49 protein-coding genes (1 of these 49 running past the window's edge) are annotated in these 55,733 nt (G+C 70.7%); 16 read left to right on the forward strand and 33 right to left on the reverse strand.

Features of this window, described 5'->3' with window-relative positions:
- From NVS89_RS21425 to NVS89_RS21440, 4 genes are all read right to left on the reverse strand, one after another.
- Window positions 1-111, reverse strand: a 111-nt coding sequence (locus NVS89_RS21425) for an NAD(P)-binding domain-containing protein (RefSeq protein WP_258734642.1), incomplete at its 3' end; no start/stop codon positions are given.
- Between the two features lie 36 nt (window positions 112-147).
- Window positions 148-1,137 carry a 2-hydroxyacid dehydrogenase gene (locus tag NVS89_RS21430; protein WP_258734810.1) on the reverse strand — a complete coding sequence of 330 codons (990 nt, stop codon included), beginning with the start codon at window positions 1,135-1,137 and terminating at the stop codon, window positions 148-150.
- A 15-nt stretch (window positions 1,138-1,152) separates the two neighbouring features.
- On the reverse strand, window positions 1,153-1,563 hold the full coding sequence (locus tag NVS89_RS21435) for a GlcG/HbpS family heme-binding protein (RefSeq protein ID WP_258734811.1): 411 nt from the start codon (window positions 1,561-1,563) through the stop codon (window positions 1,153-1,155).
- A gap of 136 nt (window positions 1,564-1,699) precedes the next feature.
- A complete protein-coding gene (locus NVS89_RS21440) occupies window positions 1,700-2,725 on the reverse strand; it encodes a 2-keto-3-deoxygluconate permease (RefSeq protein ID WP_258734812.1) in 1,026 nt (341 codons plus the stop codon).
- A 415-nt stretch (window positions 2,726-3,140) separates the two neighbouring features.
- On the opposite strand from NVS89_RS21440, the gene NVS89_RS21445 reads away from it, so the two are divergent.
- Complete coding sequence (locus NVS89_RS21445; RefSeq protein WP_258734813.1) at window positions 3,141-3,947, forward strand: IclR family transcriptional regulator; 807 nt, start codon at window positions 3,141-3,143, stop codon at window positions 3,945-3,947.
- Between the two features lie 13 nt (window positions 3,948-3,960).
- On the opposite strand, the gene NVS89_RS21450 is transcribed toward NVS89_RS21445, so the two are convergent.
- The 8 genes from NVS89_RS21450 to NVS89_RS21485 form a co-directional block, all read right to left on the reverse strand.
- On the reverse strand, window positions 3,961-4,758 hold the full coding sequence (locus tag NVS89_RS21450) for an anti-sigma factor family protein (RefSeq protein WP_258734814.1): 798 nt from the start codon (window positions 4,756-4,758) through the stop codon (window positions 3,961-3,963).
- The gene (locus NVS89_RS21455; protein WP_258734815.1) at window positions 4,755-5,297 is read right to left on the reverse strand and encodes an RNA polymerase sigma factor; all 543 of its coding nucleotides are present in this window, start codon (window positions 5,295-5,297) and stop codon (window positions 4,755-4,757) included. The genes NVS89_RS21450 and NVS89_RS21455 overlap by 4 nt, the downstream gene beginning before the upstream one ends.
- A gap of 80 nt (window positions 5,298-5,377) precedes the next feature.
- Window positions 5,378-6,835 carry a YncE family protein gene (locus tag NVS89_RS21460; RefSeq protein ID WP_258734816.1) on the reverse strand — a complete coding sequence of 486 codons (1,458 nt, stop codon included), beginning with the start codon at window positions 6,833-6,835 and terminating at the stop codon, window positions 5,378-5,380.
- Between the two features lie 57 nt (window positions 6,836-6,892).
- Window positions 6,893-7,264: a DUF305 domain-containing protein gene (locus NVS89_RS21465; RefSeq protein WP_374114623.1), complete on the reverse strand. Its 372-nt coding sequence runs from the start codon at window positions 7,262-7,264 to the stop codon at window positions 6,893-6,895.
- A gap of 297 nt (window positions 7,265-7,561) precedes the next feature.
- A complete protein-coding gene (locus NVS89_RS21470) occupies window positions 7,562-8,374 on the reverse strand; it encodes an anti-sigma factor family protein (protein ID WP_258734817.1) in 813 nt (270 codons plus the stop codon).
- Window positions 8,371-8,883, reverse strand: a complete 513-nt coding sequence (locus tag NVS89_RS21475; protein ID WP_258734818.1) for an RNA polymerase sigma factor — start codon at window positions 8,881-8,883, stop codon at window positions 8,371-8,373. The genes NVS89_RS21470 and NVS89_RS21475 overlap by 4 nt, the downstream gene beginning before the upstream one ends.
- An 87-nt stretch (window positions 8,884-8,970) precedes the next feature.
- Window positions 8,971-9,348, reverse strand: coding sequence for a COG4315 family predicted lipoprotein (locus tag NVS89_RS21480; protein ID WP_258734819.1), 378 nt, complete (start codon window positions 9,346-9,348; stop codon window positions 8,971-8,973).
- A gap of 177 nt (window positions 9,349-9,525) precedes the next feature.
- Window positions 9,526-11,052: an acid phosphatase gene (locus tag NVS89_RS21485; RefSeq protein WP_258734820.1), complete on the reverse strand. Its 1,527-nt coding sequence runs from the start codon at window positions 11,050-11,052 to the stop codon at window positions 9,526-9,528.
- Between the two features lie 202 nt (window positions 11,053-11,254).
- On the opposite strand from NVS89_RS21485, the gene NVS89_RS21490 reads away from it, so the two are divergent.
- Complete coding sequence (locus tag NVS89_RS21490; protein WP_374114620.1) at window positions 11,255-12,550, forward strand: cytochrome-c peroxidase; 1,296 nt, start codon at window positions 11,255-11,257, stop codon at window positions 12,548-12,550.
- A 19-nt stretch (window positions 12,551-12,569) separates the two neighbouring features.
- Here NVS89_RS21490 and NVS89_RS21495 read toward each other — a convergent pair whose 3' ends face one another.
- Genes NVS89_RS21495 through NVS89_RS21510 form a run of 4 tightly spaced genes read right to left on the reverse strand, consistent with a single transcriptional unit; the run spans window position 12,570 to window position 17,127 of the window.
- Window positions 12,570-14,159 (reverse strand): gamma-glutamyltransferase family protein, encoded by a 1,590-nt coding sequence (locus NVS89_RS21495; protein ID WP_258734821.1) that lies wholly within the window; start codon window positions 14,157-14,159, stop codon window positions 12,570-12,572.
- A 16-nt stretch (window positions 14,160-14,175) separates the two neighbouring features.
- Complete coding sequence (locus NVS89_RS21500; RefSeq protein WP_258734822.1) at window positions 14,176-15,501, reverse strand: TRAP transporter large permease; 1,326 nt, start codon at window positions 15,499-15,501, stop codon at window positions 14,176-14,178.
- Window positions 15,488-16,036 (reverse strand): TRAP transporter small permease subunit, encoded by a 549-nt coding sequence (locus NVS89_RS21505; RefSeq protein WP_258734823.1) that lies wholly within the window; start codon window positions 16,034-16,036, stop codon window positions 15,488-15,490. The genes NVS89_RS21500 and NVS89_RS21505 overlap by 14 nt, the downstream gene beginning before the upstream one ends.
- A complete protein-coding gene (locus NVS89_RS21510) occupies window positions 16,033-17,127 on the reverse strand; it encodes a TRAP transporter substrate-binding protein (RefSeq protein WP_258734824.1) in 1,095 nt (364 codons plus the stop codon). Before NVS89_RS21510 ends, NVS89_RS21505 begins: the two co-directional genes overlap by 4 nt.
- Window positions 17,128-17,418: 291 nt before the next feature.
- On the opposite strand from NVS89_RS21510, the gene NVS89_RS21515 reads away from it, so the two are divergent.
- Window positions 17,419-19,758 (forward strand): acetamidase/formamidase family protein, encoded by a 2,340-nt coding sequence (locus NVS89_RS21515; protein WP_258734825.1) that lies wholly within the window; start codon window positions 17,419-17,421, stop codon window positions 19,756-19,758.
- Window positions 19,759-19,816: 58 nt separating this feature from the next.
- Here NVS89_RS21515 and NVS89_RS21520 read toward each other — a convergent pair whose 3' ends face one another.
- The 3 genes from NVS89_RS21520 to NVS89_RS21530 are packed head-to-tail and all read right to left on the reverse strand — an operon-like array spanning window position 19,817 to window position 23,644.
- Complete coding sequence (locus NVS89_RS21520) at window positions 19,817-22,087, reverse strand: xanthine dehydrogenase family protein molybdopterin-binding subunit (protein WP_258734827.1); 2,271 nt, start codon at window positions 22,085-22,087, stop codon at window positions 19,817-19,819.
- Window positions 22,077-23,135 (reverse strand): FAD binding domain-containing protein, encoded by a 1,059-nt coding sequence (locus NVS89_RS21525; protein ID WP_258734828.1) that lies wholly within the window; start codon window positions 23,133-23,135, stop codon window positions 22,077-22,079. Before NVS89_RS21525 ends, NVS89_RS21520 begins: the two co-directional genes overlap by 11 nt.
- On the reverse strand, window positions 23,132-23,644 hold the full coding sequence (locus tag NVS89_RS21530; protein ID WP_258734829.1) for a (2Fe-2S)-binding protein: 513 nt from the start codon (window positions 23,642-23,644) through the stop codon (window positions 23,132-23,134). The genes NVS89_RS21525 and NVS89_RS21530 overlap by 4 nt, the downstream gene beginning before the upstream one ends.
- Before the next feature lie 222 nt (window positions 23,645-23,866).
- Here NVS89_RS21530 and NVS89_RS21535 point away from each other — a divergent pair, with 222 nt between their 5' ends.
- Window positions 23,867-24,454 (forward strand): TetR/AcrR family transcriptional regulator, encoded by a 588-nt coding sequence (locus NVS89_RS21535; RefSeq protein ID WP_258734830.1) that lies wholly within the window; start codon window positions 23,867-23,869, stop codon window positions 24,452-24,454.
- 19 nt (window positions 24,455-24,473) lie between these two features.
- On the opposite strand, the gene NVS89_RS21540 is transcribed toward NVS89_RS21535, so the two are convergent.
- Window positions 24,474-25,373 (reverse strand): LysR family transcriptional regulator, encoded by a 900-nt coding sequence (locus tag NVS89_RS21540; protein WP_258734831.1) that lies wholly within the window; start codon window positions 25,371-25,373, stop codon window positions 24,474-24,476.
- A gap of 458 nt (window positions 25,374-25,831) precedes the next feature.
- Here NVS89_RS21540 and NVS89_RS21545 point away from each other — a divergent pair, with 458 nt between their 5' ends.
- The 5 genes from NVS89_RS21545 (at window position 25,832) to NVS89_RS21565 (ending at window position 30,763) form a co-directional block, all read left to right on the forward strand.
- Window positions 25,832-26,896 carry an LLM class flavin-dependent oxidoreductase gene (locus tag NVS89_RS21545; protein WP_258734832.1) on the forward strand — a complete coding sequence of 355 codons (1,065 nt, stop codon included), beginning with the start codon at window positions 25,832-25,834 and terminating at the stop codon, window positions 26,894-26,896.
- An 11-nt stretch (window positions 26,897-26,907) separates the two neighbouring features.
- Entirely contained in the window at window positions 26,908-27,417 is a 510-nt protein-coding gene (locus NVS89_RS21550) for a flavin reductase family protein (protein WP_258734833.1), read from the forward strand.
- Window positions 27,418-27,460: 43 nt separating this feature from the next.
- On the forward strand, window positions 27,461-28,936 hold the full coding sequence (locus NVS89_RS21555) for a sodium:solute symporter family transporter (RefSeq protein WP_258734834.1): 1,476 nt from the start codon (window positions 27,461-27,463) through the stop codon (window positions 28,934-28,936).
- 67 nt (window positions 28,937-29,003) lie between these two features.
- Window positions 29,004-29,294 (forward strand): hypothetical protein, encoded by a 291-nt coding sequence (locus tag NVS89_RS21560; protein WP_258734835.1) that lies wholly within the window; start codon window positions 29,004-29,006, stop codon window positions 29,292-29,294.
- A gap of 140 nt (window positions 29,295-29,434) precedes the next feature.
- Entirely contained in the window at window positions 29,435-30,763 is a 1,329-nt protein-coding gene (locus NVS89_RS21565) for an LLM class flavin-dependent oxidoreductase (protein WP_258734836.1), read from the forward strand.
- Between the two features lie 27 nt (window positions 30,764-30,790).
- On the opposite strand, the gene nhaA is transcribed toward NVS89_RS21565, so the two are convergent.
- The 3 genes from nhaA to NVS89_RS21580 form a co-directional block, all read right to left on the reverse strand.
- The gene (gene nhaA / locus NVS89_RS21570) at window positions 30,791-32,680 is read right to left on the reverse strand and encodes a Na+/H+ antiporter NhaA (RefSeq protein WP_258734837.1); all 1,890 of its coding nucleotides are present in this window, start codon (window positions 32,678-32,680) and stop codon (window positions 30,791-30,793) included.
- 40 nt (window positions 32,681-32,720) lie between these two features.
- Window positions 32,721-34,415 carry an FAD-dependent oxidoreductase gene (locus NVS89_RS21575; RefSeq protein ID WP_258734838.1) on the reverse strand — a complete coding sequence of 565 codons (1,695 nt, stop codon included), beginning with the start codon at window positions 34,413-34,415 and terminating at the stop codon, window positions 32,721-32,723.
- A gap of 154 nt (window positions 34,416-34,569) precedes the next feature.
- Window positions 34,570-35,676 carry an alkene reductase gene (locus tag NVS89_RS21580; protein ID WP_258734839.1) on the reverse strand — a complete coding sequence of 369 codons (1,107 nt, stop codon included), beginning with the start codon at window positions 35,674-35,676 and terminating at the stop codon, window positions 34,570-34,572.
- A 257-nt stretch (window positions 35,677-35,933) separates the two neighbouring features.
- Between NVS89_RS21580 and NVS89_RS21585 the strand changes: the two genes are divergently transcribed.
- From NVS89_RS21585 to NVS89_RS21595, 3 genes are read left to right on the forward strand one after another with little or no spacing between them, the layout of a single operon-like run.
- Entirely contained in the window at window positions 35,934-36,410 is a 477-nt protein-coding gene (locus NVS89_RS21585; protein ID WP_258734840.1) for a (2Fe-2S)-binding protein, read from the forward strand.
- A 1-nt stretch (window position 36,411) separates the two neighbouring features.
- Complete coding sequence (locus NVS89_RS21590) at window positions 36,412-38,562, forward strand: xanthine dehydrogenase family protein molybdopterin-binding subunit (RefSeq protein ID WP_258734841.1); 2,151 nt, start codon at window positions 36,412-36,414, stop codon at window positions 38,560-38,562.
- A 2-nt stretch (window positions 38,563-38,564) separates the two neighbouring features.
- Window positions 38,565-39,227 (forward strand): Isoquinoline 1-oxidoreductase subunit, encoded by a 663-nt coding sequence (locus NVS89_RS21595; protein WP_258734842.1) that lies wholly within the window; start codon window positions 38,565-38,567, stop codon window positions 39,225-39,227.
- Between the two features lie 12 nt (window positions 39,228-39,239).
- Here the strand turns inward: NVS89_RS21595 and NVS89_RS21600 are convergent, their stop codons facing one another.
- Both NVS89_RS21600 and NVS89_RS21605 read right to left on the reverse strand, forming a co-directional pair.
- Complete coding sequence (locus tag NVS89_RS21600; RefSeq protein ID WP_258734843.1) at window positions 39,240-40,547, reverse strand: MFS transporter; 1,308 nt, start codon at window positions 40,545-40,547, stop codon at window positions 39,240-39,242.
- Window positions 40,548-40,615: 68 nt separating this feature from the next.
- Complete coding sequence (locus NVS89_RS21605; protein WP_258734844.1) at window positions 40,616-43,498, reverse strand: ATP-binding protein; 2,883 nt, start codon at window positions 43,496-43,498, stop codon at window positions 40,616-40,618.
- Window positions 43,499-44,252: 754 nt separating this feature from the next.
- Between NVS89_RS21605 and NVS89_RS21610 the strand changes: the two genes are divergently transcribed.
- The gene (locus NVS89_RS21610) at window positions 44,253-45,698 is read left to right on the forward strand and encodes an MFS transporter (RefSeq protein WP_258734845.1); all 1,446 of its coding nucleotides are present in this window, start codon (window positions 44,253-44,255) and stop codon (window positions 45,696-45,698) included.
- Between the two features lie 26 nt (window positions 45,699-45,724).
- Here the strand turns inward: NVS89_RS21610 and NVS89_RS21615 are convergent, their stop codons facing one another.
- Window positions 45,725-47,284: a S10 family peptidase gene (locus NVS89_RS21615; protein WP_258734846.1), complete on the reverse strand. Its 1,560-nt coding sequence runs from the start codon at window positions 47,282-47,284 to the stop codon at window positions 45,725-45,727.
- A 164-nt stretch (window positions 47,285-47,448) separates the two neighbouring features.
- Here NVS89_RS21615 and NVS89_RS21620 point away from each other — a divergent pair, with 164 nt between their 5' ends.
- Complete coding sequence (locus tag NVS89_RS21620; protein WP_258734847.1) at window positions 47,449-48,198, forward strand: dienelactone hydrolase family protein; 750 nt, start codon at window positions 47,449-47,451, stop codon at window positions 48,196-48,198.
- A gap of 29 nt (window positions 48,199-48,227) precedes the next feature.
- Window positions 48,228-48,530 carry a DUF6295 family protein gene (locus tag NVS89_RS21625; RefSeq protein ID WP_258734848.1) on the forward strand — a complete coding sequence of 101 codons (303 nt, stop codon included), beginning with the start codon at window positions 48,228-48,230 and terminating at the stop codon, window positions 48,528-48,530.
- A gap of 33 nt (window positions 48,531-48,563) precedes the next feature.
- Here the strand turns inward: NVS89_RS21625 and NVS89_RS21630 are convergent, their stop codons facing one another.
- Together NVS89_RS21630 and NVS89_RS21635 are read right to left on the reverse strand one after the other, a co-directional pair.
- Window positions 48,564-48,977 carry a GFA family protein gene (locus NVS89_RS21630; protein WP_258734849.1) on the reverse strand — a complete coding sequence of 138 codons (414 nt, stop codon included), beginning with the start codon at window positions 48,975-48,977 and terminating at the stop codon, window positions 48,564-48,566.
- A gap of 108 nt (window positions 48,978-49,085) precedes the next feature.
- Window positions 49,086-50,618: an FAD-dependent oxidoreductase gene (locus tag NVS89_RS21635; protein ID WP_258734850.1), complete on the reverse strand. Its 1,533-nt coding sequence runs from the start codon at window positions 50,616-50,618 to the stop codon at window positions 49,086-49,088.
- A gap of 104 nt (window positions 50,619-50,722) precedes the next feature.
- Here NVS89_RS21635 and NVS89_RS21640 point away from each other — a divergent pair, with 104 nt between their 5' ends.
- Window positions 50,723-51,361, forward strand: a complete 639-nt coding sequence (locus tag NVS89_RS21640; protein WP_258734851.1) for a TetR/AcrR family transcriptional regulator — start codon at window positions 50,723-50,725, stop codon at window positions 51,359-51,361.
- Here the strand turns inward: NVS89_RS21640 and NVS89_RS21645 are convergent.
- The 5 genes from NVS89_RS21645 to NVS89_RS21665 all read right to left on the reverse strand — a co-directional run.
- Window positions 51,352-52,452 carry a CobW family GTP-binding protein gene (locus tag NVS89_RS21645; protein ID WP_258734852.1) on the reverse strand — a complete coding sequence of 367 codons (1,101 nt, stop codon included), beginning with the start codon at window positions 52,450-52,452 and terminating at the stop codon, window positions 51,352-51,354. The genes NVS89_RS21640 and NVS89_RS21645 overlap by 10 nt on opposite strands.
- On the reverse strand, window positions 52,445-52,762 hold the full coding sequence (locus NVS89_RS21650; protein ID WP_258734853.1) for a hypothetical protein: 318 nt from the start codon (window positions 52,760-52,762) through the stop codon (window positions 52,445-52,447). Before NVS89_RS21650 ends, NVS89_RS21645 begins: the two co-directional genes overlap by 8 nt.
- A gap of 7 nt (window positions 52,763-52,769) precedes the next feature.
- Window positions 52,770-53,648, reverse strand: a complete 879-nt coding sequence (locus tag NVS89_RS21655; RefSeq protein ID WP_258734854.1) for a polysaccharide deacetylase family protein — start codon at window positions 53,646-53,648, stop codon at window positions 52,770-52,772.
- Window positions 53,649-53,670: 22 nt separating this feature from the next.
- Window positions 53,671-54,651 carry an asparaginase gene (locus NVS89_RS21660; RefSeq protein WP_258734855.1) on the reverse strand — a complete coding sequence of 327 codons (981 nt, stop codon included), beginning with the start codon at window positions 54,649-54,651 and terminating at the stop codon, window positions 53,671-53,673.
- A gap of 92 nt (window positions 54,652-54,743) precedes the next feature.
- Window positions 54,744-55,733, reverse strand: partial view of a tripartite tricarboxylate transporter permease gene (locus NVS89_RS21665; protein WP_258734856.1) — the 3' portion only. 510 nt of this gene lie beyond the right edge of the window; the window shows 990 of its 1,500 coding nt (coding positions 511-1,500); the start codon falls outside the window, past its right edge; the stop codon is at window positions 54,744-54,746.

The raw sequence follows: 55,733 nt of genomic DNA on the forward strand, positions 1-55,733 counted from the left end.
CGCCGGGACCGGCTTGATGTCGTACAGATAAAGCGTGTGGCCCGCGTCGATCAGGTGACCCGCCATCGGCGCGCCCATGATCCCGAGACCTACAAATCCAACCTTCGCCATCGTTTCGTCCTCGCTTTCCTGCTTGTTTCGCTGCGGTCAGGCCGTGACCTTGAGCACGTCGGGATTGACGCAGGTCCCGGGCGCGCGCCCGTGCAGCACGTCGATGATGTTGGTCGCGGCGATGCGGCCCATGGCGAGCCGCGTTTGCGGCGTCGCGGAGGCGATGTGCGGCACGACGACCACGTTGGGGAGCTCGGCGAGGCCGGGCGCGAGGGCGGGCTCGTCCTCGAACACGTCGAGCCCCGCGCCCCAGATCTCGCCGGCCTTGAGCGCCTCGACCAGCGCCGCCTCGTCAACCACCGGGCCACGGCTCGCATTGATGAGCACGGCGGTCTTCTTCATCGCCCTCAGCTCGTCCGCGCCGATGTAGTGGTGGGTCTCGGGCAGCAGCGGGACGTGCAGGGTGAGGAAGTCGGATTCGCGCAGCAGCGTCTGCTTGTCGACATGGCGGGCGCCGGTCTCCGCTTCGAAGTCGGCGTCGCGGTGCATGTCGGCATAGATGATGTTCATGTCGAAGCCGCGCGCCTTGCGGGCGACGTTGCGGCCGATGCGCCCGAGCCCGGCGATGCCCAGCGTCTGGCGGTCGACGTCGAGCCCCACGAAGGTCATCGGCGCCCATCCCTGCCACCGGCCCTGGCGGACGAAGGCGTCGGACTCGGCGATCCGCCGGGCGGTGGCGAGCAGCAGCGTCATGGTGTGGGTGGCGGTGGCGTCGTCCAGCACGCCGGGCGTGTTGGTGAGGACGACGCCGCGCCTGGTGGCGGCGGCGAGGTCGAAATTGTTGAAGCCGACCGCGTAGTTGGCGACGACGCGAAGCTGCGGGCCGGCGGCGTCCAGCACCTCGCCGTCGATGGTGTCGGTCAGGAGCGTGATCGCGGCGTCCCGGCCCCTGAGGCGCTCCTTCAGCTCGTCGCGGCTCAGCGCCCGGTCCTCGGGATTGACCTCCACGTCGAAATGGGCGCGCAACTCCTCGATGGTCTCGGAAGGAATGGCGCGCGTCACATAGACGGATTTGCGGCTCGTCATGGATCGGATCCTGGATCAGTGGGTGTCGAGGGAGGCGGCGAGGAGGTCGGCGATGGCCTGGTCCTCCTCCGGCGCGAGGCCGCTGATGCCGACGGCGCCCAGGAGGCGGCCGGCGGCGTTCTTCACCACCGCGCCGCCGGGCAGCGCGGTGAGGGCGGGATCGCAGAAATAGCTCGCCGGGATGTTCTCGCGGTGCAGGCGGGCGAGGAAGGCGTCGGTGCCCACGCCCATGCGCGCGGCCGAATAGGCCTTGCCCTGCGACAGGGCGATGCTGCGTACCGGGGCGCCGTCGGCCCGCGCGAAGGCGAGGAGGAAGCCCTGCGCGTCGCAGGCGGCGGCGCAGATCGGCCGGCCGTATTCGCCGGCGGCGCGGGCGAGGGCGTCGGCGACCATGCGCCGGGCCTGTGCGTAGTCGATCGTCTCCATGGGGAAGCGCCTTTCACGGTTCGGGGCCGGCGGGGCCGGAGGGATCCCGGTCCCGCGCGGCGGTTTCGGCCCCGGCCACGCGCCGGACGGGCGCGGCCAGGGGCTCGGGCAGGGTGGGAGCTGTCGGGAGAAGCCGTCAGGGCTTGCCCTGCTCATAGGCGGGGCGGTCGGTCACCAGCGGCGGGGGCGCGGTCTCGTCCATGGCGACCATTCCCTCCGCCAGCCGCTCGGCGTTCCGCTTCTGCACCTTGCGGTAGACATAGGCGGTGAGCAGCGGGGTGAGCACGGCGGTGACGATGACCGAGGCTGCCACCTGCACGGTCGCGACCGGGGCAATCGCGGCATAGGAGGGGTCGGCGGCGGCGATGGCCTTGGGCACGGCCGCGGCATTGCCGGCGGTGCTGGAGGCCGCAGCGCCCGCCACACCCGAGCCGCCGAGCATCTTGTCGGCGAAGACGCAGCAGATGCCGGTGACGACGAACACCAGCAGGCCGAGGAAGATGCCCGACAGGCCGCCGGCGACGACGTTGTTCAGGTTGATGTTCTGGCCCAGCGTGAAGGCCATGAACGGCACCACCAGCCCTTCCTTGGAGCCGAAGAACTCGCGCAGGTCGCCGTCGAGATTGCCGAGGATGGCGCCGGCGAAGATGGGCGCGACCACCGAGACCATCGACAGCCACGGGATGTTGGCGAGGCCGGCGCCGACCAGGATCACCATGGTCAGGAACGGGCCGGTCTCGATGCTCTGCGCCACATAGGTGCCGGCGTCCTCCTTGTTGCCCATGGCGCTCGTGAGGGCCATGAACATGCCGCCATTGGTGTCGCTCATGGCCACCAGCAGGGCGAGGGTGGAGAGGCCGAACAGTTCGCCGCCGAAAAACTTCGCCACCGACAGCGAGATCAGCATCGCCACGGCGACCTTGGCGAACAGGATACCGAAGCCGCGCTTCAGCATGCGCGGGGCGGCGTTGAAGGTCATCTTGGTGCCGACCGTGAAGAGGTACATGCCGAGCACGGTCGGGTAGCCAGCGCCGCTGAGCGCCTCGGTGAAGCCGCCGATCTTGAGCAGGTTGGGGCAGAAGGTGTTGATGATCATGCCGAGGAACAGCGGCACGACCATGAGCCCCCCGGGCACCTTGGTGATGGTCTGGTAGATCTTCATGGGCATTTCCTCTGACTTCTTGATTCGTCGACAGCGGCCCCGGAAACGCGCCCCGCGAGGCGCTTTCCGTAGCGTAAAGGTAATAAAATACTACCTATGGCCATGCGGCGGCCCGCCCGCGCGACGGCGGGACCGGCCCGTTTCCATCGAGAAGGCTGGCTTCAGGTGCCGGCGTTTCGCCGGATTTTTCGTTGAGCTGTCAGTAAGGCGAACGATAGGGCGGGCGCGTGCCTACCCCACGAGCATGGCGGCATGGGTGCATGGACCCGGTCTCCCTAGATAATTCCATATGTGGAACTATAATTCGTTATACGGATATGCTAGTTGTGTTGCCGGAGGAGATCAATGGGGTAGAAGCCCGCAACGGCACCGTTCCGCGGCCGCGGGCGGCGGGTGCGACGTTCTGGAGCAGGTGATGGCCGACGGGCATACGGACGCGACGAAGTCTTCGGCGCCGGCGCTGAGCAAGGGGTTCGCCATTCTCGAGCTGCTGGCCGAGGAGCCGGGCCTGCGCTTCGCCGAGATCCGCGCGCGCCTCGGCCTGCCGGGCAGCAGCTGCCACCACCTCATCAACACGCTGTGCCAGCTCGGCGCTCTGCAGATGAACGAGCAGCGCGGCTACGTGCTCGGCCTGCGGCTGCTGGAGCTCGGCGCGCTCGCCGCCGGCCAGCGCCAGATCGAGCACCAGGCGCTGCCGAGCCTGCGCCGCATGTCGCGCGAGCTGCAGCTCACCTGCCATCTCGGCGTGCTGGAAGGGCACGCGGCGATCTATCTCCTGAAGGTCGAGGGCCAGCGCGAGATTAGGGTCAATACCTGGGTCGGCAAGCGCCTGTCGCTGCACAGCTCCTCACTCGGCAAGGTGCTGCTGGCCTGGTTGCCGGAGGCCGACATACGCGACCGGCTGCAGCACGCGACCTGGGAGCCCAAGGGGCCGAAGACCATCACCGACCCGGCGGCCTACCACGCCCATCTCGCGCTGGTGCGCGAACAGGGCTGGGCGCTCGACGACGAGGAGGACAACCCCAACATACGCTGCATCGCCGCGCCGGTGCTGGACCTGCGCGGGCGCGTGGTGGCGGCGATCAGCGTGGTGGGAACGGTGCTGGACATCGGCCCAGAGCACATCGACACGCTGGCCTGCGCGGTGCGCGGCACGGCGGGCAGCATCTCGCGCGAGCTCGGCTATCGCGGCGCGCCGGAGCCGGCGCTGCCGGTGGACTGACCGGCGCGCGGGATCAGACGCTCTGGCCGACCTGCCGGCGGATCTCGTCGGCGATCGGGTGCAGGTCGCCGGGCGCGACCGGGCCGACGAGGCTGTAGCCGATGCCGTCACGGGCCCAGCTGAAGCCGGTGAGGTCGCCGGTGCGGGTCTGCGACATCAGCGCGTTCCTGTCGGCCGCCATCGGCCGCGTGACCATGACCAGCCGCGTGCCCTTGTCGTCGTCATACATCAGCATCAAAGCTGGCCCGTGAGCGGTCGGCACCAGCCGCCCGCCCATGAATCGGTAGCCGGAGGGCTTCAGATCCGGGATCTTCACCGGGTGGCGCAGCCGGTCCGAGGTCCAGGAGACGAGGTCGCTGCTGTCGGCGGCGGCGATCTCGACCGGGCGAACCCGGTCGGCGGCGAACACGGAGTAGCTGTCCGCCGCCTCGCTGGCGAGCGCGCCTACTCCCTCGGCCGGGCCGGCGACGCGGCCATGCACCACCCATCCCCCGGCAAGGCCGATGCCGAGCAGCACCACCGCGGCGGCGAGGTCGCGCCAGGAGCGGGCGGAACGGCCGAAGCGGTCGTGCCGGCCGCGGCGGCGCTCCTCGACCAGATGGGCGAGGTTCAGCTCGGAGGGAACGGGCTCCTCGACCACCGGGCCAAGCGCGGCGCGGAGCTGGTCGCGCTGGTCCATATAGGCGGCGACGCGCGCGCCCGCCTCCGGGTGGGTGTCGAGATAGTCCTCGACCTCGCCCCGCCGCGCCGGGTCGAGCCTGCCGTCGACATAGGCCTGGAGGTCGTCTTCGCTGATCGGTCGTGCGTTCATTTCACTCTCCGCTGGCGGAACGGCAGCACCTGTCCGGCCTCGCCGCCACCCTGCGCGCCCGGCTCCATGATGTGGCGCAGGCGCTCGCGGGCGCGGGCGAGGCGGCTCATCACGGTGCCGATCGGGATGTCCAGCACGCGGGCGGCCTCGGCGTAGCTCAGATCCTCCACCGAGACGAGGAGCAGCACGTTCTTCTGCTCCTCCGGCAGGGCGTCGAGCGCCTTCATCACGTCGTGCTGGCGCAGGCCCTGGTCCTGGTCCGGCGCCTGCGCCACCACCTCCTGCTGCAGGTCGTCCAGCGGCACGTGCACGCCGCGCCGCTTGCTCTGGCGCATGCGCGAGATCGCGAGGTTGTGCAGGATGGCGAAGGTCCAAGAGCGTGCGTCGCTGCCCTCGCGCCGCTGGTGCCAGCGGCTGATGGCGAGCTCGAGGCAGTCCTGCACCAGGTCGTCGGCGGCCGCCCGGTCCCGCATCAGCGCCCGCGCATAGCGTCGGAGCGGCGGGATCAGGGGCTCGAGCAAGGTCACCATGTCGTCCATGACAGGTCTCTTTCGGGTTGGCGGCCCCTGCGTGGAGGGGAAGGCCCGCCGGCAGTCTACAGGCCGGCGGGCCGGGCGGCTCACTCGACCGCGGTCTGCACCTGCACCGGGGCGCCGATCTTCTCCATCGAGCCGGAGGCGATCACCAGATAGCGCCGGCTGCCGGCGCTCCCGCCCTGCACCACCTGCCGGATCGGGCCGACGGCGTTGACGATGGACGAGCCCGCCGGATTGGCCTTGAAGGCGGCGAGCGGTTCGAGCTCGCCCGAGCCGTCGGGCTTGTCGGCGAGCGCCAGCACGTAGGGGCTGCCGGGTTCGAGGCCGGTGACGGAGGCTTCCAGCACCTGCGTCAGCCCCTGGTCGAACAGCGCCACGCTGGTCGGGCTGGCGCCGTCCTTCGCGCCGGGCGCGGAGAGACGGAAATGCGCCACCGCGCCGGCGAGGCCGAGCGGCTGCAGATTGGCCGTGCCGGGGCCCTGCGGCACCGCGTCCGGCACATAGGCCACGGCCTGCGGCGCCTGGCCGATCGGGATCGTCGCCACCACCTTGTTGGTCAGCGTGTCGATGGCCGCGAGCTTCGCCGCGTTCTCGAGGCCGACATAGACGCGCGTGCCGTCGCCCGAGGGCCACAGGCCGTGCGGCAGGTCGCCGACCGGGATGGTCGCCACCTCCTCGAACGTGTCGGTCCGGTAGACCTTGACCTCGTTGAGCCCGCCGATCGTCACATAGGCGAAGCTGCCCTTGGCGTTGCGGGCGAAGTTGACGTGGTTGGTGATCGGCCCGCTGTCGATGGTCTTCAGCACCTTGAAGGGCGGGCGGGCGTCGAACACCTGGACCTTGCCGACATCCTTGAGCGTGAACCAGACCTGCTTGCCGTCGGGCGTGGCGGCGATGTTGGGGCAGAACGGGCTCGCCTGCTTCACCCGGCCGACGATCTTGTGGGTCGCGACGTCGACCACGTCGGTCTCCGGGTTGAAGGACGAGCAGACATAGCCGTACTTGCCGTCCGGCGAGAAGATCTGCATGCCGGGGCCGGCGGGCACCTTGATGCGCGTCTTCTCCTCGAAGGTCTTGCCGTCGAGCACGGCGACGTAGTCCTCGCCGCGCACCGTCACCCAGACCTCGCGGCCGTCCGGGGTGAAGAACGCCTCGTGCGGCGAGCGGCCGAGATAGGTGGTGTGCTTCACCGTGTTGGTCGCCGTGTCGATGAAGGTCACCGAGTTGCTGCCGGTGGAGACCACGGCGAGCGTGCGGTTGTCGGGCGAGAAGCCCATGCCGTGGACGAGGGTCTGGCCGCGATAGAGCGGCGAGAGGTTGCCGGGCTGGGGATCGCCGAGGCGGATGACGCCGAGCAGCGTGTTGCTGGCCGGGTCGGTGACTGAGACCGTGTTGGAGTACTGCTCGGCGGCGTAGACGCGGTCGCGATGGCTGACCGGAATGTCCTTCGCGGCGGCGGCATAGGGGGCCTGGCCCGCGAAGGCGGCGGCGCTGGCGAGCAGCGTCCCGGCCAGCGCGGCCAGGAAGGGGATGCGCTTCATCGGATTTTCCTGAGGTTTTGGATGGGGGAGGCGGCGGCGCCCGGATGGGCGGGCGGCCTAGTCGGCCGTGCCGGTGGGCGAGGGCGTCGAGGGCGGCAGCTTCTCGCCCACCGCGAGGCGCATCGCGGCGATCTCCTGCTGCTGCGTCACGATGATCTCCTGGGCGAGATATTTGAGCTTCTGGTTGGTGCCGTAGCGCAGCTCGAGCTTCGCCATGTCGATCGCGCCCTGGTGGTGCGGGACCATCATGTCGACGAAGTCCTTGTCGACGTCGCCGGTGGGCGCCACCGCCATGCCGGCCATCATGGTCGACATGGCGGCGTCATTGCCGTCGAGGAAGGGACGCTCGGCCGCGAGCGCGGCGGGGTCGGTGCCGGGCGCGGGCGCGGGGGCCGCCATCTTCATGGCGCCCATGTTCATGGCGTTCATGTCGTGAGCCAGCCCCGGGGCGGCGCTGCCACCCAGTGCCAGCACCGTGCCGACCAGCGCGCCGCGGGCGAACCCCGGGAGGGGGCGGAGGCTGCCGGAAAAAAGATTGCCGGCAAAGTTTCTGCGGAAGGTCCTGCGGATCGCGCCGGTCATCGGCCACTCCTTCGTCCGGTGATGAACGTCTGGTGGCGTAGACGCGGGCCGGGCGGGGATTATTCCGCCGACGGAGCGGGAAGGGCCGCGCCGCCGGTCACGGCTGCTTGATGGACCGCGCGGGTCCCGGCATCGCGGGCGGGTTCAACCGTTCCCGGATGCCGAGCCGGCCGGCTCGAAGGCGTGGTAGACGGCTTCCGCGATCGGCAGCAGCGCGTTGCGGGCGAGCGGCGCCGTCACCGCGAAGCCGAAGCCCTGGTCGAGCCAGGCGAGCGTCGAGGCGTCGCCGTCGCGGAAGAAGCGGAACGCGGTCTGCGTGCCGTCGGAGGCCTGCACGTAGAGGGTCAGGCGCTCGCCGCCGGCGTTCTCGTACATGAGCTGGGCCGCCGCGCCCCGGCGGGCCGGCAGCAGGCGCCCGCCCATCAGCGCGTAGCCGAAGGCGCTGAGATCCGGCGCCTCCAGCGGACGGCCGAGCCGCTTCGAGAGCCAGGTCATCAGGTGCTTCTCGTGCTCGGCGCCGACCTCGACCGGATGCGCCACCTCCACCACATAGGTGCGGTAGGCGGCCATCGCGCCCTGCGAGACCGCGTCGGCCGCCGCGAGGCGCGCCGCCGGTAGCGCGATAGGCGCCCCGCGTCCGAGCACCCAGCCGCTGCCGCAGCCGAGCGCGAAGATGAGCACCGCCGCGGCTGCCGCGCGCATCCAGCCGCGTGAGCGCCGCCGGCGGCCGGCGCGGATGCTGGAAACGCGCAGGCGCGCGGGAACAGGCTCCTCGAACTTCGCCCGCAACTGCTCCCTCAGCACCTCCACCTGACGGCGCTCGCGCTCGAGGCGGGCGCGCACCTCCGGCTGCTCGTCGAGATAGGTCTCGACCAGGGCGAAGCGGTCCTGCGCGATGCGCCCGTCGACATAGGCCTGGAGATCGTCCTCGCCGATCGGGGTGTGAGGGCCCTTCATTTGACTCTCCGCAGGAATGGGATGGCCTCGCCCTCCAATAGCTCGCGCAGCTTGCGGCGCGCCCGCGCGAGGCGCGACATGACGGTGCCGGACGGGATGGCGAGGATGTCGGCGGCCTCCGAATAGGAGAACTCCTCGACGCCGACGAGCAGGATCAGCGAGCGGTAGTCCTCGGGCAGCCGGTCGAGCGCGGCCATGACATCCTTCACGTCCAGCGCCCCCTCCTGGCCCGGCGAGACGGCGGGCGCGGGCGCCTCCTCGAGCGGGACGCTGGCGCCGCGCCGCCGGCCGGCATGGTAGGCGTTGATGAAGATGTTGCGCAGGATGGTGAAGAGCCACGGCCTCAGCGCATCCGCGCCGCGATGCAGGTGCCAGCGCGAGAGCGCGCGCTCGAGGCAGTCCTGGACCAGATCGTCGGCGGCCTCGTGGTCGCGCGTCAGCGCATAGGCGTAGCGCCGCAGGGCGGGAATCTCGCCCTCGATCAGCTCGTCCCTGTCAGCCTTCGCCATGGCGATCGCTTCCCTGATCGCTTCCCTGCCGGTGCTGCGGACCGGAAGGCGCCGGCGCCGGGCGGGCCGGCGCCGATGCCGTTCGCATCACGGCTTGGCGACGTGCCAGGCGCCGTTGAGCAGGCCGTCGCCGGAGGCGTCCCCGGCCTTCTCGTCCTTGACGAAGGTGTAGAGCGGCTTGCCCTTGTAGGCCCATTGCAGCGAGCCGTCCTGGCGCGTCACGATCGAGTAGCCGGCCTCGGCCTTGGCGCCCTTGGCGGCCATCAGCGGCGGCCAGTTCTCGGCGCATTTGCCGTTGCAGGCGGACATGTCCTTGCCGTCCTTGGAGAAGGTGTAGAGCGTCATGCCGTGGGCGTCCACGAGTGCCTCGCCCTTGGCGGTTTTGCCGGCCATGGCCGGCGCGGCGAGGGCGCTGCCCGCGGCGGCGGCCATGATCACGACGGCAAGCGAAAGGGTCTTCAGCATCGGTTCTCTCCTTGTTGCATCGTCGCGGCGATCGCGACCTGCAGCAGAGAGACAGCCGGGGCGGGCGATCTATTTCGCTCCCGCGCAGTTTTTTCGCGGCCCGGGGCGGCAGGCGCCCGGCAGCAACGCAAAAGGGCGGCCGCCGGGCCGCCCTCGCGCTTGGATAGACCGGCCGCCCTACAGGTCGAGAGCGCCGGAGAGGTCGCCCATGGGCGGCTGGTGATGGGCGGCGAGCGCCTTGTCGCGCTCGATCAGGCCGGGCAGCACCGGCAGGTTCCAGCGTTCGGTGATGAAGCGCAGGATCGAGGTGGTGTCGTACTGGGTGTGGTCGACGAAGCCCTTCCGCGCGAAGGGCGACACGATCAGCGCGGGAATGCGCGAGCCCGGGCCCCAGCGGTCGGCCTGAGGCGGGGTGACATGGTCCCAGAAGCCGCCATTCTCGTCATAGGTCAGCACCACCAGCATGTGGCCCCATTGCGGGCTCTTCTGAAGGTGGGCGATGACGTCGGCGATATGCGCGTCGCCCGCCGCCACCGAGGCGTAGCCGGCGTGCTGGTTGAGGTTGCCCTGCGGCTTGTAGAAGGTCACGGCGGGCAGCTTGCCGGCGTCGATGTCGGCGATGAAGGCGGTGCCGTTCATGCCGCCGTCGCGCAGATGCGCGGCCCGCGCCGGGGTGCCGGGCGCGAACTGGGCGAAATAGTTGAAGGGCTGGTGGTGGTACTGGAAGTTCGGCACCGGCTTGGCGTTCTTGCCGTCCAGCGCCGCCTGCCAGGCGCCCGCATACCAGGCCCAGTCCACGCCCTTGGCGCTGAGCAGGTCGCCGATGGTGACGTCATGCTGCGGCGGCAGGGTGGTGGCGACGGAAGGGTCGGCATAGGCCGGGCCGGACTGCTCGGTCGGCGGGTTGCCGCTCGGCTGGTACGGCGGCTGCATGGTGTTCACCGCGTAGAAGTCCGGCGTCAGGTTCGAGCTGTTGGCGAATTTGGGCGGGCCGTCCATCGCCGAGCCGGGCGCGTTGGCGGCTGGCGTCAGGGTCACGCCGTCCGGCTCGACCTTGGAGATCAGCCCCTTGGCCGGGCTGTTATCGGCGTCGGGATAGCGCGGGATGCAGGCGCAGATCAGCTCGAAATGGTTGAGGAAGGAGCCGCCGAACGCGCCCTGGAAGAAGTTGTCGGCCAGCGTGTATTCCTTCGCCACGTCCCACAATTGCTGCTGCGCATGGGCGTAGTTGCCCATCACCAGCCCACCGGAATCGGCGAAGGCGGCGAACTTGTCGTTCCGGCCGCCGTCGATCTGCATCTGCTCCTCATAGAAGCGGTGCCACAGGTCGCGGGTGATGACGCTGTCGGCGGTGTCGAAGCCCTTGGGGTCGTCGATGGCGAAGGGTGCGTTGGGCAGGTGCTCAGTCTTGGCCTGGGTCACCACTGGCGTCACGCCCTTGGCGGTGAGCCCCTCCCAGATGGCCGGAAGCTCGGCGAGCGGCTTGCCGTCGCGATCCACCTGCCGCGCCGCCTGTGGGGTGACCTCCTGAAGGCCGCGCGCGCCGGGGAACTTGCCGTAGATATTGTCGAAGCTGCGGTTTTCCGCGTAGATCACCACAACCGTATCGATCTTATCGAGATCGACTGCCGCTGCGGAAGATATGGTTGCCGCAAAGGCAACCAGTGACGCGCCGGTCAGGAGCAACGTGCGAAGCGGATGCATATTTTCTTCTCCACCTTTCGGGCGAACGACTGGCCCACGCCACGAGACAAGCCGTCGAGCGCTTGGAATTATTCTTAGCTACGCCTGTCATATTGCAGTTTCGTGATCCTCCGACGGCCGCCATCACGCCGCTGTCATGGAACGGGCCCAACGATTCACCGGCACGCGCGCCGGCGCGTCCGGTTTCGAGGGAGAGCGCAGCGTGACGAGGGAGCGGAAGGAGAAGGAGATCGCCCGCAGGGCTGGCGTTTTCGGTCCGCGGCAGGCCGCCGGCATCGGTCTGCTCGCGGCGCTCACTGTGGCGATGGCGGGGGCGCCGGCGATGGCGGTCTCGGGCGGGCTGTCGCGGGCGGACGCCTATGCGCGGGCCGACGCGCTCACCGCGCTGGGGCGCAAGATGTTCTTCGACCCGAGTCTGTCAGCCTCGCACGCCCTGGCCTGCGCCTCCTGCCACGCGCCGTCGGCGGGCTTCTCGCCGGCGGATGCGGCGCCGATCCGCTTCGGCGGCCCGCATCTCGACCAGCCGGGCGGGCGCGCCGTGCCCTCGCTGACCTATATCGAGGTGACGCCCGCCTTCACCGAGCACGAGTTCGACGGCGAGGAGGAGGGCGACCCCAGCGTCGACAACGGGCCGACCGGCGGGCTCGACTGGGACGGGCGGGCGGATCGCGGACGCGACCAGGCGCGCTTTCCCCTGCTCGCGCCGAACGAGATGGCGAATGCGAGCCCGGCCGCCGTGGTGGCCTCGGTGCGCGCCGCGCCCTATGCCGGCGAGGTGCGCGCGCTCTCCGGGGGAAGCGACGACGCCGCGCTGTTCCGCACCGTGGTGGCGGCGCTGGAGGCGTTCGAGCAGGACCCCGCCACCTTCTATCCCTACACCAGCAAGTTCGACGCCTATCTCGCCGGCAAGGCGACGCTGAGCAATGCCGAGGCGCGCGGGCTGAAGCTGTTCGAGGACGAGGACAAGGGCAATTGCGCGAGCTGCCATCGCAGCCAGGTGGACGCCACCGGCACGCCGCCGCAGTTCACCGATTACGGCATGATCGCGCTCGGCCTGCCGCGCAACCCGGCCATCCCCGCCAACAAGGACCCGAATTTCTACGATCTCGGCCTGTGCGGGCCCTACCGCACCGACTTCGCCGGCGAGGCCGACTATTGCGGCCTGTTCAAGACGCCCTCGCTGCGCAACGTGGCGCGCCGCAAGACCTTCTTCCACAACGGCGTGTTCACCAGCCTGCGCGACGCGGTGGCGTTCTACGTCTATCGCGACGTGCAGCCCGAGCGCTTCTACCCGCGCCGGGCCGATGGGAGCGTCGCCATCTATGACGACCTGCCCGAGCGCTACCGGCAGAACCTCAATCAGGACCCGCCCTTCGGCGGCAAGCCGGGCGACAGGCCGGCGCTGACCGAGGCCGAGATCGACGACGTGGTCGCCTTCCTGAAGACGCTGGACGACGGCTACCAGCCCCCGCATGCGGGAGTCTCGTCGAGCCGGTGAGGCGGGGTGGCCCTGCTCGTCAGAAGCCCATCGGCCCGCCGTCGCTGCGCGGGTCGCCGGCGCCTTCCAGCACGCCGTCGGCATGGCGCGCGATGGCGCCGGCATGGCCCATCATCTGGTCGAACGGCGCCACGACCTCGACGTCGTGCCCGGCCTCCCGCAGCGCCGCGACGAGTTCCGGCGGGAAGCGGCTTTCGAGCTTCAGCGTCACCGTCTCCGCGCCCCAGGTCCGCCCGAGCAGCCAGCGCGGCGCGGTGATCGCCGCCTGCAGCTCCTGCCCGAACAGGGCGTAGCGCGAGAACAGCGCCGCCTGCGTCTGTGGCTGGCCTTCGCCGCCCATGGTGCCGTAGACCAGGCGCCGCCCGTCGGCGAAGGTGGCGAAGGCCGGGTTGAGGGTGTGGAACGGCTTGCGGCCGGGCGCCAGCACGCGCGGGCCCTCGCCACGGAGCTGGAAGCTGGAGCCGCGGTTCTGCCAGACGATGCCGCTCTGCGGCAGCACGACGCCAGAGCCGAACTCGAAATAGATGCTCTGGATGAAGCTCGCCGCCATCCCCTCGCCGTCGATGGCGCCGAGCCAGACCGTGTCGCCGGCCGAGGGTGGCGCCGGCCAGGGCAGGGCGCGGGCGGGATCGATGCGGGCGGCGAGCCGGTCCAGCGCCTCGTCGGTGAGCCAGGCGCGCGGGTCCTCGCCCATGGCGTCGGGATCGCCGACGATCCGGTTGCGCACCAGGAAGGCCTGCTTGGTGGCCTCGACGAGGCCGTGCACGTGCGCGAACCCCTCCGCCGCGTCGACGCCGAGCCGCGCGAACAGGGCGAGGATCATCAGCGAGGACAGGCCCTGCGTGGGCGGGGGCATGTTGTAGAGCGTCATGCCGGGAAGGCCGACCGAGAGCGGCGCCACCCGCCGGGCGCGGCAGGCGGCGAGGTCCTCGGCGCTCACCGGCGAGCCGGCGGCGGCGAGGTCGTGCGCGATCTCGCGTGCGAGCGCGCCGCGATAGAAGGCGTCCGTCCCCTCGGTGCCGAGCCGGGCGAGCGTGTCGCCGAGCGCGGGCAGCTTCATCACCGATCCGGTCGCGGGCGCGGCGCCGTCGACGAGGAAGCTCGGCGCGAAGCCGGCGACGTCGGCGAGCTCGGGCAGCTTCTGCGCCGTCAGCTCACTCTGGCTGGCGGTGACGGGGAAGCCGTTGCGCGCGTGCCATACCGCGTCCTCGACCAGCCGGGACAGCGGCAGCCGGCCGCCCTTCTCGGCGCTGAGCGCCAGCGCCTCGCCCCAGCCGGCGACGGTGCCGGCGACCGTGTTGGCGGCGAGCGGACCGCGCGGGGGAATGACCTCCAGCCCGGCGTCGAGATAGAGCGCGGGGGTGGCACGCGCGGCGGCGCGCCCGCAGGCCTCGATGCCGACCGGCGCCTCGCCCGGCGGGGCGACGAGCCAGAAGCCGTCGCCGCCGATCGCGGTCATGTGCGGGTAGACCACGGCCAGGGTCGCGGCCATGGCGAGCGTCGCCTCGACCGCGTTGCCGCCCTCGCGCAGCACGCGCAGGCCCGCCTCGCTCGCCAGATGATGCGGCGATGTCACCATGCCCCGGCGGGCACGCGATGTGTTGAGCATGTGATGGGTACTCCGGCTACCAGCCGATGGCCCGGGGCAGCCAGGTGGCCAGGTCCGGGAAGGCGAACACCACCGCCACGGCGGCGATCTGCAGCGCGATGAAGGGCAGCACGCCGCGGTAGATGTCGCCGGTCGCGACCTCGGGCGGCGCCACGCCCCTCAGGTAGAACAGCGCCCAGCCGAAGGGCGGGGTGAGGAACGAGGTCTGCAGCACGGTGGCGATCAGCGCGGCGGCCCACACCAGGTCGACCCCGGCATTGTTGAGCAGCGGCAGGAACATTGGCACCACGATGTAGCTGATCTCGATCCACTCGATGAAGAAGCCGAGCACGAAGATGATCGCCAGCATGAAGATGATGATGCCGTTGGTGCCGCCCGGCACCAGCGAGAACGCGTCGTGCACCAGTCGCTCGCCGCCGAGGCCGCGGAAGGACAGGGCGAAGACCTGCGAGCAGATCAGCACGAAGAACATCATCGCGGTGATGCGCGCCGTCGACTGCACCGTCGCCACCAGCACCTTCCAGGTGAAGCGGCGGGCGATGGCGGCGACCAGGATCGAGCCGAGCGCGCCCATGCTGGCGGCCTCGGTCGGCGCCGCGATGCCGGCGATGATCGAGCCGAGCACGGCGAGCACGAGGCCGATCGGCGGCAGGCCAACCTTGAGCACCTTCAGCCACAATTCGCCGCGCGGCATGGCCCGGCGTTCCTCGATCGGGACGGCGGGCACCTTCTCCGGCGAGACGATGCCGACGACGATCATGTAGATGCAGAACACGCCGGTGAGCAGCAGCCCCGGCATCAGCGCGGCCGCGAACAGCGTGCCGACCGATTCGCCGAGGATGTCGGCCAGCAGGATCAGCACCGTGCTGGGCGGGATGAGCTGGCCGAGCGTGCCGGAGGCGCAGATGGCGCCGCAGGCGAGACTCTTGTCGTAGCCGCGCCGCAGCAGGGTCGGCAGGGTGAGCAGGCCGAGCGTGACGATGGTGGCGCCGACGATGCCGGTGGTCGCCCCCATCAGCATGCCGACCAGCACGATGCCGAGCCCCATGCCGCCGCGCAGGCTGCCGGAGACATGGCCGATCACGTCCATCAATTCGTCGGCGAGGCGGGATTTCTCCAGCATCACGCCCATGAACACGAAGAGCGGGATGGCGATCAGCGTGTAGTTGGCGGTGACGCCGTAGATGCGGGCCGGCAGCAGGTTGAACAGCGTGGTGCCGAAGCCGAGCCAGCCGAAGAAGAAGCCGCTGATGGCGAGCGTGAGCGCCACCGGCACGCCGGCGAGGAGCAGCACGAAGAAGGAGGCGATGCAGGACATCGCCAGGATTTCATTGACGGGCATCGGTGGGCACCGGCGAGGCGGGATGGGACCCGCCGCCAAGGAAGGGCTGGATCGCGCGAAGCGTCGCGGCGATGCTCTGGAGCAGCAGCAGCGCGAAGCCGGCGGGGATCATCGCCTTGAGGATGAAGCGGTAGGGCAGGCCGCCGGGATCGGGCGAGCCCTCGCCGATGACGTAGGACTGCTTGACGTAGTGCCAGGACAGCACGATCACGATCACCGACAGCGCCACCACGCACAGCGCGGAGAACAGGTCGATCACCTCCCGCACCACGGCGGGGAAGTGGGCATAGGCGATGTCCACCCGGACATGGCCCTCATGCTTGACCGTGTAGGCGATGCACAGCAGCGTCAGCGGCGACATCAGGTGCCATTCCAGCTCCTGCATCGCCACCGAGCCGACGTTGAAAATGTACCGCGCCAGCACGTTGCCGGCCATGACGAGGACGAGCGCGAGGCCCGTCCACGCCGCGGCCCGGCCGCAGACCTCGACGATGGCGTCGAGGACGCGGGCGCATCTTTCCAGCGCTTCGTTCATGCGCCCCTGCGGATCTGGGTCTGGTAGACCGCTTCCGACAGGCCGGCCCACTGGCTGTGCTGGGCGGCGAAGGCGTTGAAGCTGTCATAGACCTTCTGGATCTTCGGGTCGGAGGCGGCGAGCTGGTCGAGCGTGGTCTTGGTGACCTCGCGCAGCTTGTCCACTACGGGCTTGGGCAGCGGGCCGGCGATGACGCCCTGGTTCTGCACGAGGTCGGTCATCGCCTCGCCGTTGGTCGCCTCGCACCAGGTGTGGCTGATGACGTTGCAGGCCGCGGCCGCGGTGCGCACGATCTCCTTCAGGTCGTCGGGCAGGCTGTCCCAGGCGGCCTTGTTGACCACCAGCTCGGTGACGTTGTTCGGCTCGTGCCAGCCGGTCGTGTAGTAGTACTTGGCCGCCTTCTGCAGGCCGAGGCGACGGTCCTGGTAGGGGCCGACGAACTCGGCCGCGTCGATCACGCCGCGCTCCAGCGCGGGGAAGATCTCGCCGCCGGGCAGCAGCTTCACGTCGACGCCGAGCTGGGCGTAGACCTTCCCGGCGAGGCCCGGGATGCGCATCTTCAGGCCCTGGAAGTCCTCGACCTTCTCGATCGGCTTGCGGAACCAGCCGGACATCTGCACGCCGGTATTGCCGAGCGGCATCGGCACCAGGTTGAAGGGCTCGTAGAGCTCCTCCCAGAGCTGCAGGCCGCCGCCATGGTAGATCCACGCGGTCTGGCCCTGGAAGTTGAGGCCGAACGGCACGCAGGTGAAGAACTGCGCCGCCGGCACCTTGCCGGCCCAGTAATAGGAGTTGGCCGCGTTCATCTCGACCGTGCCGGCGGAGACCGCGTCGAAGCCCTCCAGCGCCGGGATCAACTCGCCGGCGGCGAAGTGCTGGATGTTGAGCCGGCCGCCCGACATCTTGCCGACCAGGTCGCAGAAATAGGTCGGGCTGCCCGGACCGACGACATAGAAGGGCGAGCCGGGACCGTAGGCGTTGGTCATCTTCCAGTTGAACGTCTGCTGCGCGCGGGCGACGTGCGGCGCGGCGACGGTGGCGACGGCCGCTGTACCGGCGAGGCCGGCGCCCAGAAATCCACGACGATCCATCTCGAATCCCTCTGATGTTTGCGCCCCGACGGGTTCCGCTGGGCGATGCGTGGCCGGAATATCCCGGTTATACCGCAGTGCGGCAATGCCCCCTGTGGTGCAGAAATGCGCGTGCGGGGGCGCGACGAAAAGGCATGAAATCGCCGTTTATGATGCAACCACAAATGGTTGTAAGGGCATGCCCGGGAAGTGGGCAGCCCCGCCGGGCTGGCGCCAGACAAGTTTTTGTGCGCCAATCGTCAAACAGCTTCGCCGGCCCCTCGCCGGCTTCCTCCCATGAAGATCCGCCCCATGAGCCGCACCGTCCCGGTCTCGATCGCCGCCTTCCCCGCCAGCAAGCAGGAGGCCGCCTGGCGCGAGACGCTGGGCATGCTGTCGCTGTCCGACCAGTGGCCGAAAGGGGCGGCGTTCCATTTCGGCGAGATCTCGATCAAGCGCTCGCCGACGCTGGCGACGCTCGCCCTGCTACGCTCCACCGCGCAGGTGCTGAAGACGCGGGCGGACGAGGCCGACGGCGTGCTGATCGGCTTCGTGCATTACGGGCGCGGGCACCTCACCGATACCGGCCGGCGCGCGTTCGAATTCGCCGATGGCGATCTGTGGGTGTGCGATCCGCTCGCCGCCGGCACGATCCAGTTCCGCAACGATTTCGAGCTGCTGCTGCTGCGGGTGCCGCGCGAGCGGCTGGCGGGGCGCATCGGCCGGGGCGCGGAGGTGGCGACGATCGTGCTCGGCGAGAGCGTCTCGGCCGCCGCCACGCGGCCGATGATGCGCGCGCTGGCGGCCAATTTCGCGATGATGGAGGATGGCGAGCTGATCGCCGCCGAGACCGCGATCACCGAGCTGGTGCTGTCGGCCCTGCTGGCCGAGGCGCGCCCGGAGGAGGACAACGCCACCCAGGTGCAGGCCGCCCATCTCGCCCGCGTCTGCGCGCAGATCGAGGCGCGGCTGCGCGAGCCCGACCTCTCGGTCGCCGACATCGCCAAGGCCGAGGGCCTGTCGCCGCGCTACGTGCAGCGCCTGTTCGAGGGGCAGGACCGCGCCTTTTCCGACTATGTGCGCCATCGGCGGCTGGAGCGCTGCCGGCTCGACCTGATCAACCCGCACCATGCCGACCGCAGCATCGCCGAGATCGGCTATCGCTGGGGCTTCGGCGACCAAGCCCATTTCAGCCGCGTGTTCAGCGCCGCCTACGGCATCGCCCCGCGCGAGTTCCGCAAGTCGAGCAGCGGCGCGGTGGAGACGCGCTGGACCCGCGGCCGGCCGATCCATAGCGGGGTGCGCCCGATGCGGCCGGGGCCCTCGCCGGTGCCCGCGCCGGAGGAGGCCGACGCGCCGGCCGCCGAGGCCCGCGCGCGGGCGCCGGAGCCCTCCGAGCCCGGCCGCCACCATCTTCCCGTCTCGCGCGAGACCGTGCACTGGGGCTATCTCAGCCGCTCCATCCCGCCGGTGCTGCGCGTGCGCTCGGGCGCCATCGTCACGGTCGAGACGCTGACCCAGCACGCCTATGACGACCATGAGCGGATGATAAAGGGCGATCCGGGCGCGGAGAGCGTGTTCCGTTGGAGCCGGGACTACAAGGCGGTCGACCGGCGCGGCGCCGGGCCGGTGAATGCCAGCATCTTCGGGCGCGGCGCCGGCGAGGGGTTCGGCGTGCACATCTGCACCGGGCCGATCTTCGTCCATGGCGCCGAGCCGGGCGACGTGCTGGAGGTGCAGATACGCGACCTGCGCCCGCGCCCCTGCGCCAACCCGGCCTATGCCGGGCAGGCCTTCGGCAGCAACGCCGCCTCCGCCTGGGGCTTCCACCATGACGACCTGCTGGACGAGCCGCGCAAGCGCGAGGTCGTCACCATCTACCGCACCGACGCGGCCGGCGAGAGCGGCTATGCCGAGGCGGTCTATTCCTTCCGCTGGGTGCCGCAGACCGACCCGTTCGGCGTGGTGCACGAGACCATCGACTATCCCGGAATCCCGGTCGACCACGCCCGGCTCACCGAGCGCCACGGCGTGATGAAGGGCGTGCGCGTGCCGGTGCGCCCGCATTTCGGCTTCATCGCGGTGGCGCCGCGCGAGAGCGACATCGTCGATTCCGTCCCGCCCGGCTATTTCGGCGGCAATGTCGACAACTGGCGGGCAGGCAAGGGCTCCTCGGTCTATCTCCCCGTCACCGTGCCCGGCGCGCTGCTTTCGGTCGGCGACCCGCATCTGGCACAGGGTGACGGCGAGATCAGCGGCACGGCGCTGGAATGCTCGCTGACCGGCGAGATAAGGCTGGTGTTGCACAAGAGGGGCGAGACCGAGAAGGCGTTCCTGAACGGGCTCAACGCGCCGCTGATCGAAACCGAGGGCGCCTTCCTGCTGCACGGCTTCAGCTACACCAACTATCTGCGCGAGCTCGGGCGCAACGCGCAGTCCGAGGTGTTCAAGCGCTCCTCGCTGAGCCGGGCGCTGCGCAGCGCGGTGCGCGCAACCCGCAAGTTCCTGATGGAGCGCTACGAGCTCGACGAGGACGAGGCGATCTCGCTGATGTCGGTGGCGGTCGATTTCGGAGTGACGCAGGTCGCCGACGGCAATTGGGGCGTCCATGCCAAGGTGGACAAGCCGATGTTTCCCGCCCCGGAGCGGTGAGGGGATGGCCGCCCCGTTCGCGGGGAACGGAGCGGCCGGGAGAGGCGGCGCGGGCGGCTCAGGCCGCGGCCGGCACCAGCAGGTCGTCGAGCCCGATCGGGAAGTGGCGCACCCGCACGCCGGTGGCGTGCCAGACCGCGTTCGCCACCGCGCCGGCCGAGCCGGTGATGCCGATCTCGCCCACGCCCTTGATACCGAGCGCGTTTACGTGCGGGTCGTGCTCCTCGATCATCAGCGCATCGAGCGAGGGCACGTCGGCATTCACCGGGATGTGGTACTCGGCGAGGTCCGCGTTCAGGATGCGGCCGGAGCGCCGGTCCATGACGGCGTGCTCGTGGAGGGCGAAGGAGATGCCCCAGATCATGCCGCCATAGAACTGGCTGCGCACCATCCGGGGATTGATCACCCGCCCGGCCGCGAAGGCGCCGACGAGGCGCGTGGCGCGCACCTGGCCGAGGTCCGGGTCCACCTTCACCTCGGCGAACACCGCGCCATGGGCGTGCATGGCGTAGGTCTCCTGCACCGACGGGTCTGGCGCCGCCGAGCCCTTGCCCTCGATCTGCGCGAGGCCGGCGCGGGCGAGGATGTCGCCATAGCCCTCGCTACGGCTCTCGTCGTCGCGCCGGTGGAGCCGTCCCTCGCGGGCGACGACGCCGGCATTGCCGGCGCCGAACAGGGGCGAGCGCTCGTCGCCGGTGGCAAGCGCGGCGAGTTTGGCGACCACGTCCGCGCCCGCATTGTGGATCGCCATGCCGGCGGTGGCGGTGTGGGCCGAGCCGCCGGCGATGCCGGCATCGGGCAGGTCCGAGGTGCCGGCGCGGAACTCCGTCCGGTCGAGATCGAGGCCGAGGGCGTCGGCCGCGATCTGGGCGAGGGCGGTCCACGCCCCCTGGCCCATGTCGTGGGCGCCGGTCTCCATCACGCCGGAGCCGTCGCGGCGCAGCACTGCGCGCGCCTCGGCCTGGAACATCAGCGCCGGGAAGGTGGCTGTGCCCATGCCCCAGCCGACCAGATAGCCGTTCTCGTCGCGCATCTTGCGCGGCTCGATCGTGCGGCGCGACCAGCCGAAACGCTCGGCGCCCTGGCGGTAGCATTCGCGCAGCGCCTTGGAGGAGAAGGGCTTGCCGGAGATCGGTTCGACCTCGGCATAGTTCTTCAGGCGGAAGGCGAGCGGGTCCATGCCGCAGGCGAAGGCGGCCTCGTCGATCGCCCCTTCGAGCGCGATCGAGCCGGTGGCCTCGCCGGGCGCGCGCATGAAGAGCGGGGTGCCGATATCCGCCCGCACCGCCTCGTGCGAGGTGAGGATGGCGGGGGCGGCATAGAGCGTATGGGAGATGTCCGCCGCCGGCTCGAAGAAGTCGTCGAAGGTGCTCGAGACGGTCTTGGCGTGGTGGTGGAGGGCGGAGAGCTTCCCCTCGCCGTCGAAGCCGAGGCGCAGCGTCTGGCGGGTGGGCGGGCGATGGCCGACCGGCCCGTACATCTGGTCGCGGCGCAGCACCAGCTTCACCGGCCGTCCGACCAGCTTCGCCGCCATGATGCCGAGCACCTGCGGGCCCGAGACCAGGCCCTTGGAGCCGAAGCCGCCGCCGAGGAAGGGGCTGCGGATGTGGATGTTCTCCGGCGCGATGCCGAACAGGCCGGCGAGCCGGCCCTGCGCCATCGCCAGGCCCTGGCTGGGCGTGTCGATGGAGAGCGTGTCGCCGTCCCAGGCCGCGACGATGGCGTGCGGCTCCATGGCGTTGTGGTACTGGGCCGGCGTCTCGTAGGTCGCCTCCAGCCGGTGCTCGGCGCGCGCGAGCGCGGCCTCCACGTCGCCGCGCTCGATGCGTGCGGGCGAGCCGATGCCGATCGCCGCCGGCTCGAAGCTTTCGTCGGCGTCGAGCCCGACCCGGGCCGGCTCCTCCTCGTAGCGCGGCGCCAGCAGCGCCGCGCCCTCGGTCGCGGCCTCGAGCGAGCGGGCGACCACCACCGCGATCGGCTGGTGGGCGTAGCGCACCAGATCGTTCTGCAGCAGGTCGAGCCGGAACATGAAGGGGTTGGTCTTCGCGTCCGGGTCCATGGCGAGCTCCGGCTTGTGCGCCGGGGTCATCACGTCGACCACGCCCGGATGGGCCTTGGCCGCGTCGACGTCGAGCGCGACGACGCGCCCGCGGGCGATGGAACTGGTCGCCATGACGGCGAACAGCATGCCCTCGGGATGGTTGTCGGCGGCATAGGTGGCCGCGCCCGTCACCTTCAGCACGCCGTCGCGGCGGGTGAGGGGCTGGCCGATATTGGAGCCGTGCCTCGTATGGGCCGGCACCGTGGAGAGGCTGATCTCAGACGTCATGGTGCAGTTCCGGAAGCGAGGAGAAGGGCGAGCCGGGCAGGGCGGGCACGCGCTCGGGCGTGCCTGAGGCGGCGAGCGCGAGGGCGCGCACCACCAGCCGGCGGGCCAGCTCGATCTTGAAGGCGTTGTCGCCGGAGGGGCGGGCCCCGGCGAGGGCGAGCTCCGCCGCGCGGCGGAACGCTTCCTCGTCCGGGCGGGCGCCGGCGAGGGCCTGCTCGGCCCAGGCGTCGCGCCAGGGCTTTGCCGCGACCCCGCCCAGCGTCAGCCGGGCCTCGGCGATCACCCCGCCCTCGAGGCGCAGCATCGCCGCCGCGGAGACCACGGCGAAGGCGTAGGAGGTGCGCTCGCGCAGCTTGATGTAGCGGGCATGGCCGGCGAAGGCGGCAGCGCCGGCCGGCAGGCGCACCGCGACGATCAGATCGCCGGGCTCCAGCGCGGTGTCCTTCTCCGGCGCGTCGCCGGGCAGGCGGTGCAGCTCGGCGAGCGGCACCTCGCGCCGGCCGCCGCGGCCCTCGATCTCGACCACCGCGTCGAGCGCCACCAGCGGCACGCAGAAGTCGGACGGATGGGTGGCGATGCAGGCATCGCTCCAGCCGAGCACGGCGTGCAGCCGGTTCTCGCCGGCGCGCGCGTCGCAGCCCGAGCCCGGCACGCGCTTGTTGCAGGCGCTGTCGAGGTCGGCGAAATAGGCGCAGCGCGTGCGCTGGAGCAGGTTGCCGCCGACGCTGGCCGCGTTGCGCAGCTGCCCTGAGGCGCCCGAGAGCAGGGCCTCCGCCACCGCCGGGAAGGACGCGGCGAAGCGCGGATCGTGGGCGAGGTCGGCATTGCGCACCATGGCGCCGATGCGCACGCCCCCGTCTTCCAGCCACTCGACGGCGTCGAGGCCGGGCAGGCGGGTGACGTCGACCAGCCGGCCGGGCCGGGCGACACCGCCCTTCATGAGGTCGAGAAGATTGGTGCCGGCGGCGAGATAGGCCGCGCCGGGCGCTGCCGCGGCCGCGACCGCTTCGGGGACGGTGGCGGGGCGGATATAGTCGAAATCGTTCATGCCGCGTCCCTCCGGCCCGCATCGGTACCGCCGGCTTCGGCCAGCTTCTTCTGGGCGTCGAGCACCGCCTCGGTGATGCCGGCATAGGCCGAGCAACGGCAGAGATTGCCGCTCATCCCCTCGCGCACGCGCTCGGGATCGCCGTCCGTCTGGCCTTCCTGGATCAGGCCGATGGCGCTCATGATCTGGCCCGGCGTGCAGAAGCCGCACTGCAGCGCGTCATGGGCGATGAAGGCTTCCTGCACCGGGTGGAGGTGCCCGCCCTCGGCAACGCCCTCGATGGTGCGGATGTCGGCCCCGTCATGGCTCAGCGCCAGGGCGAGGCAGGAATTGATGCGCCGGCCGTCGACCAGCACGGTGCAGGCGCCGCACTGGCCGCGGTCGCAGCCCTTCTTGGTGCCGGTGAGTTGAAGTCGCTCGCGCAGGAGGTCGAGCAGGGTCACCCGTGGGTTGTCCAGCTCGACGTCGCGCCTTACACCGTTCACGGTGAGGCTGATGGAGAAAGTCATGCGGAACTCCGATCAGTGTCGTCGTCGAATGTCGTTGAGGGCCGCACGCGGGTGCGGCGGGAAGCCGGGGGTTGGGAGGGAGGCGTCATCGGGACGCCAAATTTGCCCGGCGTAATGGATGGGCTCTCGCGTGGCCCATCTGGAATCATTATACGGAGGGACCCTCCGCTTTGCAAGCGGCAGGGTGGAGCCGTTCGAATCTGGCGGACCAGTTGGAATCCGATGGGAGAGGCCGAGCCGAAAATCGCGCGTAAGCCGCGCGCGGACGCGATCCGCAACCGCGAACGGGTGCTGGATGCCGCCAAGGTGGTGTTCAGCGCCGGCGGTCCCGATGCGAGCCTCGATGCGGTCGCACGGCGGGCGGGCGTCGGCATCGGCACGCTCTACCGGCATTTCCCCACCCGCGAGGCTCTGTTCGAGGCGGTCTACCGGCGCGAGGTCGACCAGCTCGGCGACTTCGCCGAGGAACTGAAGGGCGAGCCCGACCCGGTGAAGGCGCTGCGGCGCTGGCTCGGCGCCAATGTCGACCTCGTCTCGACCAAGAAGGGCATGCTCGCCGCGCTGGCGATCGCCTCCTACGGCTCATGCGACCTCTACGCCTACAGCTTCGAGCGCCTGACGCGGGCGATCGGCCTCTTGCTGGCGCGCGCGGTGGAGGCGGGCGAGATCCGCGACGACGTGAGCGCCGAGGACCTGCTGCGGGCGCTGGTCGGCATGTGCTACCTGCACGACCAGGTCGGCTGGCAGGCCAATGTGGTGCGGCTGATGGACGTCTTCGTCGACGGGCTGCTGGTGCGCAAGCCGGGGTGAGGCGGACCGGGCAGGACGATCACGCCTTCACGGCGAGTGCGGCCTCCACCGCTGCGAGAGCGGCGCCGGCGCGCGCCGTGTGCGCGGCGAGGGCATCGATGTCCCGCTCGCGCAGCGCGAACATCCAGTAGGGCACCGGGATCTCCAGCGCGCCGACGCGCGCCAGCAGGCCGGCGCGCAGCAGCGGGGCCGCCGCCCGTTCGGGCACCAGGCCGAGGTGGTGCCCGCCTTGCAGCGCCGACATCACCGCCATGCTCGAGGCCAGCCTGAGCTTCGCCGGCGCGAGGCGGCCGGGGTCCAGCCGCTGCGCGGCGAGGCCGGCCAGGATCGTCGGCGCGAGGTCGCCATGCTCCCAGATGACGGGGCCGTGCTCCTCCAGTTCGCGCCAGCCGATCGCCTCCGGCACCTCGCGCGCCCGCAAGGGATGGGCGCACAGGATCAGCCGGTCGGCGAAGACGCGCACCTGGCGGAACTGCGGGTGGCTCGGCATCACGCTGGTGAGGCCGACATCGGCGCTGCCGCGCATCACCCAGGCGGTGACCTCGTCGAGCCCGGCACGCACCAGATTGACCTGCGGCGCCCCCGCAGCGCAGGCGATCCCCGCCATCCAGTGGTCATAGGCATTGCCGGTGCAGGCGACGATGGCGAACGGGTCGGCCGGCCGCCGGCTCTCGATGCGCTGGATGGTCAGTTCTACGTCGCGCAGGATGCGCTCGGCCTCGCCGAGCAGGACCTGCCCGGCTTCGGTCAGCACGAGCCGGCGCCCGGAGCGCTCGAACAGGGCGACGGCGTGCTTCTCCTCGAGCTTCTTGATGCACACGCTGACGGCCGACTGGGTGATGCCCAGCCGCTCGGCCGCGTAGGTGAAGCTGCCGTAATGAGCCGCTTCCAGGAAGATCCGCATCTGCTCGAAGGTCACCGCCGGCCTCCTTCCCGGGCGCCGCGGTCGCCGAACCGGCCCCGGCCGATCCCGGCGGCACCCGCGCCGGGCGCCGTTCAAATTCCCACCACGCCCCGCCGGCCCATGCCGCCAAAGCGGTCACTGTCCCGCCGCAGGATAAGTCCCGCTCATCTCCCGCGTCGCATTGCATGAAGATGGCGTCGCTCCATTAATAATATTCTCCAACCATGAATGGAATGCATGTCATTCCAAATATTGCTCAGTATTTTCTCATTTTCGGCCTAGTTTATGGCCATAGCCGATCAAATAGCGGGCAAACTCACCGTTTCGCTGCCGCAGGGAAATTCTGGCGCGGCGCTTGCCCTGAAGGCACCGAGATCGAGAACGCCGCCGGCAGGTCCGGGCGCCCGTCGCGCCGGAACGGACCGGGCCGTCGCTCCATCGATCCGTCATGTGATGAACTGGTGAGAACTACGATGGAAATCGGCATCTGGCTTCCGGTGTATGGGGGATGGCTGCGCTCCCTCGACGCGCCAACGGGACCCGACGTCGCCGCCTGCCTCGCGATCGCCCAGCAGGCGGAGGCGCTCGGCTTCGACTTCCTCTACGCGTCCGAAAACCTGCTCAACTGCATTCACGGCCCGGCCGAGAGCGTCGCGGACGCCTGGAGCATCCTCGCCGCCATCGCCGCCGTGACCAACAAGGTGGGGCTGTGCGGGGCGGTGAAGCCAGGCTTCCGCTCGCCCTTCCTGGTGGCGCGGATGCTGGACACGCTGTCCAAGATCTCTGAGCGCCGGCTCGGCATGAACATCGTCTGCGGCTGGTGGAAGGAGGAGTTCGATCTCTCCGGCGTCGACTGGCTGGACCATGACGGGCGCTACGACCGCGCGGCCGAGTTCCTGCGCTCGCTGAACGGGCTGTTCCAGCCGCCGGCCGACGCGATGGCGGGCGGGGAGGACGGTGCCGGCGAGGGCGGGATCGGCGCGCCGCCCAGCTATGGCCTCGACCCGGCGGCGCTGCCCGAGATCTGGATCGCCGGCCATTCCGACCGCGCCGTGCGCATGGCGGCCGAATGGGGGCACTGCCTCTTCCTGAACGGCATGAGCGACGAGGAGCTCAAGCAGCGGATCGAGAACATCCGTCAGGAGGCCAACAACTGGGGGCGCGACATCCTCGTCGCCGCCAACGCCTACGTCATCGCCACCGAGACCAGCGAGCAGGCGCGGCAGCGGTGGAAGTCGGTCGTCTCGCGGCGAAACCCGGACACGATCGGCTTCTTCCGCCAGGTGATCGGGGATTCGGGGGCGGCGGCGTGGTCCTCGCTGTCCGAGGACCAGATGGTCGACTCCAATGCCGGCTTCGAGCTCGGCCTGATCGGCTCCTTCGAGGACATCCGCCAGCGCATCCCCAAGCTCGAATCGATCGGGCTGAACCGCATCGTGTGCCAGTTCGACGACCCGATGCGCGACGCCGGCCCGTTCATGAAGCACGTCATCCGGCCGCTGCGCACCTCGCGGCCGCTCGAGCTGACCGCGAAGTGAGGGCGCGCAGGATGACCCCGGACCCGATCCCCACCCCGGACGACGTCAGGCGACGCTTCAAGGACGTCTTCAGCCGGCTCGCTTCCGGCGTCTGCGTGGTCTCGTTCTGGCGCGGCGGGCGCGTGCACGGCTTCACCGCGACCTCGGTGACCTCGGTGTCGCTCGACCCGCTGCGGGTGCTGTTCTGCCTGTCGCGGGCGAGCGACAGCCACGCCTGCCTGCGGCCGGGCGCGGCGATCGGCATCTCGGTGCTGCATGCCGAGCAGCAGATCCTCTCCGAGCGCTTCGCCCGCCAGGCCGATCCCGGCGGCTACGACGATGTCGGTATTTCCAAGGATATCCCGCATGCCCCGCTGATCGAGGGGGCGATCGGACAGATCGCGGCCACGGTGGCCGAGATCATCCCCTCGGGCGACCACGTCATCGTGCTCTGCGACGTCTCGGCGGCACAGGCATCGGACCATGGGGACCCGCTTCTGTACTGCAAGCGAACCTATCACAGACTTCACCACATCCTCTAGAACTGCGGAGAAGATCGAAATGGACAAGTCGATATTTGCGTCTATGCCGAGTCTCACGCCTTCGCTCGGCTTCGCGTCGATGATCGGGCTCGGACTGTTCTCGCTGGCCCTGTCCTACGCCGTGAAGACGCTGCTGGTGCGCAACACGCACGACTTCATCATCGCCGACCGGCGCGTCGGCTTCGGCTTCGGCGTCGCCTCGGTCATCTCTGTCTGGACCTGGGCCATGGCGGTGATGATGAGCTCCGCCATGACCTTCCAGTGGGGCCTGTCCGGCCTGTTCTGGTTCGTGGTGCCGAACGGGCTGGCGGTGATGGCGATGATCCCCTTCGCCCGCGTGCTGCGCCGCAACATGCCGGAGGGCTACACGATCTCGGAATTCATCCAGTACCGCTTCGAGCGCTCGCGGGTGGCGACCGGCATCGTCACGCTGACCATGATCTTCGGCATCATCCTCGAGATCCTGATCAACCTGAAGGGCACCTCGGTGGTGGTTTCCACCGTGTTCGGCATCGACTGGAAGGTGGCGACCATCGTCGGCATCGTCTGCGTGCTCGCCTATTCCTATTTCGGCGGGCTGTGGACCAGCGTGCTGACCGGCACGCTGAACACGCTGATGATCACCGTGCCGGCGGCGATCATCGTCGCCGCGGTGTTCGCCGCGGTGCCGGGCGGGTCGGAGGCGGTGTTCAACGCCGTCGGCGACGCGGGGGCGCAGAACCTCTCCGTGCTGCGGCCCGACGCGGCGGCGGGCTTCGGCATCACGCTCGCCTTCGGCCTGCTCGCCGCCACCGTGTCCGACCAGACGTTCTGGCAGAAGGTCTGGGCGATCAAGAGCCGCGACGTGGGGCGCACCTTCCTGTGGGCGGGCGCGCTGTTCTACCCGATCCCGATCTGCCTCGGCATGCTCGGGCTGGTCGGCATCGCCGCCGGCCTCACCCCGGCCGACATCGGCGGCGACATCGCGGCCATCGGCCCCTACATCGTCGCGCATATCGGCCTGCCGCTGACGCTGGTGCTGCTCTACGTGCTGGTGATCCTCGCCGCCTGCTACTCGACCATCGACGGCGCCAGCTCGGCGCTGTCGTCGATCGTCGCGGTCGACATCGTCAAGCGCTACTTCCCGGCCACGCCGGAGCGGCTGCTGTTCCCGATCACCAAGTTCTCGGTGCTGCTGGGCGGCGTGATCGCCACCATCATCGTGCTGTCCGGGGTCGACTTCACCACGCTGGTCCTGACGACCTACGCCCTCAAGACCTCGATCCTGCTGCCGCTGATCCTCGCCATCCTGTGGCCGAAGACCAACACGGTCGGCTTCGTCGGCGGGGTCGTCGCTTCGATCGCGATCGGCATGCCGATCTACGAGATGGTCGGGGAGCTGGCGGGCACGCTCTCCATCGTGGCGATCGGCGGCCTCGCGGTGGTCGGCTGCGGGCTGATGGACAGCAAGGAGTTCGACGTCACGCAGCTCCGGCGCGTGTCGGACGAGATCGCGAGCCCCGCCCCGGGGGCCGAATGAGAGCGCGCCGCCTCGCCGCCTGGGTGGCGGGGCCTTCTCCCTCACGGATTTTCAGAAGGACATGACGATGTACACGCTCATTCTCGTTCTCGGTATCTGCGCGGCGGCCCTGTTCCTGGCGGGGTTCGCGCGCGGCCTTCGCAACGCGGTCATCGAGTACAGGCGCGGCAAGCCCGAGCCGACCGAGGTGCCCGACTACAACTATGTCGGCATGGCGGCGATCTCGGTGGTCATCTCGGCCACCGTGATCGCGCTGGTCGGGGTGGCGCCGATGTGGATCTATGCCGGGCCGCTGATGGTGCTGGGCACGGCCGCCGGCATCGGCGTCGCGTTCTTCGTCGAGCGCCCCAGCGCCTGACGTCGCGGGCCCGAGGCTCGTGGCCCGATCTTCGCGGGCCCGACCTTCGCGGAATCGACGACCGCCCCTTCCGAACAGTCCGCATGGCCGCCGCCGCGGCCATGCCCGCTTCATGACGACTGCAGCGCGAGGCGCCAGACATGACGACAAAGAACAAGAAGCACGCCCATCTTCTCGGCTTCATCCAGCACGGCGTGAACAGCCACGCCACCGGCATGTGGCGCAACGCCCGCGACAAGATCGGCTGGGACTTCGCCCGGCCCGAATACTGGCAGCACATGGCGCGCACGATGGAGCGCGGCCTGTTCGACGCCATGTTCATCGCTGACGAACTCGCGCCCTACAACACCCACGAGGACAGCTCGGACGCCATCGTGAAATGGGCGGTGCAGTGCCCGACCCACGAGCCCTCGACCATCGTGCCGATCATCACGACCGCCACGAAGCATCTGGGCGTGGGGGTGACGCTGTCGACGGCGTTCGAGCATCCCTACTCGATGTGCCGGCGGCTCTCGAGCCTCGACCACCTCTCCTCCGGCCGCGTCGCCTGGAACATCGTGTCCTCCTACTCGAAGAGCGAGTGGGACGCCTACGGGCAGCCCATGACCGACCGCAGCGGGCGCTACGAGCGGCTCGAGGAGTATATGGAGGTCTGCTACAAGCTCTGGGATTCCTGGGAGCCCGACGCCATCATCGCCGACAAGGCTTCGGGCATCTATGCCGACCCCGCAAAGGTCAAGGTGGTCCACCACCAGGGCAAGTACTACACCTGCAACGGCCGCCATTTCTGCGCGCCCTCGCCGCAGGGCCGGCCGGTGCTCTGGCAGGCGGGCTCGTCCGGGCAGGGGCGCGACTTCGCCGCCCGGCATGCGGAGGCGATCTTCGCGGTGCATCCCAATGTCGAGCGGATGAAGCAGTATACGAGCGACCTCGACGACCGGCTGACCAACAAGTTCAAGCGGGAGCCGGGCTCGGTGAAGCTGATCTTCGGCCTGCAGACGGTGGTTGCCGACACGCGCAGCGAGGCGCAGGACAAGTACGAGCGGATCAAGGCCTGCATTCCCCCCGAGGGCGCGCTGGCCTGGATGTCCGGCCATTTCGGGCTCGACTTCTCCAAGTTCCCGCTCGACGCCGTGGTGCAGAACATCGAGGTGCCGGGCATCCAGGGCCTGTTCGAATCGATCATCTACGCCAAGGGCGGCGCGCCGGTGACCGTGAAGGAGGCGGCGATGATCTACGCCCAGGGCATGGGCATGCCGGTGGCGGTGGGAACGGCATCGGACATCGCCGACCAGATCGAGCACTACATGGACGACGGCGGCGCCGACGGCTTCATGCTGGCCGCGACCTACACGCCCGGCTGCTTCGAGGAATTCGTTGACCTCGTCGTGCCGGAGCTGCAGCACCGCGGCCGGCTGCGCACGCGCTACACCGGCGCGACGCTGCGCGAGAACCTGCTCGAGGCTTGACGGGGAGCGCCCGCGGGCCCGGCGCCGTCAGACCGGGGAGGCCGCGCGCGCGGCCTCGTCTCCGCTCCCGCTCCCTCTCCCGGCCGCCTCGCGGCTCTTCGCCCGCGCCGCGATGGACAAAACCAGCACGCCGGCGACCGCCGACAGGATCGAGGCCATGAACACGGCGATCTTGGCGGCGGCGAAATCGGCGGGCTCGGCGAAGGCCTGCCCGGCGATGAACAGCGACATGGTGAAGCCGATGCCGGCCAGCATGCCGGCGCCCACGAGCTGGAGCCACGAATAGGCCGCCGGCTTCACCGCCACCCCTGAGCCCACCGCGATGGCGCAGGCCAGGACGATGCCGAGCGGCTTGCCCAGCGCCAGCCCGGCGACGATGGCGAGCATCAGCGTCTCGTGTCCGTGCCAGAGGTCGGGCGTGAGCGCGACGCCGGCATTGGCGAGCGCGAACAGCGGCAGGATGACGTAGCTCGAACGCATGCTGGCGTGCCGCAGCAGCCGGTCGGCGGGCGATTCCAGCCGGTCGTGGATGGCGTCGAGCGCCCGCATCGCCGGCAGCGAGGGGCCGTGCCGCAGGGCATCGCCCTGATGCGCCTCGGCGGCGATGATGGTGTCGGCCTGGAGCGTGAGCGCGCGCAGGTTCGCCGGCGGGCGCGTCGGGATGGCGAGGGCGAGGATGACCCCCGCCAGCGTCGCATGCAGCCCGCTCGCATGGACGCACGCCCACAGCGCGATGCCGACCAGCACATAGGGCGAGACGCGGTAGACATGGGAGCGGCTGAGCCCCCACAGGCACAGCGCGAGCACGAGCGCGGCGGCCATGTAGTCCAGCCGCAATTCGCCCGAATAGAACAGCGCGACCACCGCGATCGAGCCGATGTCGTCGACGATGGCGGCGGCGGTGAGGAAGATGCGCAGCTCGACCGGCACCCGCCGCCCCAGCATCACGATCAGGGCGACGGCGAAGGCGGTGTCGGTCGCCATCGGCACGCCCCAGCCATGGGCCCACGGGCCGTCGGGGATGACCAGCCGGTAGATCAGCGCCGGGGCGACCATGCCGCCGATGGCGCCGGCGATCGGCAGCGCCGCCGTGCTCACGCTGGCGAGGCGCCCGACTGTCATCTCGCGCTTGATCTCCAGCCCGACGACGAGGAAGAAGATCGTCAGCAGGCCGTCATTGATCCAGTGCAGCAGCGACATGCGGAACGCGGCATCGCCCACCAGCAGGCCGAGCTCCTGGTGCAGCAGGTTCTCGAAGCCCGGGCCGAGCGGCGAGTTGGTGAGGATGACGGCAAGTATCGTCGCCACCAGCAGCAGGATGCCGGCCGAGGGCCCCCAGCTCGCGAAGTCGATCGCCGCCGACTGCACCCGGTGGCCGAGCCGCCCGAGCATCGCGTCCGCCAGCGAGCTCTCGTCCCACGGCCCGTCATAGCGGCGCCCGTTGATGAAGAAGGTGGGGGTGAAGCGCACGCCGCTCGCCTGCGCGCTCGCCGTGTCCGCCGCGACCCGTGCCTTGGCGCGCCCTTCCTCCTCCGCCGAGCGGCGCGGGTCCTCGCTCGCCAGGCCCAGATCGTCGGCGACCGCGACCAGGTCCTCCTCGGTCAGCGTCGCCGAGCGCGTCATCAGCTTCACATGGGCGTGCCAGAAGCGCTCGGCGTCGCCCGCGCGCTCCACCAGTTCGGCGGCGCGGCGGGCGATGTCGCTGCCGGTGAGGGGGCGGTGGCGGAAGACGTAGCGCACCCGCTCGCCGAAATGATCGCGCACATGGGCGATCTCCTCATTGGCGGCGCGGCAATAGGGGCAGGCATAGCTGCCATATTCGACCAGCGTCATCTCGGCGCGCTCCGAGCCGAGCACGTGGTCGAGGCTCTCGTCCACCGGCCGGTCCAGCCGGTTCGCGGGTTCTGGCTGCATCATCGGCCGACCGGACTTTCCTGTTGCCCTTCCCGAAGCGTCGTCAGCGCGCCGCCGCCGCCAGGCTCGCGAGCCAGCCATGAATGGCATGCACCACCACGGATCCCTCGCCGACGCTGGAGGCGACGCGTTTGACCGAATCCGCCCGCACGTCGCCGACCGCGAACACGCCGGGAATGCTCGTCGCGTGCTGGGCGACGGCGACCCGGTCGTCATGGACGTAGCCGGTCTTCACGAAGCCCTTGTCGTCGAGCGCGACGCAGCCGCTGAGCCAGTCGGAGTTCGGCTCCGCGCCGATCATCTGGAACAGGTTCGAGACCTGCCGCTCGGTCTCGGCGCCGCCGTGCTCGCGCCAGCGCACGGCCTCCAGGCACTCCTCGCCGATGAGCGCGGTGATCTCGCAGCGCGGGTGCAGCGTGATGGCCGAGGATTCGACGATCCGCCGCACCAGATAGTCCGACATGGTGTCGGTGAGCCCCTCGCCGCGCACCAGTATGTGGACGTGGCTGGCCTTGCCGGAGAGGAAGATGGCGGCCTGGCCGGCCGAATTGCCGCCGCCGACCACCACCACCTCGCTGTCGACGCACAGCCGGCCTTCCAGCGAGGTCGCCGCGTAGTGCACGCCCTGCCCCTCGAAGCGGGCGAGGTCGGGTACGTCGAGCCGCCGGTAGCGTGCGCCGGTGGCGACCACGATGGTGCGCGCGGCGATGGTCTCGGTGCCGTCGAGGCTCACCCGGTAGGGGAAGCCGCTGCAGTCGAGGCTGGTCGCGGCCTTGGCGACGACGAGGCGGGCGCCGAATTTCTGCGCCTGCACCTGCGCCCGGCCGGCCAGCGCCTGCCCGGAAATGCCGGTCGGGAAGCCGAGATAGTTCTCGATGCGCGAGCTGCTGCCGGCCTGCCCGCCCGGGCCGACCGCCTCGATGACGATGGTGTCGAGCCCTTCCGAGGCCGCGTAGACCGCGGCGGCGAGGCCGGCCGGGCCGGCGCCGACGACCGCGACGTCGTAGACATGGTCCGGGTCGAGTTCCTCGGTGATGCCGAGCGCGTCGGCCAGCGCGCGGTTGGTGGGATGCTCCAGCACCTGCTCGCCGCTCAGGATGACGACCGGCAGCGCGCCGGGGCCGAGATGGAAGGATTCGAGCGCCTGCTGGGCGCTGGCGTCGTGGTCGATGTCGATCACCCGGTGCGGGTAGCCGTTGCGGGTGAGGAAGCTCTGGATCCGCAGCGCGCTCGCCGAATGGCCGCTGCCGAGCACCACCGTGCCGCCCTCGGCGTGCTGGATCAGGCCGACGCGGCGCAGGATGAAGGCGCGCAGGATGATCTCGCCGATATCCGGCTCGGCGCTCACCATCCGCCGGAACGCGTCCCGCGTCACCCTGATCACCCGCGTCGGGCGGGCGGCGCGGGCGCACACCAGCACGGCGCGGCCGGTGAGGTGGTTGAGCTCGCCGGTGAATTCGCCCGGCTCGTGGGTGATGATGAGCACGTGCCCGTCGCGGCCGTCGCTCTCCAGTATGTCGACCGCGCCGTCGAGGATGAGGAAAAAGTCGACGCCGCGGTCGCCGACCTCGAACAGGTAGTCGCCGCCGTCGAAGCTCGCCGGCTCGCCGTAGCGCGAGATGCGCTCGACCATGGCGGGGGGCAGCTTCGGGAAGGTCTGGCCCGGCCGGTCATAGGGATCGGTCGGCATGCCGCCGTCGCCGGCGGGGCCGCGCCGGTCGGGTGGGGAGATGTTCATCGGACGTCTCCTGTTGCTGGCGGGATGATCGCACGAAAGGGCACGTCGACGAAGGCGGCGCCGGCGGGGAAAGCCGGGCCGGCGGCCGGAGCGCCGGCGGATGCTGCCAGCAGATCGCGGCCCCTGTCCAACGGCGTTTTCGCCGCCGCACCCGTCAGGGCAGGGCGGCCTCGTCGAGGCGGGCATAGTCGGTGTAGCCCTCGGCGCCGCCGCCGTAATAGGTCGCCCGGTCGGCCTCGGCGAGCGCCGCGTCGCGGCGCAGCCGTTCCACCAGGTCGGGATTGCCGATGAAGGGCCGGCCGAAGGCCACCATGTCGGCATAGCCCGAGGCGAGCGCGTCGATCGCGAGGCGCCGGTCATAGCCGTTATTGGCGATGTATCTTCCGCCGAACGCCGCGTGCAGCGCCTTGAAGTCGAACGCGTCCGCCGCGTTGGGCCCGCGCGTCTGGCCCTCGACGCAGTGGAGGTAGGCGAGGCCGAGCGTGCCGAGCTCGCGCGCCAGATGCCCGTAGGTGGCCTGCGGCGTGCTGTCGAGCGGCGTGTCGCCGGCGGAGCGGGTGAGCGGGGAGAGCCGCACGCCGACCCGGTCGGCGTCCCAGATCTGAGCGACGCCGGTGACGACCTCGACGGCGAGCCGGGTGCGGTTCTCGATCGGGCCGCCATAGGCGTCGGTACGCCGGTTGGTGCTGTCGCGGATGAACTGGTCGAGCAGGTAGCCGTTCGCCGCGTGCACCTCGACGCCGTCGAAGCCGGCCTCCTTCGCCAGCCGCGCCGCGTGACGGTAGTCCTCGATGATGCCGGCGATCTCGTCGGTCTCGAGCGCGCGCGGCATGGAGGGCTGCGCCTGGGTACGCGTCTCCAGGAAGATCAGCTCGCCGGCACGGATGGCGGAGGGCGCGACCGGCGCGGCGCCGTTCTCCTGCAGGTCCACATGCGAGATCCGCCCGACATGCCAGAGCTGGCAGACGATCCGCCCGCCGGCCCGGTGCACCGCCTCGATGACGGGGCGCCACGCCTCGACATGGGCGGGCGTGTAGATGCCGGGGGTGAAGGCGTAGCCGCGGCCCTGGCGCGAGATGTTGGTGGCCTCGGTGATGATGAGGCCGGCCGAGGCGCGCTGGCGGTAATAGTCGACGGCGAGCGGCGAATGCACCCCGTCCATGCCGGCGCGCGAGCGTGTCAGCGGGGCCATGGCGATGCGGTTCGCGGCCTCGATGGCGCCGATCCGCGTCGGCGAGAAAAGGGCGTCGGCGTCGGGCATGTCGGGCTTCCTTGTCGTGGGCGAGGTGCTGCGGCACGAGGCGGAGCGGCCGCCGCGCGCGCAGCCTAGCGCGCCGCGCGGCGCGCGCCCGTCAATCCTGGTGAAAACCGGTAAAGGCGAAGGCGGGCGGATCGACCCTCGCCACCCGGCATAGCTTTCAATTTTACCAATTTTAACTCGCGGGGGCCCGGGGCGAATACTAACATTCCCCTGCGTACGTCATGCCGTCAGGCAGTGTTCAGGAGAGGAGCCTCCCGATGGCCTTTTCGCTCAATGTAAACGGCAGGAGCTATGCGATCGACGTGGACGCCGACACGCCGCTGCTGTGGGTGCTGCGCGACGTCATCGGCCTGACCGGCACGAAGTTCGGCTGCGGCGTCGCCCAGTGCGGGGCCTGCACCATCCATCTCGACGGGCAGGCGGTGCGCTCCTGCGTGACGACGATCGAGAGCGCGGGCACCTCCCCGATCACGACCATCGAGGCGATCGGCGACACCCCGACCGGCCACCGCGTGCAGCAGGCCTGGCTCGAGCAGGAGGTCGTCCAGTGCGGCTACTGCCAGTCCGGCCAGATCATGTCCGCCACCGCGCTGCTGAACGAGAACCCGGCGCCGGAGGACGAGGACATCGACGCCGTCATGGCCGGCAATATCTGCCGCTGCGGCACCTATCCGCGCATCCGCGCCGCCATCAAGAGCGCGGCGGCGGGCGTGCCGGCCGGCAAGGGAGGCTGAGATGGGTATTCTCGCCCGGGCCGGGGATCTGCGGCTCTCGCGCCGCTCCTTCGTGGTGTCGGCGCTGTTCGCCGGCGGCAGCCTTATCATCGCGCCGCGGCTTATCGGGACGGCGCAGGCCGCCGAGGCGGCGGAGCTCAACGCCTTCATCCGCATCCCGCCGGCCGGCCCCATCGAACTCGTCATCGCCTCGGTGGAGATGGGGCAGGGCGTCTATATGGGCCTGTCGACCCTGCTCGCCGAGGAGCTGGAGGTCGGGCTCGACCAGATCGTCGCCGTGCCGGCGCCGGCCAATCCCGCGCTCTACTCCCACCCGGTGCTGCGCGACCAGATAACCGGCGGCTCGGTGAGCATTCGCGGCTTCTGGGAGCCGATGCGCAAGGCCGGCGCGACCGGGCGCCTGATGCTGGTCGCGGCGGCCGCCGACAGATGGGGCGTGCCGGCGGCGAGCTGCCGCGCCGAGTCGGGCGAGGTGATCCACGCCGCGAGCGGGCGGCGCCTCGCCTATGGCGAGCTGGCGCAGAAGGCGGCCGGCATGCCGGTGCCGCAGGACGTGCCGCTGAAGCCGGCGAGCGCGTTCCGGCTGATCGGCAAGCCGGCCCGGCGTATCGACACGCCGGCCAAGGTGGACGGCACCGCCCGGTTCGGGCTCGACGCCCGGCCGCCGGGCGTCGCCTTCGCCGCCATCAGCATCTGCCCGACCTTCGGCGGCACGCTCGGCTCGGTCGACGACGCCGAGGCGCTGAAGGTGCGGGGCGTGCGAAAGGTGGTCCGTCTGAGCGACGCGGTGGCGGTGGTGGCCGACCATACCGGCGCCGCGCGCAAGGGGCTGGCGGCGCTGCGCATCGACTGGGACCGCGGCGCCAATGCGAGCCTCACCACGCAGGAGCTGGAGCGCCGCGCCGACGCCGCCATGGCGGGCGACGCGCTGGTGGCGGTGAACGAGGGCGATGTCGAGGCGGCGACCGGCGGGCCGGTCGTCGAGGCCGTCTATCGCATGCCGATTCTCCCGCACACGACCATGGAGCCGATGAACTGCACCGTCCATGTGCGCCCCGATTCCTGCGACGTGTGGGTCGGCACGCAGGTCGCCGGCCGCGCCCGCCAGACCGCCGCCGAGGTGACCGGCCTGCCGGTCGAGAAGGTGATCGTCCACAACCACCTGCTCGGTGGCGGCTTCGGCCGCCGGCTCGACCATGACGGCGTGACCATGGCGGTGCGGGTGGCGCAGCAGGTCGAGGGGCCGGTCCAGGTGGTGTGGAGCCGGGAGGAGGACGTGCGGCACGATTCCTACCGCTACCTCAACCTCAGCCGGATCGACATCCGGCTCGGGCCGGACGGCATGCCGGTGGCGCTGCGCCACCGGGTGGTGGGGCCGGCCATCATGGCCCGCTTCCTGCCGATCTTCTTCAAGGACGGGGTCGATTTCGACATCATCGACGCCGCCGAGAGCCCCTATCGCATCCCGAACAAGCGGGTCGAATTCGCTCGCCACGAGGCGCCGGAGGGCATGCTCACCGGCAACTGGCGCGGCGTCGGCCCGACCCGCAATGCGCCCGCCATCGAGGGCGGGATCGACGAGGCGGCCCATCTCGCCGGCATCGACCCGGTGGAGTACCGGCGCCGGCTGCTCTCCGGCAATCCGCGCCTGCTGGCGGCGCTCGAGCTCGCTGCCGGCAAGGCCGGCTGGGGCGGGGACCTCGGGCCGCGGCGCGGGCGCGGCGTCGCGCTGATGGCGGCCTTCGGCAGCTTCGCCGCCACCATCGCGCATGTCCATGTCGGCCCGGACGGGGCGCTGAAGGTGGAGCGCATCGTCTGCGCCGTCGATTGCGGGCAGGCGGTCAATCCCGAGGTGCTGCACCAGCAGGTGGAGAGCGGCATCGTCTACGGGCTCAGCGCCGCGCTCTACGGGCGGCTCACCATCGAGCAGGGCGCGGTGGTCGAGAGCAATTTCGACGACCAGCCGGTGCTGCGCATCAACGAATGTCCCGAGATCGAGGTCCATGTCATCGAGAGCGGGGAGGCGCCGGGGGGCATCGGCGAGCTCGGCACGCCGGGCGTGGCGCCGGCGCTGATGAACGCGATCTTCGCGGTGACCGGCAAGCGGCTGCGCGCGCTGCCGATCGACACCGCCGAACTCAGCGGGAGCTGACCATGCGGGGGCAACAGCTGCGTGAAGCCGGCCGTGCCGCGCTGGTGGCGCTGGTCGCGGGAGCGGCGATCACCGGCATGATCGCGGTCGCCAGCGGCTCGTCGGGCGACCCTGCGGCCTCGGGCGGCGGGGCGCTGAAGAGCGTCGCCGAGTTCCGCTCCATAGCCGCCACCGATGCGCGCTCGCGGGCGCTGTTCACCGAGGCGGCGCGGGTCATCACCGATCCGCGCTGCATGAACTGCCATCCGGCCACCCGCAGCCCGACCCAGGGCGACGACCTGCACCCGCACATGCCGCCGATACAGGCGAGCGAGAGCGGCATGGGCGTCGCCGGGCTGAACTGCCATTCCTGCCACCGCTTCGAGAACACGACCCTGCCGGGCACCCGGGTCGGCTCGGTGCCGGGCGCCGAGCAGTGGCTGCTGGCGCCGGCGAGCATGGCCTGGCAGGGGCTCACGCTCGGCGAGATCTGCCGCCAGATCAAGGACCCGGCGCGCAATGGCGGGCGCTCGCTCGCCGACATCCTCAAGCATATGGGCACCGACCATCTGGTCGGCTGGGCCTGGCACCCGGGCGCGGGACGCGAGCCGGCGCCGGGCACGCAGGAAGCGTTCGGCGCGCTGATCGAGGCCTGGATCGCGACCGGGGCGCACTGCCCCTCGTGACGCTCCGGCCCGTCAGGCGCCGCTCAACGCGCGGCGATAGGCGCCGCGCCCCATGAACATGACGAGCGCGGAAAGCGGCGCCAGCAGCCCCGCGACGACGGCGAGCGAGTGGCCGATCTCCTCGCGGCGCACGAAGACGTGGTCGGTCAGCAGCGCCACCAGTAGCGGGCCGAAGGTCAGGCCGAGCACCCCGATGACAAGGTAGTAGACCGCCGCCGTCCGGCCGTGCAGGCGCGGCGGCGCGACGTCCTGGATGGCGCCGATCAGCAGGCCGACCGGCAGCGAATAGCAGGCCCAGGCGAGGGCGAGGAAGGCGAGCGCGGTGCCCGCCTTCGGCGCCAGGAAACCCGTCACCGCGAGCGGCGCCACCAGCGCGATGGCCGGCAGCGCGATATCGATATTGGCGGTGGCAAGCCCACGTCCGCGGGCGCGGCTCGCCAGCGCGCCGCCGGCGAAGGAGCCGAGTACGCCGGCGACGAGCAGGACGAGGCCGAATTTCAGGCCGGTCTCGGCGGCGCTCCAGCCGAAGCGGCGGATGAAGAAGGCCGGGATCCAGGCCAGCAGGCCGAAGGCGATGGCGCCGTAGAGCGCGATCGCGCCGTACTGGCAGGCGAAGAAGCGGCGATGGGCTGCGAGGCAGCCGAGCAGCGTGACGGCCTGCGGGCGATCGGCGAATTGCGGTTCGGCGCGGCGGGCCGGCTCGCGCAGGATGGCCATCAGCAGCGGCACGATCAGCCCGGCGAGGCCGACGATGATGAAGGTCGCCTGCCAGGAACGCACGATGCCGAAGAGCGGCAACTCGATTTGTGGTGCCTGCTCCACGGCGCGGATGACGGCTCCGCCGCCGATCAGCGCCAGTCCCGAGCCGATCGAGGCGGCGCCGACATAGACGCCGAGCGGCAGGGAGCGCCGCTCGGGCGGGAAGGAATCGCCGATCATCGACACGGCGGCGGGCGACAGCGAGGCTTCGCCTGCCCCGACCCCGACCCGGGCGAGGAACAGCCGGCCGAACGAGCCGGCAAGGCCGCAGGCGACGGTCGACAGGCACCAGGCGGTGGCGCCGGCCACCACGATCCATTTGCGCGAGGCGCGGTCCACCAGCCAGCCGAAGGGCAGGCCCATGGTCGAGTAGAAGATCGAGAAGGCCAGCCCCTGCAGCAGCGAGAGCTCGGTGTCGCTCAGCGCGAGGTCCGTCTTTATCGGCTCGACCAGCAGGCTGATGACCATGCGGTCGACGAAGGACACCGTGTAGGCCAGGGTCAGCAGCAGGACCATCGTCCAGGCGCGGGCGCGGGACGGCAGGGCGTGGTCGGGCGTCATCGCATTCCTTCCGCCGGCGGGCCGGTGGCAGGCGGGCGGCCTGCGCGCTCCTGTGCTCGCCGGGCCGTTCAGGCCGAGGCGGTCTGCTGGCCCCGCTTGCCCAGCCTTTCGCGCAGGCGCTCGCGCGCTGCGGCGAGGTCCGCGAAGTCGTAGTCGCCGGACGAGCGGGCGTGGCAGGCCTCAAGCACCTCGAACGCCTCGCCGAGCCGGCACTCGGCCTCGAGCTTGGCGGCGAGGGCGAGGGCGGCGCGCACCTCGAGCGATAGCGCGCCGATCTCCTGCGCCGCGCGGATGGCCTTGGCCATGAGCCGTTCGGCCTCCTCCGGCCGGCCGGCGCGCAGATGGACCAGCCCGTCGAGGCGCAGCACCTCGGCGAGGCACCACATCTCGCTTTGCGCCTGCACGCTCGCCCGCGCATCCCTGACCGCGCCGCGCGCCTCCTCGATCTCGCCGGCGGCGAGCAGGGTCTCGGCGAGCATGCAGTGATACATCGGCGCGCGCACCACGAACCGCCCGGCGATCAGCTCGGCGAGCCGCGCCTTCATCTCGGCGACCCCGCCGGGCGCGCCCTGCCGGGCCCTGAGCGCGCTGCGGAAAAAGCGGCCGAGCGGGCTCCAGACGGCGATGTTCTCGCGCCGGAGATTGTCCTCCAGCATGGCCTGGAACCGGGCCGCACCGTCCTCGTCGCCGGACCACAGGGCGATCGGTATCGCGCCGAACGCCAGCGCGTTCGACTGCGAGACGATGTGGCCGATGGCGTCGGCGCGGTCCACCGCGTCCTCGGCGACGCGCGCCGCCCGCGCCGGTCCGCCGGTGAGCCAGAGCAGGAAGGCGAGTGAACAGCCGATCGCCACCAGCCGGTCGAGCTGGAACCGGGCGATGCGCGCGCGCTCCTTGGGCTGGCGGTAATAGGCGGCGAGCCGGTCGAGCCGCTGCCGGGCGCTGGCGAGCCGGCCTATATAGGTCTCGGCCATGGCCAGCACCCGCTCGCCCTCATGGATGGCGGACCAGTCGGCATGCGCCTCGGCGAGCTCCATGAATTCGCCGAGCCGCCCGATCGCCTCCAGCGGGCGGCCGGTGAAGACGAGGTAGATCGACAGCCCCCACAGGCCGCGAAGCTGGTATTCGAGGCTGTCCGCCTCCACCCCCAGCCGGTAGCAGTCGAGCCAGGCGGCCTCGGTCTCCGGCACCAGCGTCTGGGCGAAGTTCATGCCCGAGGCGCGGGCGGCGGCGAGCTTCATCTTCAACTCGGCCGGGCAGTCGCCGATCTCGCGGACCGCGAGCAGGGCGCTGTCGACGCGGGCGCGGGCCTCGGCCACGGAGGACAGTTCGTCCCACAGCGGGATGGCCGCGGCGGTGAGGCGGACGCCAAGCATGCGGATGCCCGGCAGCCCATCCCCGCCGGCGCCGCTCCCGCCCTTCGGGCCGAACGCCCAGGCCATCACCTTGCGCAGGTCGTCGATCCGCCCGGCATATTCGGCCAGCCATTCCTGCTTCTCGCGCCACGACCATTGCTCGTCGGCGCGCTCGAACAGCGAGAGCACGTGCCGGGCGTAGCGGGCCATCGCCCGGTTCTGCTCGCCGGCCGCGGCCAGCCGCTCGCCCGCATAGGCGCGGGTGCTGTCGAGCAGGCGGTAGTGCAGCGCGCCGTCGCGATACTCGACCGCGACCAGCGAGCGCGCCGTCAGCCGCTCGATGGCGTCGATCGCCTGCGCGGGCGCGAGGCCGGCGGCTTCGGCCACCGCGATCGCGTCCTGCAGGTGGAACACGCCGGCGAAGACCGAAAGGAAGCGCAGCAGCGTCGCCTCGTCGTCGGAGAGCAGGCGGTAGCTCCAGTCGAGCGTGGCGAGCAGGGTCTGCTGGCGCAGCGGCGCCTGGCGCGGGCCGTTGCTGAGAAGCTGGAAGCGCTGCTCCAGCATCTGCAGCAGGGTCGCGACGTCATAGGCGCCGATCTTGCTAGCGGCGAGCTCGATCGCCAGCGCGATGCCGTCGAGCCGCTGGCAGATCGCCGACACCAGCGGGGCATCGGCATCGGTGAGCGCGTAGTCGCAGCGCTCCCGGGCGCGGGTGACGAACAGGCGGATGGCGGGAAATTCCAGCGCCTGCTCCGCCGTCATGGCCCGGCCCGGGGCGGGCACCTCGAGGGTCGGCAGGCGGTGCACATATTCGGGCGCGACGCGCAGCGGCTCGCGGCTGGTGGCGAGCACGGTGAGCAGCGGCAGCGCCGTCGTCAGCCGCTCGACCGTCGCGGCGACGGCGGGGGCGAGGTGCTCGCAATTGTCGAGCAGCAGCAGGACGCGCCGCTCGTGCAGCGCGTCGATGATCCCCGCGAGCCCGTCATCGGCGGCCTGCCGCGCGCCGATGCCGGCCGCGATCGCCGCCGGCACGTATTGCGGGTCGTCTATGGTCGACAGGTCGACGAATGAGATCCCGTCGGCAAAGCCCGCCCGCGCCTCATGGGCGACGGCGACCGCGACGGTGGTCTTGCCCACCCCGCCGGGCCCCACGATGCTGAGGCAGCGCGCGCCGGCGAGCCGGTCGGCCAGCCGCGCGATGTCCTGTCGGCGCCCGATCAGCGGGCGCAGCGCGGGCAGGGTCCTCGAATGCACAGGGGCGGCGGGGGCGGTCGGCAGCGAGGGTTCGGCGGGCGGCGCCATCGGCTCGACCGCGACCGGGACGACGAAGCGGTAGCCGCGGCCAGGCACGGTGGCGATATAGGACGCGTCGGAGGCGTCGCTTTCGGTCCCGGCCAGCACGCGGCGCAGCGCGGCGACGTTCACCTTGAGGTTGCCCTCGTGAACGAAGGTGTCCGGCCAGCCGAACTGCAGCAGTTCCTTCTTGCTGACCAGATCGCCGGAGCGGCGCACGAGCAGGGTGAGAAGGTCGAAGGCGCGGGCGCCGATGCGCACCGGCACGCCGTCGCGGCTCAGGCTCTGGCGGCTGGGATGCAATCGGTACGGGCCGAAAATGAACGCGCGATCGTCCGGTTCCGTCGGCTGTGGTCCCATGCCTGCAACCGCCCCGCAGCCTTCAAGCAGCTGGCCCCGATGGCCTTTTCCCAAAGTCCATCAGCTCCGCGCATCGGCTCGATCCATGAGTAAAAAGCATGCCTTATGGCGGGAGATGGCGCAAGGTTACCACAACGAGGGCGGGCAGCCGGCGGGCCCGTCGCGGGGCATGGGGCGAGGGGCCGGGCAAGGGGGCGACGCTAACCTCGCTTTGCCGGGCCGCCGGCACCACGCCGCCACCGCCGAGCTCGGGACCTTCCCGGTCGACGTCTCGGATCGCGAGGGGCTGGGCGCGCTCGTCGAGGCGCTGGAGGCGCGCTTAGGCGACGGCGAGTGCTGATGACCATGCCGCCATCTCCCCGCCGGCGCCATCGTCTAGAACCGTCCGGCGCTGTCGCGCTGGCACCCCGACTACGCCGGGGTCCTCGCCGCCTTCGTCGCCCGACTCGGGCCGCCGGATCGGAGGCGCCGACCTCCCGCGCCACCTCCTCCTGCGTCACGTGATGCCGCCGGGCCATACCCGTCCCATTGCGTGAGCGCGCCATATTGCCGGATGGCCCGAGGGCCGGTACGAAGCGGCATCGAGTCCGACCACGGCGACGAAAGTTTCTTCCGCCCTGCCCTGGCCGAAGGGAGGCGTTCCGGCCCGGCCGGGGCGCCGGGAGAAAGCCATGCGCGCGCTCTGGCCGGTCCGCCGATGCACAAGCCGCTAGTCCGCTCCGAGCCGACGGACGCCGCCGTCGCACCGCTCGCCGCCCGCCCGCCCGGGCCGGCCGCCGGCACCCGGCTGAAGGCGGTGATCGTCGCCTGCGCCATCTTCATGTCGAACCTCGACGGCACCGCCGTGGTGACGGCGCTGCCCTCCATGGCGCGCGACCTCGGGCTGCCGCCGCTTCATCTCAGCGGCGCGATCACGGCCTATCTGGTGGCGCTGACCGTCTCGGTGCCGGTGAGCGGCTGGCTGGCCGACCGGTTCGGCGCCAAGCGGCTCTTCATCACCGCGATCATCTGCTTCACCATCGCCTCTGCCCTGTGCAGCACCGCCAACGGCCTCGCCGAGATCATCCTGTTCCGCTCGCTGCAAGGCGTGGGCGGGGCGATGATGATCCCGATCGGCCGGCTGCTGGTGTTGCGCGATGTGCCGCGCGAGGAATTCCTCACCGCCACCACCTGGCTCACCACGCCGGCGCTGGTGGGGCCGGTGATGGGGCCGCTGATCGGCGGCTTCCTGACCGACCTGATCTCCTGGCGCGCGGTGTTCTGGATCAACATCCCGATCGGCATCGCCGGCATCGCCATGGTCGCGCGCTACATTCGCGACGTGCCGACCAAAAGGCCGCCGCCGCTCGACGTCACCGGCATGGTGCTGGTGGCGGTGTCGCTGGCGGCCATCGTCGGCGGGCTGGAGACGATCGGGCGCGGGCTGGTGCCGGCCGTGGTGCCGGCGGCTTGCCTCGCCGGCGGCGTGGTGCTGGCGCTTGTGCTGGTGCGCCATTCCCGCCGCCACCCGCACCCGCTGGTCGATCTCGACATACTGCGCATCCCGACCTTCGGGGCCACGATGCTGGCGGGCTGCTTCGTGCGCATCGGCATGGCCTCGGTGCCGTTCCTGATCCCGCTGTCGATGCAGATCGGCTTCGGCCTCTCGGCGACGCGCAGCGGCGGCGTGCTGCTGGCGAGCGCGCTCGGCGCGTTCATGACCAAGCCGATGGTGCGGTTCGCGATCCGGGTGCTCAACATGCGCCACGTGCTGATGGTGAACACGCTCGTCTATGCCGCCTCGATCGCCAGCTTCTCGCTGCTGGAGCCGGGGTGGGCGATGCCGGCGGTGTTCCTGCTCGTGCTGTTCAACGGCGTGACCCGCACCATCTCGCTCACCACCATGGGGGCGCTGGCGCTGGTCGACGTGCCCTCGGAGCGGATGTCGGCGGCGACGCCGATCTTCGCCACCGCCCAGCAATTACCGCAGGCGCTCGGCGTGGCGGTGATCGCCGGCACGCTGCAGCTCGCGGTGATGCTCTCCGGCAGCGCGAGCGCGGGGCTGCCGCAGTTCCATGTCGGCTTTCTGGTGGCGGCGGCCGGCGTGCTGCTCGCCGTGCCCTGCTTCGCCCGCCTGCCGCACGACGCCGGCGAGGGGATGTAGCCCCTGCCGGCGCGGGCATGCCGCCCCTAGTCCTGCCGGGCCTCGACCATGGAGCGCACGGCGTCGTGGAGCCCCGCGCGCGAGCCGTCGCGCCAGTAGAACATGTGGCCGCCGGGGAATAGCTCCAGCCGCACCCGGGAGGGATCGCCGAGGGCGGGAAGCTGGTCGAGCAGGAGCCGGCTCTCGAAATAGGGCGTGACCAGATCGGTGAAGCCGTGCGCCACGATCACCTGCACCCGCGAGTCGAGCGCGAGCACGTCGCGCAGTTCGCTCATGGATTCGCGGTCGCCGCGCCCCTCGCCATAGTCCCAGCGATGGCTGACCTGGTCGTTGAGCAGGAAGTAGCGCCCCTCCGGCTGCCACTTCAGGTCGTTGGCGTAATAGTCGAGCATCGCGCTGGTGAGCGGCGCGGTGAGGGCGTCGAGCACCGCGTCGGGCGCGCGGTCGCGGGCGGAGTCCGGGTCGGGATCGAGCGCGGCGACGTTGCTGTCATAGGGGCTCGCGACCATCTGCCGGTCGCGATCGATTTCGCGCAGGAAGGTGCGGGTGTCGACCTTGCCGCCGAGCCGCTCGACGACGTCGCGGTCGAGCCCGGTCAGCGCCGCCACCCGGTCGGTCATGCGCGCGACCGCCTGCCGGTCGCGCGGCCCCTTCATGAGGTCCGCGAGATAGTCGCCGGTGGCGTAGCTCTCGGCCGCGTGCAGCGCGTCGGGCGAGAGCTTGCCCTCGCGCTCCAGCCGGGTCGCCGCCATGCTGGGCAGCGGCACCACCCATTTCAGCGGCGAGGAGCGGCTGTCGCGCTCATAGGTGAAGTCGAGCACCGGCGAGAGCATCACCAGCCCGGAGACGCCGATGCCGTCGCCGGTCTGCAGTTCGCGGGCGATCTTCGGCACGCGGAAGCCGCCATAGCTCTCGCCGACGAGGAATTTGGGCGAGGCCAGCCGGTTGTTCTGCCGCAGCCAGTTGGTGACGACCCGCGCGAGCGACTTGTAGTCGCCCTCGACCGACCAGAGCAGCTTGCGGTCCTCGTCGCGCTCGGAAGCGAAGCGGCTGAAGCCGGTGCCCACCGGATCGACGAAGACGAGGTCGGTGAAGTCGAGCCAGCTCTGCGCGTTGTCGACGAGCAGCGGCGGGCTGGAGGGGGAATCGCCCTGTCCGCCCGCGCGTAGCCGCCGCGGGCCCATCATGCCGAGATTGAGATAGGCCGAGGCCGCCCCCGGCCCGCCATTGAAGGCGAAGGTGACGGGGCGCGACACCGGGTCTTCGTCCGGGCCGCGGTCGAGCACATAGGCCACATAGGCGATGTCGGCGAGCTTGCGCCCGCTGGTGTCGCGCACCGGCAGCGAGCCGGCGGTCGCGGTGTAGCGCAGCGTGCGATCGCCCAGCACCAGCTCGTGTTGGGTAACCGAATCGGCTGGCAGCGACAGGCCGGCGGAAGGGCCGGCCTTCCGCGCATCCTGCTCCGCGCTGGCACCCGGTCCGTGCCGGGGCGGCGCTTCCTGCGACCAGGCGCCGGTCAGGGGAGCGAGCGCGGCCGCGGCGATGAGCGCGACGCGGGCAAGGGTCAGTGACGCATGAAACCGCATGGGAACCTCGATGCCAGTCCGGTCGGCCTGCATAGGGCGGCAACAAGGCGATAATGAATGAGCCAAGCCCCATTCGCACCGCGAGGGCGCCGGCTCACGCACTCGTCATGTTGCCTTGGCCGGAAATGACCATCTTAATCGGCGCCAACGACGGAGGAACCGGGATGTCATTCTACCGAGGCATGAGCTGCGAGAACGTCACCCTCGCCGGTGACGGGGGCACCCCGATCACAGCCTATGTCGCCCGCCCGGAGGGAGACGGGCCTTTCCCCGCCGTGGTGCTGGTGCATCACCTGCCCGGCTGGAGCGAGTTCTACATCGAGACCACGCGGCGCTTCGCCCATCACGGCTATCTCGCCATCTGCGCCAATCTCTACGAGCGCGCCGGCGCCGGCGACCCGGACGACGTCGCCGCGCGGGTGCGCGCGGAAGGCGGCGTGCCGGACGCGCAGGTGATCGGCGACACCGCGGCGGCGGTCAAATGGGCGCGCGCGCAGGCGGGGCACAACGGCAAGGTCGGCCTGTTCGGCTCCTGCTCCGGCGGGCGCCACGCCTTCCTCTATGCCTGCCGGAAGGACGACGTCGACGCCTGCGCCGAGCTGTGGGGCGGGCGCGTGGTGATGGCGCCGGAGGAGCTGAACGAGAAGACGCCGGTGGCCCCGATCACGCTGACGGCCGGGCTCTCCTGCCCGCTGATCGGCCTGTTCGGCAACGAGGACCGCGCCCCGAGTCCTGAGCAGGTGGACCAGCACGAGGCGGAGCTGAAGAAGCACGGCAAGAGCTACGAGTTCCACCGCTATGACGGCGCCAGCCACGGCTTCTTCTACTGGCACCGGCCGATGTACCGGCCCGAGCAGGCGATGGACGGCTGGGGCCGGATCTTCGCGTTCTTCGGCCGGCATCTGGCCGGCTAGCAGTCCTTCGGCGAACAGGGAGGTGCAGCATGTGCACGTCGATCGTTGAGATCATCGGCGCGGACGGTATGGCCAAGCGCGGCGAGGAGTGGTTCGCGCTGACGCAGGCGGTGGTCGCCTATGACCATGCCCGCCACGCGCCGCATGCCGACGTCATCACGCTCGATTTCATCAATGCCGGTCTCGATCCGGGCGCGCGGGCGGGCATCGAGCTGACGCTGGAGAGCGCCCGGGAGCTGCTGGCCGCGCTCGACCGGGCGATCACCGCCGCCGATTTCGAGGAGGCGGAAGTGCGCGGCCGTAGGACGCCGGGTCTCGTCGAGGCAGCGTGAGGGGCGCCGTCCGCCGGAACGCGGTGGGCGGGCTCACTCGGGCATGTACTCGAATTGCGGCAGGTCGAGCGGCGGCGCCCAGCCGAGCCGGCGCGCCGTGAACATCTCCAGCATCGGCCTTATGCCGGCGGGATCGTCGAGGCTGCCGAGGGTGACGAAGACGGTGCCGGGGAAGCTCTCCAGATTGGAGGAGAAGACCCTGGCGCCGCAATCGGGACAGAAGTTCCGGTCCAGCCCCTTGCCGGATCGGGCGATGTAGTGGAACGCCCGGGGCCGGCCGCCGGTCAGGGTGAAATCCTCCTCGGGCACGCCGAAGAACGTCGCCGCCTCGCCGCCGGACGCCTTCTTGCAGTCGAGACAATGGCAGACGGCGACGAAGGTCGGGTCGGTGTCGAACTCGAAGGTGGTCGCGCCGCAGGCGCAGCGGGCGGTGTGCTTCTTCGTCATGGTGACCTCTCCGTGCGCCGACGGCGTTCCCCTCGTGCATCCGCGTCGGACTCTAGCGGGGCGGGCGCTCCGGGCGCAGTGAGAAGTCGTAAAATCCGGTGAAACGGATCAGGCCCGGGACGGCTCCGGGCAGGCGGCCTCCGGCACGGGCGCGAACCAGCGCCGGAGCGCCTCGCGCAATCCCCCGATGCCGCCCGCCTCGCCGACCCAGGCGACACAGGCGTCGGAACGGATCAGCAGCGAGGGGCTGTCCTCGAGCGCGACGCAGCGTATGCCGTCCGTCGCGGCGGCGGCGAGAAGGGAGGCTTCCTGCCCGCCCGAGGCGTCGAGAAGGACCCATTTCCCGTCCGCCATCAGCTCGTGAAGCGAAAATTCGCCCGTGCGGGCGCGGATCCGACGGTCGCCGAGCAGCCGTCCGAGCTCGTCCGGTCCCGGCCCCAGGTCGTAGTGGGTGGAAAGCCCGCTCATCATTCCGGCGATGAACCGGGTGGCGTCGTCGGACTGCATGAGGCTCGCGAAGAGGTCGCGCATGGCGCCCGATTGCGGGTCGGGCCGCAGCAGCGCCACCTGCGCCCGGGTATTGGCCAGAACCGCCTCGGCGACCGGGCGCCGCTCGTCGTCGTAACTGTCGAGCAAGGCGTCCGCCATGTCGCCGCGCAGCACGGCGGCGAGTTTCCAGCCGAGATTCGCCGCATCCACCAGGCCGAGATTGAGGCCCTGGGCGCCGAAGGGCGGATGGATGTGGGCCGCGTCGCCGGCAAGCAGTATCCGGCCGCGGCGGTAGCTGTCGGCGAGCCGGGTATGGTCGGTCCACCGGCTGGCGCTTTCGAGCCGCCGCACGCGGACATCGGCGCCGCTGACGCGCCGCAGGACGACGTCGATCTCCTCGCGCGTGACCGGCGCGTCCCGGTCCGCCGGCGGGCCGGAGAAGTCCAGCATGAACAGCCGGCCCGGGAACGGCCCGCAGGAAAACACGCCGCCCGGGGTGCGGTTCCAGCCGACCGGCAGCAGCCGCTCGGGATGATCGATCTCGCCGATCGCCTGGTACATGGTGAGCGTCGGCGTCGTGCCGGGGAAGGCGAAGCCGGCCATCTTGCGGATGGAACTGCGCCCGCCGTCGCAAGCGACGAGATAGGCGCAGCGTAGATGCCCCGCGCCGGCCGGCGAGGTCCATTCCACCTCGACGCCGTCCGCCTGCTGCGTGACGCGGGTGACGTCGCAGCCGCGCCGCAGGTCGATCCCGAGGGCCAGCGCGCGCTCGCCCAGCATCGCTTCGACGGCCGGCTGGTCGACCATGCGGGCGCACCGATCCGGCTCGGCCTGCGGGTCGCGGCGGACCGGCAGGCCGGCGAAGTGGCCGCTGAACCTTGAGGCGCGCTTCGCGAGGTCGGTCCCGCTCTGCGCGGAGAATTCCGCGATCGCCGCGAGGCTGCGTGCTTCCGCGGTGGCGAGGGCGGCGCCCATGCCGCGGCGCTGCAAGGCTTCGCTTCCCAGCGCTCCGACCGACAGGGCCTTCATCGCCGTGCTGGGGGCGGCGAGCCGCTCCAGCACCATGACGCGTGCGCCATGCACCGTCAGCTCGATCGCCGTCAGCAGCCCGACCGGGCCGGCGCCGACGACCACGACATCCACCATTTCCATGATATATCCGATACAAACATGTACTCAGTATATATCTGAAGCGATGGTGGCGACGTGTCAATGTAAATATGTACTCGGTACAGTCAGCGTGGTATCGCGGGGCCATGACCACGCCCTCCGACCGCCGGTCCCGCAAGCGCCTCGCCACTCGGGAGGCCATCTCCGAGGCGGCCACGCGCCTGTTCCTCGAACGTGGTTTCGATCACGTCACGGTGGACGAGATCGCGGCGGCCGCCGATGTCGGGCGGATGACGGTGTTCAACCACTTCCCGCGCAAGGAGGACATGTTCTTCGACCGCGACGAGGAGGGGCGCGACCTCCTGCGCGAGGCCCTGCGCGGGCGCGATCCCGGCATCTCGCCGGTCGAGACGCTGCGCCTCCTTGCCCATCGGCTGGTCGCCGAGGCGAGCCCCTATGTCGACTTCTCCCCCCGGAGCCGGGGCTTCATGGAGACGATCGAGCGCAGCGAGACGCTCAAGGCGCGCGCGCGGGCGATCCGGGATGAACTGGCCGGGCTGGTGGCGGCGGCGCTGGCGGAATGCGTGGGGCGCGCGGCCGGCGATGCCGATGCCCGGCTCGCGGCGGACCTGCTGCTCGCGACCTGGGGCGCCGCCTTCATCGAGGCCCACCGGGCCGCCCGGCAGGGGCGCGATCCCGGGCAAGCGCAGGCGCTGTTCCTCGCCATCGTCGATCGGGGGACGGCCGGTGTGAAGGCGGCGATGGCCGGCACGCCCTACGCCTGACCGGCGGTCTCCGCCTCCCGCACCCGCGCGCCGAGCTTCAGGAAGCTGCGCAGCGAGCGCTCGAGGAGGGCGGGCGACAGGCCCTGAACGATGAAGACGAGCAGCGACTGGCGCCCCTCGTCCAGCCAGCGCTCGAGATGCTCGGCCGGATGCAGCAGGGCGTGGACGCCGTGCACCACCACCGGCGTTGGCGAGCCCTCGACGTTCAAGAGCGCCTTGAGCCGCAGGATCTTGTCGCCGTGGCGCTCGACCAGCAGGCTGAGCCACAGGCCGAAGGCGGTCCATTCGACCGGCTCGTCCAGCGTGACCACCAGCGTGCGCACCTCGTCCGCCTCCGTACCGTCCTCGCCATGGAACCGGGCGAGGCGCGCGCGGGCGATCTCCGGCGCCGGGCCGGTGCGCAGCCGGGCGCGGCCGGAGAGGGCGGCGTCGAGCCATCGCCGCGCCTCGGCGCTGCGCTCGGCCGGATCGGCGCTGCCGATCCCCGCCAGCACGTCCGGCCCGGCGGCGCCCTGCACCGTGCGCTCGATGCGCGCATGCGGGTTGAGCGCGGCTACGTGCTCATGGGCGCGCACGCACTGGGCTTCGTCGGCGATGTCGACCTTGGTCAGGAGCACGCGGTCGGCCAGCGCCACCTGCTTGCGGCTCTCGGCGAAGCGGCCGAGGCTGGTGGGCGCGTTCACGGCGTCGACCGTCGCCACCACGCTGCCGATGCGCATGTGATGGCGCAGCATGGTGTCGTTCATCACCGTCGCCATCACCGGCGCAGGGTCGGCGAGGCCCGTCGTCTCGATGATCACGCGGTCGAAGCGGGGAACCTCGCCGCGCGCGCGGCGGGCGTGGAGGTTGCGCAGGCCCGTGCGCAGGTCCTCCTGCAGCGTGCAGCAGATGCAGCCGCTCTCCATCAGCACGGTGGAGGGATCGAGCCGCTCCACCAGGAGATGGTCGAGGCCGATCTCGCCGAACTCGTTGATCAGTACCGCGGCGCGGGCGAAGGCGGGATGCGCCAGCACGTGGCGCAGCAGCGTGGTCTTGCCGCTGCCGAGGAAGCCGGTGACGATGTTGACGGGGATTGGCGCCGTCTCATCCATCCAGCGCCTCCAGCAGCGCCGGGTCGAGCGGGTCGAGCGGCCGGCCGGTCACCGCCTGCACCCGGACCCACAGCTCGCCGAGGTCGGCGGCGATCTCCACCCGGCCGGTCGGGCCGGTGACGGTGAAGGAGGTGCCCTGCCAGTCGCGCACGGTGACGCGGTGACGGCGCAGGATCTCGTTGGCGAGCGCGACCGAGCGCTGGCGCGCCTGGCGGCGTAGCCACGGGCGCGCGGTGCCGGAGCCATCGCGCCCGCCTATGCCCTCGCTCCAGTGGGCGGCGCCGCCCAGCACGCCGCACAGGCCGCACATGGCGCGCTCACCGGCGCGGCGAGCGGCGGGCGAAATCGTCCGCGATCGCGTCGAAGGTGGTGAAGCGCACGCCCTCATGCGAACTGATATGTGCGAAGAGCCGCTCCAGCATCATCAGCACCTGCGGGCGGCCGGAGACGTCGGGATGCACCGTCATGGTGAAGACCGCATAGTCGTGCTCGCGATAGACCCAGTCGAACTGGTCGCGCCACATCTGCTCGATGTCGCGCGGGTTCACGAAGCCATGGCTGTTGGGCGACTTCTTGATGAACATCATCGGCGGCAGGTCGTCGAGATACCAGCTCGCGGGGATCTCGATCAGGTCGGTCTCGGTGCCGCGCACCAGCGGCTTCATCCAGGCCGAGGGGTGCTTGGAATAGTCGATCTTGGTCCAGCTGTCGCCGACGCGCACATAGTAGGGCTGGAAATCGTGGTGCATCAGGCTGTGGTCGTACTTGATGCCCTTCTTCAGCAGCAACTCGTTGGTGACGGCGCTGAACTCCCACCACGGCGCGACATAGCCGGTCGGCCGCTTGCCGGTGACCTCGGTGATGAGGGCGATGCAGTGGTCGAGCACCGTCTCCTCCTGCTCGGGCGTCATGGCGATCGGGTTCTCGTGGCTGTAGCCGTGCACGCCGATCTCGTGGCCGGCCTCGGCCACCGCCTTGATCTGCTCGGGGAAGGTCTCGATCGAATGGCCCGGCACGAAGAAGGTGGTCTTGATGCCGAGGCGCTCGAACAGCTTGAGCATGCGCGGGATGCCGACCTCGCCAGCGAACAGGCCGCGCGAGATGTCGTCGGGCGAATCCTCGCCGCCATAGGAGCCGAGCCAGCCGGCAACCGCGTCCACGTCGACGCCGAAAGCACACAGGATTTCCTTCGCCATTTGCTCCTCCTCGGATGCGGGTTCAGTCTGCGATGCGGCCGACGGCCGCGACGATCTCGTCCATCGCCGCTCCGGCCCCGACCAGGACCGAAAGCAGAATGCGTGCCTTGATGCCGCTGAGGTCGCCGGCGAAGATCGCGCCGGCCTGCGCGACGTCCTTGCCCCCGCCATTGCCGTAGATCGGCTCGACCCGCCCCTGCGGGCAGCGCGAGGTGACGAGCACCGGAAGGCCGACGGCGACGCAGGCGCGGATGCCCTCGAGCGCGCCGGGCGTCACGTTTCCGCGGCCGAACGTCTCGACCACGATGCCCCGCACGCCGGCGTCTCGCGCGGCGTGGAAGAAGCCGGGGCCGCAGCCCATGGCGAGCCTGACGAGCTCGATCGCCGGCTCGACACGCTCGACGTCGAACGGCGCACGCGCGCGGGGCGTGCGGTAGATGAGGATGCGGGCGCCGTCGACGTCGCCGAGCTTGCCGTGCTCGGCCGACTGGAAGGCGCCGACCCGCGAGGTGTGGGTCTTGGTGACGTCGCGCGCGGCGTGGAACTCCTCGTCGAAGGCGATCATCGCCCCGAAGCCGCGCAGGCGCGGGTCGGCCGCGAGGCGGATCGCGGCGGCGAGGTTGCGCGGACCGTCGCGATCCGGCTCCTCGGCGAGCCGCTGCGCCCCGGTGAACACCACCGGCTTGTCCGAGCCCACCGTAAGCTCGGCCATGAAGGCGCTCTCCTCCATCGTGTCGGTGCCGTGGGTGACGACCACGCCCGAGACGTCCGGCGCGCGCAGCGCCTCGTCCGCCGCCCGGGCGAGGCGGAAAGCGTCGTCGAGCCCGAGCGCATAGCTGCCGAGGTTGAAGAGCTGGACCACCTCGATATCGAGCCCGTCCGGCAGGCCGCGGAGATCGGCGACGAGCTCGGCGCCGCCGACCACCGCACGGATGTCGCCATGCTCCGGGTCGAGGCGGGAGGCAATGGTGCCTCCCGTGCTCAGGACCACGACTTTCGCCATGTCGAAGGCACTCCCGTCGACGTCGCGGCCGCGCCGCGCATGGACCCCGAGGCCGGAACGGCGGACGCCTCGCGGCGCCCGTCCTTCCCGTCCTATTCCTGGAACGCAGCCTCGCGCCGGCGCCGTACCGAGGGCGCCGCCACCACCACCAGCAGGATCAGCGCCGCCGCCAGCAGTGCTGCGCTCAGCGGCTCGGTGATGAAAATCGCGGCGTCGCCGCGCGACAGCAGGAGCGCGCGCCGCAGGTTCTCCTCCATCAGCGGGCCGAGGATGAAGCCGAGCAGCAGCGGCGCCGGCTCGCAGCCGACCTTGGCGAAGCCGTAGCCCACCGCCCCGAACACCGCCGCGAACAGGAGGTCGTTGGGCTCGTGGTTGATGCTGTACACGCCGATGCAGCAGAACAGCAGGATGGCGGGGAACAGCATGCGGTAGGGCACGCGCAGCAGCCGGATCCAGATGCCGATCAGCGGCAGGTTGAGGATGACGAGGATGATGTTGCCGATCCACAGGCTGGCGATCAGCCCCCAGAACAGGCGCGGATCGGAGTTCATCACCTGCGGGCCCGGGGTGATGCCCTGGATGGTCAGCGCGCCGAGCATCAGCGCCATCACCGCGTTGGGCGGGATGCCGAGGGTCAGCAGCGGCACCATGGAGGTCTGCGCGCCGGCATTGTTGGCCGATTCCGGCGCCGCCACGCCCTCGATGGCGCCGCGCCCGAAGCGGCTCGGGTCGCGGGCGATCTTCTTCTCCACCGTGTAGGAGGCGAAGGAGGCGAGCAGCGCGCCGCCGCCCGGCAGCACGCCGAGCAGCGAGCCGAGGAAGGTGCCGCGCACGATCGCCCCCGCCGCCTGGCGGATGTCGTCCCGGCTCGGCAGCACCCGGCCGAGGCGGGAGGTGAACACCTCGCGCTTCTCGCCCTGGGCGAGGTTGGCGAGGATCTCGGCGAAGGCGAACAGGCCGACCGCGATGATGACGAAGTCGATGCCGTCGGACAGCGACAGGATGTCGAAGGTGAAGCGGCGCATGCCGGTGTTGAGGTCGGTGCCGACCGTGCCCAGCAGCACGCCGAGGATGACCATGCC

It is taken from the genome of Ancylobacter mangrovi (genome assembly GCF_024752355.1).
In the GTDB taxonomy this organism is placed as follows: Bacteria; Pseudomonadota; Alphaproteobacteria; order Rhizobiales; family Xanthobacteraceae; genus Ancylobacter; species Ancylobacter mangrovi.

What these genes read in the sequence shown, in the direction of transcription:
- nhaA (WP_258734837.1), bottom strand. Translation starts at nt 32,680, where the DNA reads ATGATGCAGCCAGAACCCGCGAACCGGCTGGACCGGCCGGTGGACGAG.
- NVS89_RS21600 (WP_258734843.1), bottom strand. Translation starts at nt 40,547, where the DNA reads ATGACGCCCGACCACGCCCTGCCGTCCCGCGCCCGCGCCTGGACGATG.
- NVS89_RS21575 (WP_258734838.1), bottom strand. Translation starts at nt 34,415, where the DNA reads ATGAACATCTCCCCACCCGACCGGCGCGGCCCCGCCGGCGACGGCGGC.
- NVS89_RS21640 (WP_258734851.1), top strand. Translation starts at nt 50,723, where the DNA reads ATGACCACGCCCTCCGACCGCCGGTCCCGCAAGCGCCTCGCCACTCGG.
- NVS89_RS21430 (WP_258734810.1), bottom strand. Translation starts at nt 1,137, where the DNA reads ATGACGAGCCGCAAATCCGTCTATGTGACGCGCGCCATTCCTTCCGAG.
- NVS89_RS21650 (WP_258734853.1), bottom strand. Translation starts at nt 52,762, where the DNA reads ATGTGCGGCCTGTGCGGCGTGCTGGGCGGCGCCGCCCACTGGAGCGAG.
- NVS89_RS21655 (WP_258734854.1), bottom strand. Translation starts at nt 53,648, where the DNA reads ATGGCGAAGGAAATCCTGTGTGCTTTCGGCGTCGACGTGGACGCGGTT.
- NVS89_RS21565 (WP_258734836.1), top strand. Translation starts at nt 29,435, where the DNA reads ATGACGACAAAGAACAAGAAGCACGCCCATCTTCTCGGCTTCATCCAG.
- NVS89_RS21440 (WP_258734812.1), bottom strand. Translation starts at nt 2,725, where the DNA reads ATGAAGATCTACCAGACCATCACCAAGGTGCCCGGGGGGCTCATGGTC.
- NVS89_RS21500 (WP_258734822.1), bottom strand. Translation starts at nt 15,501, where the DNA reads ATGCCCGTCAATGAAATCCTGGCGATGTCCTGCATCGCCTCCTTCTTC.
- NVS89_RS21635 (WP_258734850.1), bottom strand. Translation starts at nt 50,618, where the DNA reads ATGGAAATGGTGGATGTCGTGGTCGTCGGCGCCGGCCCGGTCGGGCTG.
- NVS89_RS21455 (WP_258734815.1), bottom strand. Translation starts at nt 5,297, where the DNA reads ATGGACGACATGGTGACCTTGCTCGAGCCCCTGATCCCGCCGCTCCGA.
- NVS89_RS21505 (WP_258734823.1), bottom strand. Translation starts at nt 16,036, where the DNA reads ATGAACGAAGCGCTGGAAAGATGCGCCCGCGTCCTCGACGCCATCGTC.
- NVS89_RS21515 (WP_258734825.1), top strand. Translation starts at nt 17,419, where the DNA reads ATGAGCCGCACCGTCCCGGTCTCGATCGCCGCCTTCCCCGCCAGCAAG.
- NVS89_RS21580 (WP_258734839.1), bottom strand. Translation starts at nt 35,676, where the DNA reads ATGCCCGACGCCGACGCCCTTTTCTCGCCGACGCGGATCGGCGCCATC.
- NVS89_RS21485 (WP_258734820.1), bottom strand. Translation starts at nt 11,052, where the DNA reads ATGCATCCGCTTCGCACGTTGCTCCTGACCGGCGCGTCACTGGTTGCC.
- NVS89_RS21620 (WP_258734847.1), top strand. Translation starts at nt 47,449, where the DNA reads ATGTCATTCTACCGAGGCATGAGCTGCGAGAACGTCACCCTCGCCGGT.
- NVS89_RS21590 (WP_258734841.1), top strand. Translation starts at nt 36,412, where the DNA reads ATGGGTATTCTCGCCCGGGCCGGGGATCTGCGGCTCTCGCGCCGCTCC.
- NVS89_RS21460 (WP_258734816.1), bottom strand. Translation starts at nt 6,835, where the DNA reads ATGAAGCGCATCCCCTTCCTGGCCGCGCTGGCCGGGACGCTGCTCGCC.
- NVS89_RS21630 (WP_258734849.1), bottom strand. Translation starts at nt 48,977, where the DNA reads ATGACGAAGAAGCACACCGCCCGCTGCGCCTGCGGCGCGACCACCTTC.
- NVS89_RS21465 (WP_374114623.1), bottom strand. Translation starts at nt 7,264, where the DNA reads ATGAACGCCATGAACATGGGCGCCATGAAGATGGCGGCCCCCGCGCCC.
- NVS89_RS21645 (WP_258734852.1), bottom strand. Translation starts at nt 52,452, where the DNA reads ATGGATGAGACGGCGCCAATCCCCGTCAACATCGTCACCGGCTTCCTC.
- NVS89_RS21560 (WP_258734835.1), top strand. Translation starts at nt 29,004, where the DNA reads ATGTACACGCTCATTCTCGTTCTCGGTATCTGCGCGGCGGCCCTGTTC.
- NVS89_RS21555 (WP_258734834.1), top strand. Translation starts at nt 27,461, where the DNA reads ATGCCGAGTCTCACGCCTTCGCTCGGCTTCGCGTCGATGATCGGGCTC.
- NVS89_RS21445 (WP_258734813.1), top strand. Translation starts at nt 3,141, where the DNA reads ATGGCCGACGGGCATACGGACGCGACGAAGTCTTCGGCGCCGGCGCTG.
- NVS89_RS21450 (WP_258734814.1), bottom strand. Translation starts at nt 4,758, where the DNA reads ATGAACGCACGACCGATCAGCGAAGACGACCTCCAGGCCTATGTCGAC.
- NVS89_RS21510 (WP_258734824.1), bottom strand. Translation starts at nt 17,127, where the DNA reads ATGGATCGTCGTGGATTTCTGGGCGCCGGCCTCGCCGGTACAGCGGCC.
- NVS89_RS21470 (WP_258734817.1), bottom strand. Translation starts at nt 8,374, where the DNA reads ATGAAGGGCCCTCACACCCCGATCGGCGAGGACGATCTCCAGGCCTAT.
- NVS89_RS21435 (WP_258734811.1), bottom strand. Translation starts at nt 1,563, where the DNA reads ATGGAGACGATCGACTACGCACAGGCCCGGCGCATGGTCGCCGACGCC.
- NVS89_RS21615 (WP_258734846.1), bottom strand. Translation starts at nt 47,284, where the DNA reads ATGCGGTTTCATGCGTCACTGACCCTTGCCCGCGTCGCGCTCATCGCC.
- NVS89_RS21475 (WP_258734818.1), bottom strand. Translation starts at nt 8,883, where the DNA reads ATGGCGAAGGCTGACAGGGACGAGCTGATCGAGGGCGAGATTCCCGCC.
- NVS89_RS21520 (WP_258734827.1), bottom strand. Translation starts at nt 22,087, where the DNA reads ATGACGTCTGAGATCAGCCTCTCCACGGTGCCGGCCCATACGAGGCAC.
- NVS89_RS21495 (WP_258734821.1), bottom strand. Translation starts at nt 14,159, where the DNA reads ATGCTCAACACATCGCGTGCCCGCCGGGGCATGGTGACATCGCCGCAT.
- NVS89_RS21625 (WP_258734848.1), top strand. Translation starts at nt 48,228, where the DNA reads ATGTGCACGTCGATCGTTGAGATCATCGGCGCGGACGGTATGGCCAAG.
- NVS89_RS21530 (WP_258734829.1), bottom strand. Translation starts at nt 23,644, where the DNA reads ATGACTTTCTCCATCAGCCTCACCGTGAACGGTGTAAGGCGCGACGTC.
- NVS89_RS21610 (WP_258734845.1), top strand. Translation starts at nt 44,253, where the DNA reads ATGCACAAGCCGCTAGTCCGCTCCGAGCCGACGGACGCCGCCGTCGCA.
- NVS89_RS21550 (WP_258734833.1), top strand. Translation starts at nt 26,908, where the DNA reads ATGACCCCGGACCCGATCCCCACCCCGGACGACGTCAGGCGACGCTTC.
- NVS89_RS21480 (WP_258734819.1), bottom strand. Translation starts at nt 9,348, where the DNA reads ATGCTGAAGACCCTTTCGCTTGCCGTCGTGATCATGGCCGCCGCCGCG.
- NVS89_RS21595 (WP_258734842.1), top strand. Translation starts at nt 38,565, where the DNA reads ATGCGGGGGCAACAGCTGCGTGAAGCCGGCCGTGCCGCGCTGGTGGCG.
- NVS89_RS21535 (WP_258734830.1), top strand. Translation starts at nt 23,867, where the DNA reads ATGGGAGAGGCCGAGCCGAAAATCGCGCGTAAGCCGCGCGCGGACGCG.
- NVS89_RS21545 (WP_258734832.1), top strand. Translation starts at nt 25,832, where the DNA reads ATGGAAATCGGCATCTGGCTTCCGGTGTATGGGGGATGGCTGCGCTCC.
- NVS89_RS21585 (WP_258734840.1), top strand. Translation starts at nt 35,934, where the DNA reads ATGGCCTTTTCGCTCAATGTAAACGGCAGGAGCTATGCGATCGACGTG.
- NVS89_RS21525 (WP_258734828.1), bottom strand. Translation starts at nt 23,135, where the DNA reads ATGAACGATTTCGACTATATCCGCCCCGCCACCGTCCCCGAAGCGGTC.
- NVS89_RS21660 (WP_258734855.1), bottom strand. Translation starts at nt 54,651, where the DNA reads ATGGCGAAAGTCGTGGTCCTGAGCACGGGAGGCACCATTGCCTCCCGC.